This window comes from Rhizobium sp. rho-13.1, from assembly GCF_007000305.1.
GTDB classification, from domain to species: Bacteria; Pseudomonadota; Alphaproteobacteria; order Rhizobiales; family Rhizobiaceae; genus Rhizobium; species Rhizobium rhododendri.
Genome location: NZ_SCFL01000012.1, coordinates 1 through 57,671, shown reverse-complemented (window position 1 = coordinate 57,671; position 57,671 = coordinate 1). Strand labels below are relative to the sequence as shown.

The 57,671-nt window shown below is 57.0% G+C and carries 43 protein-coding genes (1 of these 43 running past the window's edge); 15 read left to right on the top strand and 28 right to left on the bottom strand.

Annotated elements, in window-relative coordinates; genetic code table 11:
- The 7 genes from EQW76_RS21720 to EQW76_RS21690 all read right to left on the bottom strand — a co-directional run.
- On the bottom strand, window positions 1-887 hold the 5' portion of the coding sequence (locus EQW76_RS21720) for an ABC transporter ATP-binding protein (RefSeq protein WP_143123232.1). The gene continues 775 nt to the left of window position 1, outside the view; only the first 887 of its 1,662 coding nucleotides appear in the window; its start codon is at window positions 885-887; its stop codon lies off the left edge, out of view.
- The gene (locus EQW76_RS21715; RefSeq protein WP_143123231.1) at window positions 887-1,729 is read right to left on the bottom strand and encodes an ABC transporter permease; all 843 of its coding nucleotides are present in this window, start codon (window positions 1,727-1,729) and stop codon (window positions 887-889) included. The genes EQW76_RS21720 and EQW76_RS21715 overlap by 1 nt, the downstream gene beginning before the upstream one ends.
- A 2-nt stretch (window positions 1,730-1,731) precedes the next feature.
- The gene (locus tag EQW76_RS21710) at window positions 1,732-2,682 is read right to left on the bottom strand and encodes an ABC transporter permease (RefSeq protein WP_111218659.1); all 951 of its coding nucleotides are present in this window, start codon (window positions 2,680-2,682) and stop codon (window positions 1,732-1,734) included.
- Window positions 2,683-2,774: 92 nt separating this feature from the next.
- Entirely contained in the window at window positions 2,775-4,388 is a 1,614-nt protein-coding gene (locus EQW76_RS21705) for an ABC transporter substrate-binding protein (RefSeq protein ID WP_142831278.1), read from the bottom strand.
- A 64-nt stretch (window positions 4,389-4,452) separates the two neighbouring features.
- On the bottom strand, window positions 4,453-5,169 hold the full coding sequence (locus tag EQW76_RS21700) for an HAD-IA family hydrolase (RefSeq protein ID WP_143123230.1): 717 nt from the start codon (window positions 5,167-5,169) through the stop codon (window positions 4,453-4,455).
- Between the two features lie 268 nt (window positions 5,170-5,437).
- A complete protein-coding gene (locus EQW76_RS21695) occupies window positions 5,438-6,811 on the bottom strand; it encodes an aspartate aminotransferase family protein (RefSeq protein ID WP_142831276.1) in 1,374 nt (457 codons plus the stop codon).
- A gap of 14 nt (window positions 6,812-6,825) precedes the next feature.
- Complete coding sequence (locus tag EQW76_RS21690; protein ID WP_244615466.1) at window positions 6,826-7,692, bottom strand: GNAT family N-acetyltransferase; 867 nt, start codon at window positions 7,690-7,692, stop codon at window positions 6,826-6,828.
- 346 nt (window positions 7,693-8,038) lie between these two features.
- Here EQW76_RS21690 and EQW76_RS21685 point away from each other — a divergent pair, with 346 nt between their 5' ends.
- Both EQW76_RS21685 and EQW76_RS21680 read left to right on the top strand, forming a co-directional pair.
- Window positions 8,039-8,707, top strand: coding sequence for a haloacid dehalogenase type II (locus EQW76_RS21685; protein ID WP_143123229.1), 669 nt, complete (start codon window positions 8,039-8,041; stop codon window positions 8,705-8,707).
- Window positions 8,708-8,718: 11 nt separating this feature from the next.
- Complete coding sequence (locus EQW76_RS21680; protein WP_143123228.1) at window positions 8,719-9,996, top strand: FAD-binding oxidoreductase; 1,278 nt, start codon at window positions 8,719-8,721, stop codon at window positions 9,994-9,996.
- A 57-nt stretch (window positions 9,997-10,053) separates the two neighbouring features.
- On the opposite strand, the gene EQW76_RS21675 is transcribed toward EQW76_RS21680, so the two are convergent.
- From EQW76_RS21675 to EQW76_RS21665, 3 genes are read right to left on the bottom strand one after another with little or no spacing between them, the layout of a single operon-like run.
- The gene (locus EQW76_RS21675; protein WP_142831273.1) at window positions 10,054-11,511 is read right to left on the bottom strand and encodes an NAD-dependent succinate-semialdehyde dehydrogenase; all 1,458 of its coding nucleotides are present in this window, start codon (window positions 11,509-11,511) and stop codon (window positions 10,054-10,056) included.
- A 17-nt stretch (window positions 11,512-11,528) separates the two neighbouring features.
- On the bottom strand, window positions 11,529-12,572 hold the full coding sequence (locus tag EQW76_RS21670; protein ID WP_143123227.1) for a tartrate dehydrogenase: 1,044 nt from the start codon (window positions 12,570-12,572) through the stop codon (window positions 11,529-11,531).
- A gap of 11 nt (window positions 12,573-12,583) precedes the next feature.
- Window positions 12,584-14,047 carry an aldehyde dehydrogenase family protein gene (locus EQW76_RS21665; RefSeq protein ID WP_143123226.1) on the bottom strand — a complete coding sequence of 488 codons (1,464 nt, stop codon included), beginning with the start codon at window positions 14,045-14,047 and terminating at the stop codon, window positions 12,584-12,586.
- Between EQW76_RS21665 and EQW76_RS21660 the strand changes: the two genes are divergently transcribed.
- Entirely contained in the window at window positions 14,031-14,258 is a 228-nt protein-coding gene (locus tag EQW76_RS21660) for a hypothetical protein (RefSeq protein WP_142831270.1), read from the top strand. The two genes, EQW76_RS21665 and EQW76_RS21660, sit on opposite strands and share 17 nt — an antisense overlap.
- Here EQW76_RS21660 and EQW76_RS21655 read toward each other — a convergent pair.
- The 3 genes from EQW76_RS21655 to argE form a co-directional block, all read right to left on the bottom strand.
- The gene (locus EQW76_RS21655) at window positions 14,240-14,593 is read right to left on the bottom strand and encodes a cupin domain-containing protein (protein WP_111218673.1); all 354 of its coding nucleotides are present in this window, start codon (window positions 14,591-14,593) and stop codon (window positions 14,240-14,242) included. The two genes, EQW76_RS21660 and EQW76_RS21655, sit on opposite strands and share 19 nt — an antisense overlap.
- A gap of 22 nt (window positions 14,594-14,615) precedes the next feature.
- Window positions 14,616-15,539: a glyoxylate/hydroxypyruvate reductase A gene (locus EQW76_RS21650; RefSeq protein ID WP_143123225.1), complete on the bottom strand. Its 924-nt coding sequence runs from the start codon at window positions 15,537-15,539 to the stop codon at window positions 14,616-14,618.
- Between the two features lie 67 nt (window positions 15,540-15,606).
- Window positions 15,607-16,731 (bottom strand): acetylornithine deacetylase, encoded by a 1,125-nt coding sequence (argE, locus tag EQW76_RS21645; RefSeq protein WP_143123224.1) that lies wholly within the window; start codon window positions 16,729-16,731, stop codon window positions 15,607-15,609.
- 248 nt (window positions 16,732-16,979) lie between these two features.
- On the opposite strand from argE, the gene EQW76_RS21640 reads away from it, so the two are divergent.
- A complete protein-coding gene (locus EQW76_RS21640; protein WP_143123248.1) occupies window positions 16,980-17,855 on the top strand; it encodes a GNAT family N-acetyltransferase in 876 nt (291 codons plus the stop codon).
- Window positions 17,856-17,887: 32 nt separating this feature from the next.
- On the opposite strand, the gene EQW76_RS21635 is transcribed toward EQW76_RS21640, so the two are convergent.
- The 3 genes from EQW76_RS21635 to EQW76_RS21625 all read right to left on the bottom strand — a co-directional run bounded on the left by EQW76_RS21635 (window position 17,888) and on the right by EQW76_RS21625 (window position 21,119).
- Window positions 17,888-19,315, bottom strand: coding sequence for an aldehyde dehydrogenase family protein (locus EQW76_RS21635; RefSeq protein WP_143123223.1), 1,428 nt, complete (start codon window positions 19,313-19,315; stop codon window positions 17,888-17,890).
- A gap of 167 nt (window positions 19,316-19,482) precedes the next feature.
- Window positions 19,483-20,121, bottom strand: coding sequence for a response regulator (locus EQW76_RS21630; protein ID WP_142831267.1), 639 nt, complete (start codon window positions 20,119-20,121; stop codon window positions 19,483-19,485).
- A complete protein-coding gene (locus tag EQW76_RS21625; protein ID WP_244615464.1) occupies window positions 20,118-21,119 on the bottom strand; it encodes a HAMP domain-containing sensor histidine kinase in 1,002 nt (333 codons plus the stop codon). The genes EQW76_RS21630 and EQW76_RS21625 overlap by 4 nt, the downstream gene beginning before the upstream one ends.
- A 576-nt stretch (window positions 21,120-21,695) precedes the next feature.
- Between EQW76_RS21625 and EQW76_RS21620 the strand changes: the two genes are divergently transcribed.
- The 6 genes from EQW76_RS21620 (at window position 21,696) to EQW76_RS21595 (ending at window position 32,957) form a co-directional block, all read left to right on the top strand.
- Window positions 21,696-23,429: an ABC transporter permease subunit gene (locus EQW76_RS21620; protein WP_143123221.1), complete on the top strand. Its 1,734-nt coding sequence runs from the start codon at window positions 21,696-21,698 to the stop codon at window positions 23,427-23,429.
- Between the two features lie 29 nt (window positions 23,430-23,458).
- Complete coding sequence (locus tag EQW76_RS21615; RefSeq protein ID WP_143123220.1) at window positions 23,459-24,769, top strand: nitrate/sulfonate/bicarbonate ABC transporter ATP-binding protein; 1,311 nt, start codon at window positions 23,459-23,461, stop codon at window positions 24,767-24,769.
- A gap of 228 nt (window positions 24,770-24,997) precedes the next feature.
- Entirely contained in the window at window positions 24,998-27,187 is a 2,190-nt protein-coding gene (gene katG, locus EQW76_RS21610) for a catalase/peroxidase HPI (RefSeq protein WP_161991075.1), read from the top strand.
- 1,030 nt (window positions 27,188-28,217) lie between these two features.
- Window positions 28,218-30,845, top strand: coding sequence for a glucosidase (locus EQW76_RS21605; RefSeq protein ID WP_143123219.1), 2,628 nt, complete (start codon window positions 28,218-28,220; stop codon window positions 30,843-30,845).
- Between the two features lie 233 nt (window positions 30,846-31,078).
- On the top strand, window positions 31,079-31,927 hold the full coding sequence (locus EQW76_RS21600) for an outer membrane protein (RefSeq protein ID WP_143123218.1): 849 nt from the start codon (window positions 31,079-31,081) through the stop codon (window positions 31,925-31,927).
- A gap of 250 nt (window positions 31,928-32,177) precedes the next feature.
- Window positions 32,178-32,957: an outer membrane protein gene (locus tag EQW76_RS21595; protein ID WP_143123217.1), complete on the top strand. Its 780-nt coding sequence runs from the start codon at window positions 32,178-32,180 to the stop codon at window positions 32,955-32,957.
- A gap of 338 nt (window positions 32,958-33,295) precedes the next feature.
- Here the strand turns inward: EQW76_RS21595 and EQW76_RS29080 are convergent, their stop codons facing one another.
- Window positions 33,296-33,469, bottom strand: coding sequence for a hypothetical protein (locus EQW76_RS29080; protein WP_153816512.1), 174 nt, complete (start codon window positions 33,467-33,469; stop codon window positions 33,296-33,298).
- 686 nt (window positions 33,470-34,155) lie between these two features.
- Here EQW76_RS29080 and EQW76_RS21590 point away from each other — a divergent pair.
- Together EQW76_RS21590 and EQW76_RS21585 are read left to right on the top strand one after the other, a co-directional pair.
- A complete protein-coding gene (locus EQW76_RS21590) occupies window positions 34,156-35,127 on the top strand; it encodes a hypothetical protein (RefSeq protein WP_143123216.1) in 972 nt (323 codons plus the stop codon).
- Window positions 35,128-35,270: 143 nt separating this feature from the next.
- Window positions 35,271-35,468 carry a hypothetical protein gene (locus EQW76_RS21585; RefSeq protein ID WP_143123215.1) on the top strand — a complete coding sequence of 66 codons (198 nt, stop codon included), beginning with the start codon at window positions 35,271-35,273 and terminating at the stop codon, window positions 35,466-35,468.
- A gap of 493 nt (window positions 35,469-35,961) precedes the next feature.
- On the opposite strand, the gene EQW76_RS21580 is transcribed toward EQW76_RS21585, so the two are convergent.
- Entirely contained in the window at window positions 35,962-37,041 is a 1,080-nt protein-coding gene (locus EQW76_RS21580; protein WP_143123214.1) for a glycosyltransferase family 1 protein, read from the bottom strand.
- A 175-nt stretch (window positions 37,042-37,216) separates the two neighbouring features.
- Here EQW76_RS21580 and EQW76_RS21575 point away from each other — a divergent pair, with 175 nt between their 5' ends.
- A complete protein-coding gene (locus EQW76_RS21575) occupies window positions 37,217-38,407 on the top strand; it encodes a glycosyltransferase family 4 protein (protein WP_143123213.1) in 1,191 nt (396 codons plus the stop codon).
- 152 nt (window positions 38,408-38,559) lie between these two features.
- Here EQW76_RS21575 and EQW76_RS21570 read toward each other — a convergent pair whose 3' ends face one another.
- From EQW76_RS21570 to EQW76_RS21560, 3 genes are all read right to left on the bottom strand, one after another.
- The gene (locus EQW76_RS21570; RefSeq protein WP_161991076.1) at window positions 38,560-39,669 is read right to left on the bottom strand and encodes an acyltransferase; all 1,110 of its coding nucleotides are present in this window, start codon (window positions 39,667-39,669) and stop codon (window positions 38,560-38,562) included.
- Window positions 39,670-39,814: 145 nt separating this feature from the next.
- The gene (locus tag EQW76_RS21565) at window positions 39,815-40,942 is read right to left on the bottom strand and encodes a glycosyltransferase (RefSeq protein ID WP_143123211.1); all 1,128 of its coding nucleotides are present in this window, start codon (window positions 40,940-40,942) and stop codon (window positions 39,815-39,817) included.
- Between the two features lie 356 nt (window positions 40,943-41,298).
- A complete protein-coding gene (locus EQW76_RS21560; RefSeq protein ID WP_143123210.1) occupies window positions 41,299-42,540 on the bottom strand; it encodes a glycosyltransferase in 1,242 nt (413 codons plus the stop codon).
- A gap of 379 nt (window positions 42,541-42,919) precedes the next feature.
- Here EQW76_RS21560 and EQW76_RS21555 point away from each other — a divergent pair, with 379 nt between their 5' ends.
- A complete protein-coding gene (locus EQW76_RS21555) occupies window positions 42,920-43,924 on the top strand; it encodes an NAD-dependent epimerase/dehydratase family protein (protein WP_143123209.1) in 1,005 nt (334 codons plus the stop codon).
- A gap of 156 nt (window positions 43,925-44,080) precedes the next feature.
- On the opposite strand, the gene EQW76_RS21550 is transcribed toward EQW76_RS21555, so the two are convergent.
- The 4 genes from EQW76_RS21550 to EQW76_RS21535 form a co-directional block, all read right to left on the bottom strand.
- Entirely contained in the window at window positions 44,081-45,187 is a 1,107-nt protein-coding gene (locus tag EQW76_RS21550; RefSeq protein ID WP_143123208.1) for a glycosyl hydrolase 53 family protein, read from the bottom strand.
- Window positions 45,188-45,613: 426 nt separating this feature from the next.
- Window positions 45,614-46,879, bottom strand: coding sequence for a lipopolysaccharide biosynthesis protein (locus EQW76_RS21545; protein WP_143123207.1), 1,266 nt, complete (start codon window positions 46,877-46,879; stop codon window positions 45,614-45,616).
- A gap of 260 nt (window positions 46,880-47,139) precedes the next feature.
- Window positions 47,140-47,694, bottom strand: coding sequence for a hypothetical protein (locus EQW76_RS21540; protein ID WP_143123206.1), 555 nt, complete (start codon window positions 47,692-47,694; stop codon window positions 47,140-47,142).
- Window positions 47,695-47,838: 144 nt separating this feature from the next.
- The gene (locus tag EQW76_RS21535) at window positions 47,839-49,215 is read right to left on the bottom strand and encodes a glycosyltransferase (protein ID WP_143123205.1); all 1,377 of its coding nucleotides are present in this window, start codon (window positions 49,213-49,215) and stop codon (window positions 47,839-47,841) included.
- A 326-nt stretch (window positions 49,216-49,541) separates the two neighbouring features.
- Here EQW76_RS21535 and EQW76_RS21530 point away from each other — a divergent pair, with 326 nt between their 5' ends.
- A complete protein-coding gene (locus tag EQW76_RS21530; protein ID WP_143123204.1) occupies window positions 49,542-50,645 on the top strand; it encodes an acyltransferase in 1,104 nt (367 codons plus the stop codon).
- A gap of 96 nt (window positions 50,646-50,741) precedes the next feature.
- On the opposite strand, the gene EQW76_RS21525 is transcribed toward EQW76_RS21530, so the two are convergent.
- The 3 genes from EQW76_RS21525 to EQW76_RS21515 all read right to left on the bottom strand — a co-directional run bounded on the left by EQW76_RS21525 (window position 50,742) and on the right by EQW76_RS21515 (window position 57,275).
- On the bottom strand, window positions 50,742-51,803 hold the full coding sequence (locus EQW76_RS21525; RefSeq protein WP_244616997.1) for an acyltransferase: 1,062 nt from the start codon (window positions 51,801-51,803) through the stop codon (window positions 50,742-50,744).
- Window positions 51,804-51,904: 101 nt separating this feature from the next.
- On the bottom strand, window positions 51,905-53,269 hold the full coding sequence (locus EQW76_RS21520) for a hypothetical protein (protein WP_143123202.1): 1,365 nt from the start codon (window positions 53,267-53,269) through the stop codon (window positions 51,905-51,907).
- A gap of 487 nt (window positions 53,270-53,756) precedes the next feature.
- Window positions 53,757-57,275, bottom strand: coding sequence for a hypothetical protein (locus EQW76_RS21515; protein WP_143123201.1), 3,519 nt, complete (start codon window positions 57,273-57,275; stop codon window positions 53,757-53,759).
- Window positions 57,276-57,671 lie beyond the last annotated feature (396 nt).

Sequence of the window (57,671 nt, the reverse complement as noted above, 5' to 3'; positions counted from 1 at the left end):
AATCCATTCGGCTGGATCGGGCCATAGCCGGCCGACAACGCATCCACCTCCAGCAGCGGCTGTCGCGCCGACTGCTCTACTGGGGCCGGTGGGATCCGCAGGGTCGGCTTGAAGGCTGCCACGAGTTGGCGCGTGTAGGGGTGCTGCGGCGATGCCAGGATTTGCGCCGTTTTGCCGATTTCCTGGATTTCACCTTCCTTCAGAACGACGATGCGATCGGCGATCTGGGCAACGACGGCAAGGTCGTGGGAAACATAGACGCCGGCAAGGCCGCCCTTTTTCATGACCGACTTGAAGGCCCTGAGCACGTCGATCTGGGTCGTCACATCGAGCGCCGTTGTCGGTTCGTCGAAGATCACCAGCTTCGGATTGCCGATCAGCGCCATGGCGGCCGAGAGCCGCTGCAACTGGCCGCCGGAGACCTGGTGCGGATAGCGCGCGCCGATGGTCTCGGCGTCGGGCAGGGCCAGCGCCTTGAACAGTTCGACCGCCCGCGAACGGGCCTGGTCGATGGACATCAGCTTGTGGATGCGCACGACCTCGATCACCTGATCCATGATCGTCTGCGCCGGATTGAAGGCTGCGGCAGCACTTTGCGGCACGTATGCGACTTGCGTGCCGCGCAGGCTGGCGAGGCGCTTTTCGGGCAGGGCGGCCATGTCGTTGCCGGACAACAGGACCGAACCGCCACTGATGCGACAGCCCGGACGCGTATGGCCCATCATCGTCAGGGCAATGGTCGTCTTGCCCGAACCGCTTTCGCCGATCAGCGCGACGATCTCGCCCTCGGCGATATTGAAACTCACATCGCGGATGATTGCCACGGTGCGGTTGGCATCGGTCTTTGCCTCGACCTCGAGATTGCGGACTTCGACAAGGTTTGCCATCACATGCTCCGGTCTCTGATTTTATGCGGCAGGTTGTCGATCAGAAGATTGACGCTGATGGTGAGGCTGGCGATGGCGATCGACGGAAAGATCACCGCAGGGGCTGCAAAAGGCAGGCCGCCGATGTTTTCGCGCACAAGCGCGCCCCAGTCGGCGTTCGGCGGCTGAACGCCGAGGCCGAGGAAGGACAGGCCCGAAAGCAGCAGAACAATGAACACGAAGCGCAGGCCGAGATCGGCAAGCACGGGGCCGAGGATGTTCGGCAGGATTTCCGAACCGATCAGGTAGATGGTCTTCTCGCCGCGGGCCCGGGCGACAGTGACATAGTCCATCGTATTGATGTTGACGGCGAGCGCCCGGCTGAAGCGATAGGCGCCTGGCGTGTAGATCACGGCCAGGGTGACGATGAGCACCGGTATGGAGGAGCCGACAGCGGCAACGACGACGAGCCCGAAGAGCTTGCTCGGAATGGAGCTCAAGGCGTCGAGAAATCGGGAGAGGCACGTGTCGAACCATCCTCCGGCAACGGCGGCACTCATGCCGAGCGCGACGCCGGTGAAACAGGCGACAGCCACGGCGGCAAGCGATATGCCCACAGTGTAGCGCGCGCCCATCAAGATACGCGACAGGATGTCTCGGCCGAGATAATCGGTGCCGAGCAGGAATTTTGCGGAGATCGGTCCGAAGTAGTCGTAGTCGACGATATCGGCGATAGAATAGGGGATCAGCAGGGGCGCGAAAATAGCGACCAGTGACCAGGTAAGGATGATGGTCAGCCCGAGGACGCCGACGATGTTGAAGCGGTAGCCGAAACGTGCCGGGGATACGGAGAAATTTGCCATGGTCAGCGCAGCCTCGGGTTGGACATGATGGCGATGATGTCGGCAATCGTGATCAGGATCAGGTAACCGAAACAGAAGATCATCGAACAGGTCTGGATGAGCGGGAGGTCGCGCGTCGCCACCGCATCCACCATCATCTTGGCAATGCCGGGATAGTTGAAAATCGTCTCGACGATGATGACGCCGCCGAGCAGGTAGGACAGCGACAGCGCGACGGCATTGACGATCGGTCCTAGCGCGTTGGGAAGCGCGTGCTTCAACACGATCCTCGTTCGCGAGGCCCCTTTCAGAAGCGCCATTTCGATGTAGGGCGTTCCGAGCGTTTCGATCACCGCTGCCCGCGTCATGCGGATCATCTGCGCCGAGATGACGAAGCTCAGCGTGATCACCGGCATGGCAAAGACCCGCAGAAGCTCGCCGAAGCTGTGGACCTCATTGGCGAAGGAGAGCGCCGGAAGCCACTTCAGATACACCGCGAAGACGAGTACGGCTGACGTCGCGACCATGAATTCGGGCACGGAAATAACGGCTATGGTCACCGTGGTGACGATCCGGTCGAAGATCGAGCCCCGTGCAATCGCCGAGGTTATGCCCAGTGTCAGGGCCAGCGGCACGGAGAACAGGGCAGTGGCAGTCGCCAGTTTCAGCGTGCTGAGGAAGCGCGGACCGATCAGCTTTGCGATGGGCATGTTGTTGGCATAGGAGATGCCGAGATCGCCGGTGACGAAACCGCCGAGCCAGTGGATGAACCGGTAGAATGCAGGGTCGTCGAGATGCATCGCGGTCCGCAAACCCGCCACGGCTTCCGGTGTCGCTGCCTGACCGAGAAGGATCTGGGCGACATCGCCCGGCAGCATCTCGGTTGCGAAAAACACGGTGAAGGACACGATCAGCAAGGTGACGACAGCCACGAGCAATCGGTTGATCACCAACACGAGGACGTGGAGGTTCATGGGCGCTCCGCAGGGGGACGGTGCTTTCAAAGCACTGTAGCATGGAGGGGGGCCGGAGACACGATGGATCTCCGGCCGGCTTCATGGCGGTGCTAGGCCTCGAGCCAGACATACTCTGCGAACGCATATCCCATCATGCCGCCGAGCGGATTGGATTCCAGCCCCTTGAGCTTGGAGGAAATGGCGTCGACATTCGAGATGAAGGCGGGAATGGCGGTGCCGGCCTCTTCCGCGATCATCACCTGCATCGCATTGTATATTTCCTTGCGCTTGGCCTGGTCCAGCATGCCGCGCGCTTCGATCATCATCGTGTCGAACTTGGGCGACTTGTACTGGCTCTCGTTCCAAGGGGCGTCGGAGGAATAGAGGAGCGAGAACAGGATATCCGGCGTCGGGCGTGGATTGATGTTGCCGAAATGAATCGGCGCCTTCAGCCAGTAGTTCGACCAATAGCCGTCGGAGGGAACGCGCTGCACGTCGAGCTTCATGCCGATCTCGGCGCCGGCTGCCTGGGCGACCATGGCCATGTCGATCGACGAGGTGGCCGCATCCGAGGCCACGACGGGGATCGATTGTCCCAGCACGCCGGCCTTCTGGAAGTGGAACTTTGCCTTTTCGGGGTCGAAGGCTTTCGGCTTCAGATCGGCGTTGTAATAGATGCTGGCCGGGGAAATCGGCTGGTCGTTGCCGATCTCGGCCAGGCCGCGCAGCACGGATTTCTGGATCTGCTCCCTGTTGAGCAGGTATTTCATGCCGGTGACGAAGTCGGCCTTGTTGCCCGGGCTCATGTCGAGGCGCATGTTGAGGTTGGTGTAGTTGCCCGATGTCGTCTTGGAGATGGCGACGGAGGGCTGGGTTTCGAGCAAGCGCATGGAGCGCGGATTGATCGAGGCTGCGAGCTGGATGTCGCCGGAAATCAGCGCATTGACGCGGGCGCTATCGTCGGAGATGGCGAAGAACTCGAAGCTGTCGAGGTGCGGGCCGCCCTGCTTCCAGTAGTTCTTGTTCTTGGTTGCAAGGGATCGCACGCCGGGCTCGAAGACTTCGCAAACAAACGCGCCGGTGCCGTTTGCCTTGGAGAAATCGGTCGTGCCGTCGGCCAGGATCATGAAGTGATGCATGGCGAGAATGGTCGGCAGGTCGGCATTGGCGCTGGCGAGCGTGATCTCTACGGTGAGGTCGTCGACGGCCTTGAAACCGGTCATCTGCTTGGCGATCGAATTGACCTTCGATCCGACGGCCGGGTCGAGGTGGCGCTTCAGCGAGTAGACGACGTCGGCGGCCTTCAGCGTCTTACCGTCGTGGAACGTGACCCCCTTGCGCAATTTGACGGTCCAAACCTTTGCGTCCGAGCTTTCGACGCTCTCGGCAAGTTCCATCTGCGTTACGCCGGCCTTGTCGAGGAATGTCAGCCGGTTGTAGAAGGCGCAGCAACGGACGTAGTCGGTCGACAGCGATGCCTTGGCCGGGTCGAGCGTATCTGCCGTCGAAGCCGACCAGCCGGCTGCTTTCAGCGATCCGCCGGAAACAGGCGTGGCGGCAATCGCGCTATTGGCGCGGCCGAGGATCAGGCTGCCGGCAGTGGCGGCAAGGCCTCCGGCCATCATCATCTTCAGAAGATCGCGGCGGCTTGCACCACGGCGAATGGCGTTCTCGACCATGGCATCGTCGGAAGACGTCCAGTTTAAAAATTTATTGTCAGACATGCGCATTCCCCTTTTATTGATTGTGTGAAGGCATTGCCGTGTCCGTCCGGGGCTCGTTGAAGCCTCAGGCGGCGTTCGTCTGTTCCACGGCATCCGCAAGCGCTGCCATGGAGGTAAAGTGGAAATCCGGCTTGGTGAAGGCTACAGGCTCGATCGTGCCGCCATAGCCCTTCTGGGCGTGGCGTCGCTCGATCCAGCAGTTTGCTATGCCAAGCTGCCTGGAGATCCCGATGTCGTGATACTGGCTCTGCGCGACATGCGGGATGTCGGCGCGGGAGCCGCCTTCGGACGTTATGGAGGCGAGGACATGCTCGAAAAATGCCGGGTCTGGCTTTTCCGTGCCCGTGTCGTCGGCGGTAAAACCCTTGAAGAACGGATTGCCGAGCGCTTGCGAAAAGCACTCGAACGCCCAGCGCTGGGCATTTGTCATGGCGATGAGCTTGAAGCGCTTGGCGAGGCGGGCCATTGCATCGGCGCTGTCGGGAAATGCCATCCACGTCTTTGCCGAGTCACGCAGCCGCTCACCCAACCGGGCCTCCGCCGGCAGTCCGAGCGCCGGTGCAATGACCATGTAGACACGCACGAGATCATCCGGGAAAAGCCCGACATCCGGCATGTAGCGGGCATTGCGATAAAGGCTGAGCGCCGTTTCGCCATCGACGGACTTGCCGTTCTCGGCGGCAATTTCCTGCAGGCAGCCGATCAGCCCGCCCTCGAAGTCGATCAGCGTGCCGACCACGTCGAAGGTCAGATATTTGAAGCTTTCAAATGTCTTTTCCAAGCCTCTAGTCCTTTCTCGGTGGACCCTTGGTCCTCCTCTGCAGCGTCCTAACAGAACGATATGCTGTGTGCATTTCAGGCGATACGACCCTGTTGAGACTGCCTGATCGCTTTGTTTGCGGCTTTTGACCGCCGGTTGAAGGACAGTGTCTCAGTTAACGGGCACCGAATGCGCTTAAAGACGGAAGTGCCACGGCAGAAAATTCCGAATATTCAGCCACCGCGGTATTTCGGCCCGCATGATTCTCGCTCATGGGGAACCGGTGATCTCACGCCATGGCGGCACGGATATCCGGATCTTCCAGCGTCTGGTCCAGCGTTTTGCGCGTACGCTCGACGATGGCATCGATTTCGGCCTCCGTGCAGCAGAGCGGCGGCGCATAGCCGAGAATGCCGTTGCCGAAGGCGCGCACGACCAGCCCGTTATCCCAGGCGCGGTCGAAGATGCGGCGCGACGGGTCCGCCGCTGCCGGCAGCGGGGTCTTGCGCTCCTTGTCGGTGACAAGTTCGAGCGCCGCCAGCATTCCGCGACCGCGGACCTCGCCGACCAGCGGATGACTGGCGAGGCTGTGCAGGCCCTCCATCAGGCGGGCACCGGCCTTGCGGCCGTTGTCCAGCAACCCGCCCTCATAGAGACGCAAGACTTCGAGGCCGACGGCGGCGCTGACCGGATGGGCGGAATAGGTATAGCCATGTCCGACTGCAGCGCTGCCGGCGCCGTCGGCGATGGTCTGGTAGATCTTGTCGGTCATGAATACGGCGCCCATCGGCACATAGCCTGAGGTCAGCCCCTTGGCGACGGTCATGAAATCCGGAACGATGTCCTCCTCGCTGCAGGCAAACAGCGGTCCGGTGCGGCCGAAACCGGTGATGACTTCGTCGGCGATGAACAGAATGTCGAGTTCGGTGCAGAGATCGCGCATCGCCTTGATCCAGCCTTTCGGCGGCACGATGACGCCTCCGGACCCCTGGATCGGCTCGACATAGAATGCAGCGACGCGGTCCGCGCCGAGGACCTCGACCTTGGCACGTAGTGCAGCTGTCGACGCGGCAATGATCGCCGCATCGTCGCTGCCGACCGGGTTGCGATAGGCGTAATGCGACGGGATTTTATGCTGCCAGTCGAACGGGATGCCGAAGCCTGCATGAAACACCGGCAGGGCCGTCAGCCCGGCGCCGACCGTCGATGAACCGTGGTAGCCCTGTTCGACGGAGATGAACTGGTCTTTCGCGGGCGTGCCCTTGGCATGGTAATAATAGCGGATGAAACGCACCGTGCTGTCGATGGCATCGGATCCGCCGAGCGTGAAGTAGACATGGTTGAGATCGCCGGGCGTCCGATCGGCAAGTTCGGCGGCAAGACGGATGGCGGGTTCTGAACCGAGGCTGAAATAGCCGGTGGCGTAGGGCAGCTCGCGCATCTGCTGCGCGGCGGCCTCGACGATGCTTTCCTGGCCGTAGCCGGCATTGACGCACCACAGGCCGGCAAAACCATCGATAAGCTGATGGCCCGAGGCATCCGTGACCGTCGCACCCTTGCCGGATTTCAGAACCCGCACGCCGATTTTCTCGTGGGTCCTGTAGGACGCGACCGGATGGACGAGATGGGCTCGGTCGAGTTCGATGAGTGAGTTGCTCAGCATGGTCGTCTCCTGATTTAGCCAAGCGCCTGGCTTGCAAGGGCAAAGGTTTGAAACGCGGATGTCCCGGTGGAAGGCTTGGCGCTGCGCCGCATGGCGATGCCGCCGCCGACATTGGCAAGGCCCTGCGCCTCCAGCCACGATGCCAGACCGCAGACCTTTGTGGTGTCGACCCGGACGAATTGCCCGTGGCGGGCTTCGATGAGACCGGCGATCAGGGTCTTGGCCTCGTCAGCATGTGCGGCCACCACGGGACCGATGACCTCGCCGTGACCGAACGCGCGCAGGGCGGCAAAGGCGGTGATCTTGCCGGCGGGGCGCAGGACGGCGATCCGGCCGGCCTGGTGCAGCGCCTCTATAAGGTCGAAGCGTTCGAGGCCGGAGGCTGACTGGTCCAGCGTTGCGCAATCGGCAAGGTCTTCGACACTTGCCCAGTCAACGCTGGCTTCACCATTTCCAGCACCCAGGGCGCCCTGATGCTGGAGGATCCGGCCGGTCTCCTTGAAGCCAAGCTTGGTGTAGAGCGGCAGGCCTTCCTTTGTGGCGTTCAGGCGGCACTCGCGATCGCCACATTCGGCGAGCGCCATATCCATCAGCCGCCGTCCGATGCCACGGCCGCGCATCGCCTCGTCAACGATGACCATGTTGATGGTGGCGGCCGCAGCCCCGTAGAGGGTCACAAACGTGGTGCCGACCACGCGCCCGTTCTCGATGGCCACGAAGCCGACGCTGAGCGAGAGCACCATCGCCCAGTCTTCCAGGCGGTGCGGCCAGCCGGCCTGACGCGAGAGCGTCAGCGCGCCTTCGAGATGGTCGGCAGAAAACTTCACGATGTCGATGTGGCTTGGGTCGATGTGGCTGGGGTCGATCTGGTCTGGCGGCATTCTCTTGTTCCGGATAATCCTGTCCTGTCTTCATTGATAGCGCCGGCGTGCAGGTAGAACCTCCTGACCATGGGGTTGGCGGCAACATGTTTGCATCGTCTTTCCGGAGGGGCGCCGCATCTTATGCCGTGGGTCGAGCCATGCCGGGCGACAGGGACGACCGGCCGGGACAGCCGGCGCAACTCTCTGCCAAACGGCTATTGAGATACGCAACAATCTGCTTTCAGTCACAGCAATTGCGGTCAACGACATATCCGGGACGCGACTATGATCGGGTCAACAAGGCGCCGGGCACTGGCGCCAATATCCCGTCACCAGCCCAAAACCAGTAAGGAATTTGAGAGCGATGTCCCAGTTTCGGCCCAAATACATCACCTTCGACTGCTACGGAACGCTGACCCATTTCCAGATGGCGGAGGCGGCCGAGAAGATCTATGGCGGCCAACTCGAAGCCGCCGCCATGAAGCAGTTCATCAAGAATTTCGCCGCCTATCGCCTCGACGAGATCCTCGGGGACTGGAAGCCCTACAACGAAGTCATCCACAATGCCGTCGAGCGCACCTGCAAGAGGAACGGCGTCGCCTTCAACGATGCGGATGCGCGCTCAATCTACGAGACAGTGCCGAGCTGGGGACCGCACGCCGACGTTCCGGCTGGCCTTGCCAAGGTTGCCAAGGAAATTCCGCTGGTTATCCTGTCGAACGCCATGAACGAGCAGATTATGTCGAACGTCGAAAAGCTCGGCGCGCCATTCCATGCGGTCTACACCGCTGAGCAGGCCAATGCCTACAAGCCGCGCTTCCAGGCATTCGAATATATGTTCGACATGCTCGGCTGCGGTCCGGAAGATGTTCTGCATTGCTCGTCGTCGTTCCGCTACGATCTGATGTCGGCCCACGATCTCGGCATCAAGAACAAGGTCTGGGTCAACCGTGGCCATGAGCCGGCCAATCCTTATTATGAATATACCGAGATCAAGGACATTTCGGGCCTGCCCGGCGTCGTCGGGCTCTGACGGGGATGGCGATGCAGTTCAAGTCCTACTGGCACGATACAGCGCCCGCTTTCGCGGCGGCCAGCAAAGGCCCGGTCGAAGGCCATTACGATGTGGCCGTGATCGGCGGCGGTTTCGGTGGCCTGTCGGCAGCCCGGCACCTGGCGAAGGCCGGGGTCAAGGTCGTCGTCCTCGAGGCGGCCCATGTCGGCGCGGGCGCATCGGGTCGCAACGGTGGACACCTCAACAACGGCATCGCCCACGGTTTTGCCTCTGCCCGGAAGGAACTCGGGGCGGAACGGGCGAAGGCGCTCTACCGCGCCTTCGACGCTTCCATCGATACCATTGAGCGCATCGTTACGGAGGAGGGCATCGACTGCAATTTTCGCCGTGCCGGCAAGCTGAAGCTCGCCTCGAAGCCGGAGCATTTCAAATCGATCGCCGCCAATTTCGAGCTCGTCAACCGAGACGTCGATCCCGACACGGCCCTGTTGACGGCGACTGACCTGCGGCACGAGATCGGCTCGAATGCCTTCCACGGCGCCATGCTGTCGAAAAAGAGCGCCATGATGCACATGGGCCGCTACGTCGCGGGGCTTGCCAACGCCGCCGTGCGCCATGGCGCGGTGATCTTCGAGAATTCCGCGGTGACGGACCGCAAGGTGGCAGGCGCCAGGCATACGCTGACCACAGCGCGTGGCAGCGTCACCGCCGATGCAGTCTTTGTGGCAACGGGTGCCTATACCTCCGGTCCCTTCGGCTATTTCCGGCGCCGCATCGTCTCGGTTGGAAGCTTCCTGCTGGCCACCCGGCCGCTGACCGATGCCGAGGTCGCCGACGTCATGCCGGGCAACCGCACCTGCGTCACCTCGCTCAACATCGGCAACTACTTCCGCCTGTCGCCGGACCAGCGGCTGATCTTCGGCGGCCGTGCCCGGTTTTCGGCATCGTCGGATCAACGCTCAGACGACAAGAGCGGCGCCATCCTGAAGGCGAGCCTGCGCCAGATCTTTCCGCAGCTGGGTCAGGTCGAGATCGATTATTGCTGGGGTGGCCTCGTCGACATGACCAAGGATCGCTTCCCGCGCGCCGGCTTTGCCGACGGTGTCTGGTATGCCATGGGTTATTCCGGCCACGGAGCGCAGATGGCAAGCCACATGGGGATCGTCATCGCCGACGCGATCATGGGCAAAGCCGACCGTAACCCAGTCTCCGGTCTTGAATGGCCCGCTATCGCCGGCCATTTCGGCAAGCCATGGTTCCTGCCGATGGTCGGGCTCTACTACAAGACGCTCGACCGGTTCCAGTAAACCAAAGATCTCACGAACAGGGACGGAGAGTGATCTCCGCCCCTGTTCGCGTCCGTGTCAGCCAAGTCCACCGATGTGGAAGCTCTTCATTTCGAGATATTCCTCGATCCCGCATTGTCCGCCCTCGCGGCCGATGCCGGATTGCTTGACGCCGCCGAAGGGCGCGACCTCCATCGAGACGGAGCCGGTGTTGAGGCCAACCATCCCGAATTCGAGCGCCTCCGCCACCCGCCATGAGCGTCGCAGGCTCTCGGTGTAGAAATAGGACGCCAGGCCGAACGGGGTGGCGTTGGCGATTTCGATGGCTTCCTCTTCGGTGTCGAACCGGAACAGAGGAGCGACTGGACCGAATGTCTCCTCGTTGGCCAGCAGCATGTCCGTTGTGGCGCCACCAAGCACGACAGGGACGGCATATTGCTTGCCATCTGGCATTGCAGGTCTCTCGGAAATGATGCGAGCGCCCTTGGCAAGTGCATCCTCGATATGGCGATCGATCTTGTCGATGGCCGCCTTGTTGATCATCGGTCCGATATCCACGGGTTCGCCGGCCCCGGGGCCGACCTTCATGACGGAGACCCGGGCCGCCAGCTTTTGGGCAAACGTGTCATAGATGCCGGATTGCACGAGAATGCGGTTGGAGCAGACGCAGGTCTGCCCGCCGTTGCGGAACTTGGACGCAAGCGCGCCGTCGATCGCCAGATCGATATCGGCATCGTCAAAGACGATGAACGGCGCGTTGCCGCCGAGTTCCAGGCTGAGGCGCTTGATGCTGTCGGCGGCGCCCCGCATCAAAAGCGAGCCGACGCGGGTCGATCCGGTGAAGGATATCTTGCGCACGATCTCGTTCGCCATCATCTCATTGCCGATCTCGGCCGGCATGCCCGTGACGATATTGATGACACCTGCCGGGATGCCGGCACGCTCGGCCAGCACGCCAAGGGCCAGCGCGGAAAATGGCGTGAATTCAGAAGGCTTGACGACCACGGTGCAGCCGGCCGCAAGCGCTGGAGCGACCTTGCGGGTAATCATGGCGTTCGGGAAATTCCACGGCGTGATGATGGCGCAGACGCCGACGGCCTCCTTCAGCACGATGATCCGGCGATCTGCCGTGGGCGATGGGACGGTCGTTCCGCCGACGCGGCGGGCTTCCTCGGCAAACCACTTGACGAAGGATGCGCCATAGCGGATTTCGCCCAGCGCTTCCGCCAGCGGCTTGCCCTGCTCGAGGGTCAGGATCATGGCGAGATCCTGCTCGTTTTCGAGGATCAGGCGGTGCCAGGCTTCCAAGAGCGCTGCCCGTGCCGCATGGGTCTTGGCCTTCCAGGGGGCGAAGGCTGCCCGCGCTGCTGCGATTGCCTCGCGTGTTTCATCGCCGCTGACATCGGGAACGTGCCCGATAATACCTTGCGTCGCCGGATTGGTGACCGGCACCGACGAACCGGAGGCAGCGTTGCGCCAGATGCCGTCAATGACGCATTGCTGCCGGAAGAGGTTGTTGTCCTTCAGAGTGTCCATTTTGGCGTTCCTTCTCGTCAGCAAAGCGTCGAAAGCACAGCGGCAGTGATCGCGTCGGTTTTGTCGCGGCCCGGCCTTGTGCCGATGCCGCTTGCGGTCGCAGTTTCGATGGCCTTGATGATCCCGGCTGCCGCGGCGGGCTCGCCGAGATGCTCCAGCATCATTGCCGCCGACCAGATGGTGGCAATCGGGTTGGCAATGCCGAGATGGGCGATATCGGGCGCCGATCCATGCACCGGCTCGAACATCGATGGCGCGGTGCGATCGGGATTGATGTTGGCGGAGGCTGCAAAGCCGAGGCCGCCCTGGATGGCGGCGCCGAGATCGGTCAGGATATCGCCGAACAGGTTGGACGCAACGACGACATCGAGACTGTCCGGTGCCATCACCATGCGCGCCGCCATCGCATCGATGTGATAGTTTTTCACCTCGACATCCGGATACTCGGCGGACAGTTGCGCAGTCACTTCGTCCCAGAACACCATCGAGTATTTCTGCGCATTCGACTTGGTGACGGAGGCCAGCATCTTGCGGCGCAGGCGGGCCTGCTCGAAGCCGAAGCGCAGGATGCGCTCCACACCCTTGCGGGTGAAGATCGACGTCTCGACGGCGACTTCGTCGGGCGTGCCGACATGCACGCGGCCGCCGGCACCGGAATATTCGCCCTCGGTGTTTTCGCGGATGCAGAGGATATCGAAGTCCGTCGACTTCAACGGACCTTCGACGCCCGGTAGAAGACGATGCGGACGGATGTTGGCATATTGCACGAAGGCCTTGCGGATCGGCAGCAGCAGGCCGTGCAGCGATACGGAATCGGGCACCTCCGCCGGCCAGCCGACGGCACCCAGCAGGATGGCATCGTGTTTGCGAAGGGTCTCGATACCGTCTGCGGGCATCATCGCGCCGGCTTCCTTGTAAAAGGCGCAGGACCAAGGAAAGGTCGTGCCCTCCAGCTTGAAGCCCGCCTGCTTCGAGGCTGCCTCCAGCACCTGCCAGGCGGCGTCGATGACGGGAACGCCGATGCCGTCGCCGGGGATCAGGGCTATGGAATAGGTCTTCATGGATTTTTCCTTTACAGGTCGATCAGGACGCTTTTGGATTTCCGATTGGCGAGGTAAGCATCGCGGCCGAGATCCTTGCCGATGCCGGAGCTTTTGTAGCCGCCTGTCGGAAGGATGTGGTCGCGCGAACGCCCGTAGCGATTCACCCAGATCGTACCGGCCTGCAGTCGCTTCGTCACCCGGATTGCTCGCGACAGGTCGGTCGTGAAAACGCCGGCCGCAAGCCCGTAGGTCGGGTGGTCGGCGAGCGCCAAGGCCTCTTCCTCTTCTACGAATGTCTGGATCGTCAGCACCGGGCCGAAGATTTCCTCGGTCACGGCAGGGGAGGATGGGGTGACGCCTGCGATCAGTGTCGGTGCATAGAAATATCCGTCGCGCTCCAGCATCTGGCCGCCACGCAGGCATTCGGCACCCTCGGCGACCGATGCGCGGACGATGCTGTCGATGCGGCCGATCTGGCGCTCGGAAATGATCGGCGAATATTGCGTCTTTTCGTCCCATGTCGGGCCTGGGGTAATGTCGTCCATGGCTGATGTCAGCGCATCGACCAGCTGAGCCGCCACCGACTGGTGGACGATCAGCCGCGATCCGGCGACGCAGGCCTGCCCGGCATTCGACAGGATGCCCTGCGCCACGGCCTTTGCGGTGCGGGCAATGTCGGCATCGGCAAAGACCAGCTGCGGGCTCTTGCCACCGAGCTCGAGCGTCATCGGTTTGATGCCCGTTCGAGCGATGTTGGCCATGATGGCACGTCCGGCCGCTGTCGAGCCGGTGAAGCTGATCTTGCCGATCTCCGGGTGGCCGGTGATTGCAGTCCCGGTCGTCGCGCCATCGCCGAGCACGATGTTGATAAGGCCAGCGGGCAGGCCGGCGCGCACCGAGAGCTCGGCAAGATAGAGCGTCGAAAACGGCGTGAGTTCGGATGGTTTGAGCACCACGGCATTGCCCGCAGCCAGCGCCGGCCCGAGTTTCCAGGCGGCCATCGACAGGGGAAAGTTCCAGGGGGTGATCGCGCCGACCACGCCATAGGGTTCGGACATGATCATGCCGAGGCTGTCCTTGCTCGTCGGCACGAGATCGCTGCCCTCCTTGTCGGCGAACTCGGCAAAAAAGCGGATCTGTTCGGCGCTGATGGCGATATCGCCCTGGATGAGGTGGCCGACGGGGCGCGTCGAGGCGATTGCCTCAATCCTTGCCAATGTTTCCGCCTCGGCCTCGATCAGGTCGGCCCAGCGATGCATCATCCGCGTGCGTTCGCGCGGCCTCACATCTGCCCAGCCGCTTTCCTTCAACGCGCGTTTTGCGCCCTGAACGGCCTCGTCGACAAGATCAGCCCCGGCTATGGGGCAATCGGCGAACGCGGCGCCGTCGGAGGGGCGGTGCATGGCGATTTCACCCTTTGCCGCGATCATCCGCCCGCCGATGAAATGTCCGTGGGGAAGCTGCACGGAATCGGGATTGAAGCTCAGCGACATGGCATTTCCTCTGGGCGTTGGCAGACCACCGAAACTAGCGGTCATTGCCGCGCAGTTTGCGTCGACTGTGGCCCGGGCGGCGATGGAATCTCCCGTTTACCGGTGCGTTCGCAGCGCATTCTTCGGCGGCTTTGAGCGCGGCGATATCGTGCCGCGCGCACTGGCGAGAGATGCTGTCCCGCAGGGGAAAATTCAGTTGACGGTGACGTAGATCTTGCGGACGGTCTCGATCGTACGCCAGATGCCGACGAAGCCGGGCTTCATGACAAAACTGTCGCCGGCGCGATAGGTATAGGTCTCGCCGTCCTTCTCGACGATTTCAACAACGCCGGTTATGAGGTGGCAGAACTCGTAGGTCGTCCCCTTGATCGAATGGGTCTCGCCGGGGGTCGCTTCCCATACGCCGGTCAGCACGCTGTCGTCGCGCGAGGCGTCCTGCGGCCAGGTCTTGAAGGACGGATCGCCGGAGATCAGACGCTCGGCCGTCGGCTTCGATTCGCGCGGAGCCGTGGTCGGGTTGGTGTCGATAAGCTTGAGAAGAGACATGCGTTTTCTTTCCTTTTTAGTGTCAGTAGCCGCGCTTGCGGTCGACGAGGCCGATCGGGTCCTTCCCGGCCTCGTGACGGTGGATGTTGGCGATGACGGCCTTGGCGGCAGTCTCGGGTTGGGTGACGCTGGCGATATGCGGCGTCAGGATGATCTTCGGGTGTTGCCAGAGGGGATCGCTGGCGGGGAGGGGTTCAGGATCGGTAACGTCGAGCACCGCACCGGAAAGGTGCGCGCTGTCCAGCGCGTCGATCAATGCCTGTTGATCGAGCTGCGGCCCGCGACCCGCATGGATCAGCGATGCCCCGGCCGGCAGCTTCGAAAAGAGGTCCGTATTGAGCAAGCCCCGGGTCTGCGGCGTCAGCGGCAGGAGGCAGATCAGAATATCAGTGCGCGCCAGAAATGTATCGAGCTGGTCTTCGCCATGGAAGCACGCGACGCCTTCGATCTCACGAGGCGAGCGGCTCCACCCCGCCAGCGAAAAGCCGAATGGCCCGAGGCGCTCCAGTACCGCCTTTCCGAGCAGTCCGAGACCGAGCACACCGACACGCTGGTCTGGCGCTTGACGCACTGGGCGGGATTTCCAAACGCCCTGTTGCTGCTGTGCGAGATAGCCCGGCAGGTCCCGGTGCAAGGCCAGTACGGCGAGCGTCACATATTCCTGCATCATCCGCACGATCCCGTCCTCGACCATCCGCACCAGCTTGACGCTGTCCGGCAGGGCCTGAACGTCAAACTGATCCACCCCGGCGCCGATGGAAAACAGCACTTCGAGATTGGTGTAGCGCTTAAGGTCGTCGGGCGCGGTCCAGGTCAGCAGGTAGCGCACGTCTTCTGGAGCAACCGACTTCGCATCGGTAACAAACGGCAGACGAGGCAGCTCGCGGGCGAACTCTGCGGCAAATATCCGGGCGCGCGCTGCGTCCGAGTTGAATAGAAAGGCCATTCGATTGTCCCGCTCGTTGTTGTGGGAGGTGTCGATCAACTGCCAAGGCAATCGGTGGAGATCGCGCTCAGGCGCATGATCGCCGTCCGAGGTCTTCGATCATCTTCCGGCAAGCTGCGAGTTCGCTTACTTCGATATACTCGTCGGCCTTGTGGGCGCGACCGATATCGCCCGGCCCGCAGATGATCGCATCCATGCCGGCGGCCTGATATACTCCGGCCTCGGTGCCGTAGCTGACGGCGGCAAGCGGGGGTTTTCCCGTCAAGGCTTCTAGGAGGCCTGCCAAGAGGGCGTCGGCGGCAAGCGACAAGGCTGGATATTCGCTGAGCAGGTCCCAGCGGGTGGTGAAGCCTTGTGTTTCCAGGGCGAGCAGGGCGGCCTTAATCGGCTGCAACAGTGTCGAGGGCGAAACGCCCGCTATGGCGCGCGCCTCTATGTCGGCGGTGCAGAAATCCGGGATAATGTTGACAGCCTGGCCACCGCTGATAACGCCGACCTGCAGCGAGGAGTAGGGCGGCTCGAAGTTGCTGTCGAAGGGACCATTTGCAAGTCGCGCGGCTGTTGCACCTGCCTCGCCGAGCACCGATGCCATCGCATGGATGGAATTCGCGCCGAGATCCGGACGCGAGGAATGGCCGGTGAGGCCGCGGATCTCGATGCGGGCGGCAGCCTTGCCCTTGTGGGCGCGGATCGCACGCAGGCCGCTGGGTTCGCCGATGATGCAGCCCTGAGGTTTGGCGCAGAGGTCGGGCAGCAACCGAAGCAGATGCGGCACGCCTCGGCAACCGGCCTCTTCGTCATAGGAGAAGGCCAGATGCACCGGCTGCGTCAGGGGCATGGCTGCCAGCGCCGGGAGGGCTGCGAGGGCGCAGGCTAGGAAACCCTTCATGTCGCTGGTGCCACGTCCGTAGAGCCTGTCTCCGTCTGCGCGCAGACGGAAAGGATCGGAGGTCCAACCCTGTTCACCGGCCGGTACCACATCCATGTGCCCGGAGAGAAGGATGCCCGGGACGTCTCTCGGGCCAATCGTCGCAAAGAGATTGGCGCGGTCGCCCTCCGGCCCCATCGCCACCGTCACGTTGGCGCCGCAGCTCTCTGCATGGCGACGGATCCACGCGACGATGTCATGGTTGGCAGTGCCGACCACACAGGGGAAGGCGACCAGCCGTTCAAGAATGTCCTGCTCATGCATCGCGCAACCGTCCCTCGTGTGTCGACCGCAGCATAGGGAGACATTCCGGCACGGGTCCCCCGAAGGTTCGTCCGCTGCAGCGCAAACTGCTGAAAAAGACCGTATTTGAAGCGAAATCTTCGGTGTCGAATGGCGGAAAATCGACAGTTCAAGATGGATGTTACGGGGTGGTGACGATTGTCGTCGCCCGCCCGGCTCTCTATCTTGGAGTGCGGGCGACGGAGGGGGAATTGACCACAGAAGAAACGATGCGGCTGGAGTCCTTTGACCTGCAGCTTTGCGACATCGCCGGAACCGATCCCGAAAAGCTGCATGCGTTGTCGCTTGCCGTCGGCTGGCCGCACCGGGTGAAGGATTGGCTGATGCTGCGCGAGATCGGGTCCGGCGTGGTGGCGCAGGACGAGATCGGCCGTGCAATCGGCTCGGCCATGTGGTTTCCGTTGTCGGACGATTTTGTCACGGTCGGCATGGTCATTACCTCGCCGAGGCTGCAGGCGCATGGCCATGGCCGCTGGCTGATGGACCATGTCTTGAGACAAACCGGGTCGCGTCCGCTGCGCCTCAATGCGACACGGGCGGCGCGGCGGCTCTATCTTTCCATGGGCTTCACAGCAGAAAGAACCGTCTATCAGTGCCAGGGAACCGCGGTGCTATCTGGCGAGCCGCCGCTCCCAGAGCAGGCTATTCTGCGCGCTGTGACGCTGGACGATCTGGCGGAAATTGCAGCGCTCGACCGCGCCGCCTATGGCACCGACAGGGCAGCGCTGCTTGGCCGTCTGCTGCATGCTTCCAAGGGCGTGGCGCTGATACGCGGCGGCCGGATCGCCGCATTTTCCCTCGCACGCAATTTCGGCCGGGGCACCGTGATCGGTCCGGTCGTGGCCGTCGATGACGCCGATGCGATCGCCGTGACTGCCCCGCACGTGAAAGCCCATGCCGGCGCCTTCCTGCGCATCGATACGCGCCAGGCGATGGGTGACTTTGCCGAGTTCCTGACGCAATCGGGGATGCCGGTCTTCGATACGGTCACCAGCATGTCGCTTGGCGGTCGCTGGTTGCTGGATCGCCCGGGCGATGAACCCCGCCCAACGATCTACGGACTGGTCAGCCAAGCCCTGGGCTGACCAACTCCGGCGAGGTCTAAAGCCTCTGGTTCTCAGGTGCCGGCATAGCCGACGACACCCTTGATCTCGGTAAACTCGTGGATGCCGAACTTGCCGTACTCACGGCCATTGCCGGATTGCTTGTAGCCGCCGAACGGTGCGGCGCCATCCCAGGCAGAATTATTGATACGCACAATTCCCGCTCGCAGCTTTCGTGACAGGGCGCGTGCCTCGCTTGCGTCCCCCTGGATGTAGGCGGCAAGGCCGTACGGCGTGTCGTTGGCAATGGCGACTGCCTCATCCTCGGTTTCATAGCCGATCATGACCAGCACAGGACCAAAGATCTCCTCCCGCGCAATCGTCATGTCGTTGGCGACCTTCGCAAAGACGGTCGGCTTGATGTAGTAGCCGACGTCCAGGTGAACCGGCCGATCATTGCCGCCGGCAATCAGCTCGGCGCCCTCGTTGATCCCCTTGCGGATGAGGTTCTGGATCTTGTCGAACTGCTGCTGGCTGACCACAGGCCCCATCGTCGTTGACGGGTCCGCCGGCGACCCGACGACGATTTCACCGGCGGCTTTTGCCGCTGCCGCGATGGCATCGTCCATCCGTTCCATCGGCACGAGCAAGCGCGTCGGCGCATTGCAGGACTGGCCGGAATTATCGAAGCATCGGCGCACGCCCATCGTCACCGCCGCGCTAAGGTCAGCGCTTCTAAGGACGATGTTCGGTGACTTTCCGCCGAGTTCCTGATGCACGCGCTTGACGGTGGGGGCCGCTGCTGTCGCCACCGATATCCCCGCTCGGGTGGAGCCGGTGAACGATATCATGTCGACATCGGGGTGGCTGGCAAGGATCGTGCCGACTGTCGGGCCATCGCCGTGGATGAGGTTGAAAACACCGGCGGGAACACCTGCCTCGTGCATGATTTCTGCAAACAGGATCGCATTCAGCGGCGCGATCTCCGAGGGCTTCAGCACCATGGTGCAGCCGGTGGCCAGCGCCGGCGCGGCCTTGGAGGCAATCTGGTTGATCGGCCAGTTCCAGGGCGTAATCATCGCGACGACGCCGATCGGCTCGTGGATAATGCGCGTGTCGCCTTGCATGTATTCCCAATCGAAGCTTTCGAATGCGCGAATTGTTTCTGCAAAATGGGCAGCCCCAAGGATTGCCTGTGACTGGCGTGCAAGTGCTGTCGGTGCGCCCATCTCCCGCGAGATGACGTCGCCGATCTCGTCGTTGCGACGCTTGAGGACCTCGAGCACCCGCCTGAGCAGGGCAAGACGCTGCTCTCTCGAGGTTTGCGAGAAGGATGGGAAGGCCTGCCTCGCAGCCGCTATCGCCCTTTCGGCGTCGGCAGCATTGCCCATTGCAATCGTCGCGAATGCCTGTTCCGTTGCGGGGTCGGTGACATCGATAGTGGCCTTACCGACGGGGTCCACCCATGCACCGCCGATATAGAATTTGTCCGTATTCTTCATCTCGTGCTCCCGCATCAAGGCGCCCCCGCAACCGGGTATTGCATAGGTCGCAGTTTAAGGCGGGCTGGCGGCAGGTCTTGCCGAAAGCTTGCCCGCTGCGGCCAAATCTGCCGATCGACGGCGCTGTTCAGGCCAATGGTTTCGACAGGGCTTCGATCCGCCAGGGGTCAGCTGCGGAGCTTCAGTTTGTCCCAGATCCTCACGAGGTCGGTCACGGACTTGACGTTCATCTTGCGCATGAGCTGGCCACGTCGCACCTTAACGGTGATTTCGCTGACCCCGAGCTGCCCGGCGATCTGTTTGTTGAGCAAGCCCTTAACGACCAATTCCATGACAGCCTGCTCCGACGTGGTGAGGCTCTGCCAGAGCTCGCGCAGTTTTGCCGATACGATTTCCTCTTTTCGCTGCAGACGGTGTCTGTCTATGCCCAGCTGGATCGCATCAAGGAGGTCCTGATCGCGAAAGGGTTTCGTCAGGAACTCGATGGCCCCGTTCTTCATCGCCTTGACCGACATGGCGATATCGCCGTGTCCGGTGATGAAAATCACGGGCAGCGTAATTCCCATAGCCGTCATGCGTTGCTGGAATTCAAGGCCGCTTTGCCCGGGCATTCGAACGTCGAGGACGAGACAGCCAGGCGCGTCTGCTATCGGTGCGCTCAGAAATTCGTGTACGGAACCATAGGTCAAGACCGCCAGCCCCACGGATGCAAGCAGATCCTCCAGTGCGGTGCGCACGGATACGTCATCGTCGACCACATAGACGACCGGATCGTCCAAAATATCGAACTGGCCGAGCCCGATCATGATTGATCGTCCTCCCTGGCCGGCAGGCTGAACTGGACGGTGGTGCCCATGCGCGGCGCTGATGTCACCGAGATGCGTCCACCATGCGCTTCTATGATGGAACGACTTATGGAGAGGCCGATGCCCATGCCACTTTCCTTGGTCGTCCAGAACGCCTCGAACAAATGATCGATTGTCGATTGCTTCATTCCGATGCCGGAATCGGCAACGATAAAGGTGGCGCCTGTCGCATCGTCATAGGACGAGGAGATGGCCAGCTCCCTTTTGAAGCTCGGGACATCGGTCATCGCTTCGATGGCATTCAGCAGCAAATTGCTGATCACTTGCTGTATCTGGATTTTGTCTGCCATGACCATTGCCATGTCTTGCGCAAGATCGAGCCGCAGCACGACGCTGTTGCGCTCCATCTCGTGACGGGCCATTTCGATTGCTTCCGTTGCGGCCGCGTTGAGGTCGAAGCTTTCCCGATGGGGCACGTCGTTTTTCGCCAGCCCTCTCACCCGCACGATGACGTCGCTGGCGCGCTTGGCATCACCGACAATTCGCTCGGCCGCTTGCCGCGCTCTTTCGAGATTGGGCGGCGAATGGTCCAGCCAGCGGCGGCACGCATCGGCGCTGGTCGTCACTGCGGCGAGCGGCTGGTTGATCTCGTGGGCGATCGAGGCCGTCAATTCTCCCAGCCGTGTCAGACGTGCCATCCGGCCGAACTGCTCCTGCGCGTCATAGACTGCGGCCTGGGCAGCGACAGTCTTGAGGCCCAGGTAGGTGGTGATGCCGATGGCGCATGCGCTGATGCCACAGTTGAACAGTCCGGCCTCGAAAGACCCATGCCGGGTCAGGAGCAGGCTAACGACAGTCAGGCAAATGCACAGCACTGCGAGCGCGATAACCCCCCGTGTCGAGAGAAATCCAATGGCGATCAGGATGACTGCAATATAAAAAACCGCAAAGGCGATTTCGAAGTCCGTCACCGTGTCGGCTATAAAGATCGATATCATCAGCAAGACGATGAACGCCGCCCTCAACCGTGGCCTTTTCTGCCGTTTCAAAAATATAGCGTGCATCATTGTCCGGCAGCCATGCCCAATTCTTCGCTCTGTTTTCGCGGCATTTTTCGTCGCTTTAAGCTCAAGCCTTCAGAAAATCTCATGAATGCCAGGCGTGTGAAAAAGCGCGCGCCCTTTCATGCTCAGTAGACGACTTGTGTCCGATCGAACAGCCAGTGGTCAGATCAATTCTCCCGGATATACCATGGTATAGGGTTCCTATGCCTAAGCGTCGCCCCGCTAACCATCAATTCGGATGGCCCGGGCAGGCAAGCTATTCTATGTGTCATCTGTCCCGGTTGGACGCGTCGAAAGCCGTGCATTCGTACAGCAGACAAGGTTCGAGCCGTTTTCCCCGCAGTATGCGGTCGTCGGACCCGGGGGATGACAGCGATGTGATCTTCCGGGCAAGCATGCCGTCTTTCTGCAACCAACCCCGGATGGTCGCTCGACCGTCTGGCGATCGCAGCGGCTGCAACTGCCGCTTTTGGACGTTCAACGCATTGGCTCTCGAAACAGGAGCGACCCATGAAATTGCAGAAACTTGCGCCGCTCGCCATTCGCCGGTCGCTGATGCCCAGCCATTGGGATGTCATGGCGCTGCTCCTCGTCGTTGGTGCCATCGTGCTCTTCGCCTATGGCGCAAGGGTAACGACGGTTCCGCTTTCGGCCCTCGACGTCGCGCCACTTTCGCTCGATCCGGCCAACCTGCCGATCTATGCCCTGCGCACCGTTTTGCGGATGCTGCTGGCAATCGTGTTCTCGCTGGCTTTCACCTTCGTCTATGCCGCACTTGCGGCCAAAAGCCGACGGGCAGAGATGGTGCTGATCCCGATCCTCGACATCCTGCAATCGGTTCCGATCCTGGGCTTCCTGACTTTCACCGTGACCTTTTTCCTCAATCTCTTTCCCGGAAGCGTGCTCGGCGCCGAACTTGCCTGCGTGTTTGCGATCTTCACCAGCCAGGCCTGGAACATGACCTTCAGTCTCTACCAGTCCATGCGCAACCAGCCCAAGGATCTGGAAGAGGTTGCACGCGGTTTCCACCTGAGCGGATGGCAGCGCTTCTGGCGTCTCGACGTGCCATTTGCCATGCCGGGGCTCGTCTGGAACACCATGATGTCGATGTCCGGCGGCTGGTTTTTCGTCGTTGCCTCGGAGGCGATCACGGTCGGCAACACCACGATAACCCTGCCCGGGATAGGGTCCTATGTGGCGCTGGCCATCAAGCAGCAGAACATCATGGCGATATTCTATGCCGTCATCGCCATGCTTTGCGTCATCGTGCTCTACGACCAGCTGATGTTCCGGCCGCTGGTGGCCTGGGCCGACAAGTTTCGTTTCGAAACCACAACCTCGGGCGTCGCGCCGACATCCTGGATGCTGGACCTGTTAAGCAAATCGCGCGTCACGCGCATTGCCATGGCTCCCTTTCGCTGGATGTCGCGGCAGGTGTGGAATTTTCGCCTGCCCAACCTGGTGCCGGTTGGCTCGAAGGCGAGGGGCGTTGCACGATCGCGTGCGGTAGACTGGATCTGGATCGCTACCATCATCGCCGCAGCAACCTGGGGAGGCTTTCTCAGCCTAGACTATCTGCGCGCCAACATCGGTTGGTCGGATGTGTCGACCGCAGTTCTATATGGTTCGATCACGCTCCTGCGCGTCGTTGTCCTGATGACCATCGCTACTCTCATCTGGGTGCCGATCGGCGTATGGATCGGTCTCCGCCCTAAACTTGCCGAAAAGGTGCAGCCGCTGGCACAGTTTCTGGCAGCTTTCCCCGCCAACATCGCTTTCCCCGTCTTCGTGGTGGTGATCGTCCGGTTCGGGCTCAACGCCAACATCTGGCTGAGCCCGCTGATGATCCTCGGCACGCAGTGGTATATCCTGTTCAACGTCATTGCCGGCGCCAGCGCCTTTCCGAGCGATCTCAAGGAGGCCGCCCGCAGCTTCCACATTTCCGGCTGGCGCTGGTGGATCAAAGTCATCCTGCCCGGTGTCTTCCCCTACTACATCACCGGTGCCATTACGGCCTCCGGCGGGTCCTGGAACGCCAGCATCGTTGCCGAGGTCGCCAGCTGGGGCGATACCCAGCTGACGACCCCCGGCCTCGGTTCCTACATCGCCAATGCGACCGTGAACGGCGATTTCCCGCGTGTCGTCCTCGGCATTGTCGTGATGTGCACCTTTGTCACCCTGTTCAACCGCCTGCTCTGGAGGCCGCTTTACGCCTTCGGCGAACGCCACCTGCGGCTCGGCTGATCCACCTCCTATCGTAAGGGACAAATCCTATGCTCGACCAAACCGCCAAGGCGTCGCTGATCGATATCAGCAAGGTCTGCCGCTCCTTCCCAAAGGCCAACGGCAATGATGTCGTCGTTCTCGACAATGTCGACGTGACCATCTCGCAAGGCGAGATCGTCGGACTGCTCGGCCGCTCCGGCTCCGGCAAATCGACGCTGTTGCGTATTATCGCGGGGCTGCTTCCGCCCTCGTCCGGCGAGGCCACGTATCGCGGCCACCCGATCGCCGGGCCACCCGTGGGTATCTCGATGGTGTTCCAGTCTTTTGCGCTCTTTCCCTGGCTGGCTGTGCTGCAGAATGTCGAGCTTGGCCTCGAGGCGAAGGGTGTCGACCGGTCGGAACGGCGATCGCTGGCCTTGGCTGCCATCGACCTGATCGGCCTCGACGGCTTCGAGAATGCCTATCCGAAAGAGTTGTCCGGCGGCATGCGCCAGCGCGTCGGCTTTGCGCGGGCGCTTGTCGTCCATCCGGACCTGCTGTTGATGGACGAGCCTTTCTCCGCACTCGACGTCCTCACCGCCGAGACATTGCGCACGGACATGATCGACCTCTGGATCGAGGGCCGGCTGCCCATCAAGTCGGTGCTGATGGTGACCCACAATATCGAGGAGGCCGTCCTCATGTGCGACCGCATCCTGGTGTTCTCGTCGAACCCCGGCCGGGTCGCTCGCGAGGTAAAAATCGACCTGATGCACCCGAGGAACCGCCTCGATCCGGTGTTCCGGCAGCTGGTCGACAGTATCTATGCGCTGATGACCCAGAGAGCCGAGCCGCGAGCAACCGAGATGGAGGGCATTCCGGGAACCGGGATGGGCATGGTGCTCGAACCGGTATCGACCAATATCCTGTCCGGACTGATAGAGGCGCTGGCAGGGGCACCCTATCACGGGCGGGCAGACCTTCCCGTTCTTGCAGAAACCCTGCAGCTCGAGGCGAATGAGCTCTTTCATCTCGGCGAAGCCCTTCAACTCTTGCGCTTTGCCCACCTCAGCGAAGGCGACCTCGTGCTCACCGAAGCCGGAACCAAATTTGCCCATCTCGCCACCGACGCCCGCAAGAAGCTCTTCGCCGAACATCTGGTCACCTACGTGCCGCTGATGGGCCTCATCAGGCGCGTGCTCGACGAACGCACCACCCACACAGCCCCGGCAGCCCGTTTCCGCAACGAGCTTGAAGACTACATGACGGCCTCTCGCGCAGACGAAACCCTCAGGACCATCGTTTCATGGGCAAGGTATGCAGAGCTGTTTGCCTACGACGAACGCAATGAGATGTTCAGCCTTGAAGATCCGGAGTGAAAAAATGGCATTCCGCCAAGTGCGCAAGTGTGACATTGATCATAACCTCATCCTATCGCGACGATCAATAAATCCAACTTAAATTTATCGCAGTGTTGCGCTAAGTTCCGCCCCGACAGACGGGAACAGTCTTTTGAAAATTTCGGGTTTCATGCGGAATTTTCATACGAGCCCAAACTGTTGAAATTCGATGCTCCAACGCGGGCGCATTTTTTCGAGGAGAAAATCATGGACCATGAACCAGCCAGCGCTCAGGGCGCCAAATGTCCCGTAGCGCATGCGCCGGCGCCGAAAAGGCGCTCCAACCGCGATTGGTGGCCCAACCAGTTGGACGTCCAGATCCTTCACCACGGTGCCGGCCGCGCCGATCCTCTCGGCAAGGATTTCAACTACGCCGAAGAATTCAAGACACTCGATCTTGCCGCTGTGAAGGCCGATCTCCATGCATTGATGACGGACAGCCAGGATTGGTGGCCCGCTGATTTCGGCCACTATGGCGGTCTTTTCATCCGCTTGGCCTGGCACAGCGCCGGCACCTATCGTGTAACCGATGGCCGCGGCGGCGCCGGCGCCGGCCAGCAGCGTTTCGCGCCTTTGAACAGCTGGCCGGACAACGTCAATCTCGACAAGGCCCGACGTCTGATTTGGCCGATCAAGCAGAAGTACGGCAACAAGCTTTCCTGGGCAGACCTCTATATTCTGACGGGAAACGTTGCGCTCGAATCCATGGGCTTCAAGACCTTTGGTTTTGCCGGTGGCCGCGCCGATGTGTGGGAGCCTGAGGAACTGTTCTGGGGGCCGGAGGGCTCGTGGCTCGGCGACGAGCGCTACAGTGGAGAGCGGGAGCTGGCCGAGCCGCTGGGCGCGGTACAGATGGGTCTGATCTACGTCAATCCCGAAGGTCCGAACGGTAATCCCGATGCCCTTGCCTCCGCCCGTGACATCCGCGAAACCTTTGCCAGGATGGCAATGAATGACGAGGAAACCGTCGCACTGATCGCAGGTGGCCATACCTTTGGCAAAACCCACGGTGCAGGCGATCCTTCCTTCGTCGGCATCGACCCGGAAGGCGGCGAACTCGAGGCCCAGGGGCTTGGCTGGACCAGCAAGTTCAACACCGGCGTCGGTGCCGACGCGATCGGTAGCGGCCTCGAAGTCATCTGGACGCAGACGCCGACACAGTGGAGCAACCACTATTTCGAGAACCTGTTCGGTTTCGAATGGGAGCTGACCACAAGTCCGGCCGGTGCCAAGCAATGGGTCGCAAAGAACGCCGAAGCCTCAATCCCGGACCCGTTCGATCCGTCGAAAAAGCGTCTTCCAACCATGCTGACCAGCGATCTGGCGCTGCGTGTCGATCCTGCCTACGAGAAAATCTCCCGGCGCTTCCTGGAAAACCCCGCTGAGTTCGCCGATGCGTTTGCCCGGGCCTGGTTCAAGCTCACCCATCGTGACATGGGACCGAAGATCCGCTACCTCGGGCCGGAAGTTCCGGCGGAAGATCTGATCTGGCAGGACGTTATTCCAGCCGTGGACCACGTTTTGGTGGATGACGCAGACATCGCCAGCCTGAAGGCCAAGGTGCTTGCCTCTGGTCTTACTGTTCAGGAACTTGCATCGACCGCCTGGGCTTCCGCCTCGACATTCCGCGGCTCTGACAAGCGCGGCGGTGCCAACGGCGCCCGCATCCGGCTTGCGCCGCAAAAAGACTGGGAGGTGAACCAGCCGGCGCAGCTGGCGAAGGTTTTGGCAGTTTTGGAGGGCATCAAAGCCGACTTCGACAGGGCTCAGTCGGGTGGTAAAAAGATCTCTCTGGCGGATCTGATCGTCCTTGCAGGCTCTGCCGGTATCGAAAAGGCTGCCAAGGCAGGTGGTCACGATATCACAGTGCCCTTTACCCCCGGCCGCATGGACGCATCGCAGGAACAGACGGATGCGGCCTCCTTCGCGGCGCTGCGACCACGCGCTGACGGCTTCCGCAATTATATCGCCGGCCGGCAATATATGAGGCCGGAAGAAGCACTGGTCGATCGTTCGCAACTGCTGACGCTGACCGCACCAGAGATGGCGCTTCTGGTTGGCGGGCTTCGGGTTCTCAAGGTGGGACAGCCGGAGCATGGCGTGTTCACCGACAGACCGGAGACCTTGACCAACGACTTCTTCATCAACCTTCTCGACATGAACACGGTATGGTCACCTGTCGAGGGTTCGGAAGGCGTATACGAAGGTCGGGACCGCAAGACGGGCGCACGGCGTTGGACGGGAACGCGTGTGGACCTGATTTTCGGTTCTCATTCGCAGCTCCGGGCGATTTGCGAAGTCTATGCGCAGTCCGATTCCGCCGAAAAATTCCTGCGGGACTTCGTCGCCGCCTGGACGCGGGTCATGAACGCAGACCGTTTCGATCTCAAGAAATAATAGCTGCGTATTCGTCTACCACGAAGGGGAAGGGCCACCGAGGCCTTTCCCCTTTGCGCTTTATGATGCAGTCGAGAGACACTTTGAACTGCCCGCGTCACATCATTTTGTTCCAGCATGACCTGCTCGGTCCGAAATTCGCATAGCGTTTAAGAAACAACATCACCGCGTCATCGCGAACACCGTCGCTGATGCAGTTGTTCGCCGGCAGGCCACCTTCCCTTGTCGGACCGACACACCGCAGGGGACCGCTCCCGCAGCCCCGTTGCAAGGCAGTGCAGCGCATTCCCAAGAACGCGGCATCCTCGGGGAGGGGAACCGTTTGTTTATAACGGGATCGAACCCCAATTTGCCCTGAACAGAGAACTCCAGGCCGATAGGCAGTTCCCAACGCGAGCACAGCTATGCGCACTTGTCACACCCGCCGCCGAAATGCTGCCAACGACGCTGTACACACTGCAGAATCGGCTTTACCTGCTTGAGATTGCAGAGAGGCGTGACACACGGCGTGACAGTGCTCATTCACTCCCATTAAGCTGTGGAGAACGCCTTGCTGGTGGCACGCTATTTGTTAATATGCGAACATTCGTATGAGACATCCCATATAGAGCCTCCCATGCACCAGCGCCGGCTTGAAAAATTCTACCAGGCCAATCCAAGGGGTCTGAAGTCGGCTGCGGGCGAAGCGTCGGCTTCCGTGACCGGTACGGGCTGCCAGGACCCGGGTCTTGTCGGTGGATTGGATTCCCAGCTGACCGGTGAACAGGAGCGGCGGTTGCCGGTCTCACCAGGCAGTTCCCAGTAGGCAAATCCCTGACCGGCATGTTTATCGGACAGTCCCGAGCGGACCGGATTTTTTCATAATCGGTCTTCGGTGGCGCATGATTGCCGACATTGCGCCGTGTGTTGAAGATCGGCTCAACCACCCATGCTCGCTTGACGTATCCCACAGAGGGCTTACGGATCTGATCCGGCCTTGATGCAAACCAACGACCCCAGTGCGGCTCGTTTCCTGTGCGGTGTGTAAGTGATGACGACTGTCGATAATGCGGTGCTGGCAACGGCTGAAGGCCAACGACTGCAGGAGATTAAGCGCGGTGTTGCCTGGCGGCGATGGGGCCCATATGTGTCCGAGCGTCAGTGGGGAACGGTTCGCGAAGACTACAGCGCCGACGGCGATGCCTGGAATTTCTTTCCGTTCGATCACGCCCGAAGCCGCGCCTACCGCTGGGGGGAGGACGGGCTTGCGGGCTTCTGCGACGAGAGCATGCGCTGGTGTCTGGGGCTGGCACTCTGGAACGGCAAGGACTCGATCCTCAAAGAGAGGCTGTTCGGGCTTGCAAACGCCGAAGGCAACCACGGCGAGGACGTCAAGGAAGTCTATCACTACGTCGACGCGACGCCGACCCATTCCTACCAGAAGATGATCTATCGCTATCCACAGGCGGCTTTCCCCTACGGACAACTCCGCTCCGAGAACGCCAAACGAACGCGGCTCGATCCGGAGTTCGAAATTGCCGATACCGCAATCTTTGCCGAGGGGCGTTATTTCGACGTGAGCATCGAATACGCGAAGGCGGGGCCAGACGACATCCTGATGCATATCGTCGTGGAAAATGCGTCGGATGAGGCTGCTGTGCTTCATCTGCTGCCACAGCTCTGGGCGCGCAACACCTGGTCCTGGTCGGACGATCCAAAGCGTCCGCGGCTGGAGGCGCAGGCGAATGGCGACGTGCTTGCCACCCGGACGGCTAAGAAGACGTGGCGCCTCAGCGTCGACCAGCCCTGCGAACTGTTGTTCTGCGAAAACGACACCAATTCGCCGCTCCTTTTCGGCTCTGAGGCCAGCGGGCGTTTCAAGGATGGGATCAACGATTTCGTCGTCTCCGGTGTTCAATCGGCCGTCGATCGGCAGAGCGGCAGCAAGGTCGCGGCACGACAGATCTTCGAGGTGCCGGCAAAGGGCAGGGTCTCCATGCGCCTTCGCTGGCGGGAAGACGGGCTTTCACCCGAGCCCTTCGGCAATTTTGACGCAATCGTCGAACTCCGGCGGCAGGAGGCGGATGCCTTCTACGACGCGGTGCAAAAGGATATTGCCCAGCAATCTGCCCGGGCGGTGCACCGCCAGGCCATTGCCGGACTGCTGTGGTCGAAGCAGTTTTATTTTCTCGATGTTCCCTGCTGGCTCGACGGCGATCCCAATCTTCCGCCACCGCCCGCAGAGCGTCGGAAGGCGCGCAACGCTGACTGGCGCCATCTTAACAATGCCGACATCATCCTGATGCCGGATGCCTGGGAATATCCCTGGTATGCCGCCTGGGATCTGGCTTTCCATTGTCTGCCGATGGCGCTGGTCGATCCGGATTTTGCCAAGCAGCAGCTGTTGCTGCTCACCCGCGACTGGTTCATGCATCCGTCCGGGCAGTTGCCGGCCTACGAGTGGAATTTCTCCGACGTCAACCCGCCGGTGCAGGCCTGGGCGGCCCTACAGGTCTATGAAATCGACCGCAAGCTGACCGGCATCGACGATATCTCGTTCCTCGAGCGCATCATGCACAAGCTGATGCTCAATTTTACCTGGTGGGTAAACCGCAAGGACTCGGACGGCCGCAACCTCTTTCAAGGCGGCTTCCTCGGGCTCGACAACATCAGCCCGTTCAACCGCTCGGAGACTCTGCCTGACAATATGGTCCTCGATCAGGCCGACGGCACCGCCTGGATGGCGATGTACGCGCTCAACCTGATGAAGATCGCCATCGAGCTGGCGTTGAGCGATCCTGTCTATGAGGACATGGCGAGCAAGTATTTCGAGCATTTCCTGCTGATCGCCGGCGCCGTTGCGGATATTGGCGAAACCGGCGAGGGGCTGTGGAACGAGGAGGACGGCTTCTTCTATGACATGCTGCGCCACACGGACGGATCCTCTGTCCCGATTCGCATCCAGTCGCTGGTCGGCCTCATTCCGATCTTTGCCGTCGAAGTGCTGGACAACGATATTTTCGACAAGCTGCCGTCCTTTGCTGCCCGCTCGCGCTGGCTGCTGCAAAACAGGCCGAAACTTGCCTCCCTGGTTTCGCGCTGGACAGAGCATGGCGAGGGGGAGAGCCACCTTCTGTCGTTGCTGCGCGGTCATCGCTTGAAGGGGCTGCTCAGGCACATGCTCGATGAAAAAGAGTTTCTCTCCGATTTCGGCGTTCGATCCCTGTCGAAAATCTATGGGTCCAACCCTTACCGTTTCCAGGCAAAAGGCATTTCCATCGAGGTACCCTATACGCCGGGGGAGGCGGAGAGCGGTCTTTTCGGTGGCAATTCAAATTGGAGGGGCCCGGTGTGGATGCCGGTCAATTTCCTCTTCATCGACGCGCTGCGTAAATTTCATAGCTATTTCGGGCCGGACTTCCTGGTGGAATGCCCAACCGGGTCAGGCGTTTTCATGAGCCTGGACGGGGTCGCCGACGAACTGAGCAAGCGCCTTGCCCGATTGTTCGGACCCGAAGCGGAGAGCGGCGCTACACCTGCAGGCGATTCTATTCAGGGCTATCAGTTGTTTTACGAATACTTCCATGGCGATACGGGCCGGGGGCTGGGCGCCTCACACCAGACCGGATGGACGGCGCTGATTGCCAACCTCATCTCCACAACCGGGCAAGCCCGATGAAAATAGCCGACGAACGACCGTTCGTCGTTCGTCGGTAAAGGCGAAAAGATGATATTTTCAGTAATCGGAAAAGTTTTAAATTTCCGATGACAGGCGTTCGCCGCATTCAGCTTGGTAGCCAGGCAACAGGGCTTTTAATTGGCCCTTAACCATTTAATTGCATGATCCGCTTCATGAACTCCGTTTTGGTATGCGCAAACACGCCAGCGGCTAGACAAATTTGGGAGCCGAACATGATGAAAAGCTTGATTGGGGCTATTGCCTTGGCCCTGGCTGCGACGACGGCATTCTCTGCCGATCTCTATCAGCCGGAACAGGCCCCGCCGCCGGAAGTTGCCGTTGCGCAATCGAGCGGCTGGTATTTGCGCGGCGATGTCGGCTACGCCTTCAGCGACCTGCGCGGAGCCAACTATTTCCAGGGCTCGAACAGCAACATGCAGGACTTCGATTCTGCCAAGCTCGATGACAGCTTCACGCTCGGTGGTGGCGTCGGCTACCAGATCAACGATTACCTGCGCACAGACGCGACGGTCGACTACCTGTTCAAGTCGGACTTCAAGGGCTCGACAAAGGGCGATTGCGGCGGTTGCGGACCGGATTTCTCGGCCGTTGCCGCGACGTCACGTGACCGCTCTTCTCTGACTGCCGTGAGCTTGCTCGCCAACGCCTATGTCGACATCGGCCACTATGGCGCCTTCACGCCTTACGTCGGCGGCGGTCTTGGCGGCACCTATATCAAATGGGACAAGCTCCACAACACGTCTTGCTCGGATGCCGATTCGTCCTCTTGCGACGAAACCGTGACCCATAACGGCCGTGGCAGCTGGCGCTTCACCTACGCGCTGATGGCCGGTACCGCGATCGATCTGACTTGCAACCTCAAGGCCGACGTCGGCTATCGCTTCCGCCACATCGAAGGTGGCGACATGTTCGGCTTTGCCGAAAATGGTGGTCCTGGCTACGACAAGGGTCTGAACCTACACGAAGCCCGCATCGGTGCGCGCTACAACTTCGGTGGCTGCCAGACGGCCAGCTACATGCCTCCGGCCGAAATCCCGGTCGCCCCGGCTGTCTACAAGTAAACAACTATCTTGATCGTCGAACGCAAAAGCCGCCCGGTCGCTCCGGGCGGCTTTTGCGTTGTCGGCGCGGGCGACCATCCACTGATACCAATCGGCAACAGGCTTGTCTTCGCGACGACGAAGCAAGGCCGATTAAACCTTCATTAACCACGAATTCCCTATGGTTAATGAAATCAAAACGGTTGGCAGATTCGCCTTGGCGCGCGTCTGGCTGGAATGCGGGCCTTGTGCCCGGTGGGGAGTGCTTGCGATGATCCGCTTCGATGCTTTGGCAGCGGCCGTGGTGATGACTGCATCGGCGGCAGGCGCTGCCTTTGGCGGTGATATGCCCCCTGAGATTGCAGTGCCCGAGGTCAGCGTCAAGGAGGCGCAAGGGTTTTACGGCCGTGTCGATCTCGGCTATGCGGTGCAAACCAGCCTGCACGGTGCCCGGCTGCGCAGCTATGACGCCAGCAGCGACGGTTACGACATCGAGCGTTTCGACAAGACCCGCTTTGGCGGCAACGATGTCACCGGTGGCCTTGGCGTCGGTTATCAGTTCAACGATCTCTTTCGTGCCGATGTCACGGGCGACCTGTTCCGCGGCGATTTCAGCGGCAGGTTTTCGACGGCGTCCCCTTGCGCGGATGGTGCAGGGGGAACCGGATGCTCCGGCAGGACCACCGCATCCTTCAAGGCGGGCAGCCTGCTCGCCAATGCCTATGTCGATCTCGGAACGGTCGCCGGTTTCACCCCCTATGTCGGGGGAGGCGTCGGTGCAACCCGGGTAAGCTGGGGTGATGTGCGAACGACAAGCGCCGCTGCGAGCACAAGCATTTCCGGCGATGCTGACTGGCGCTTTACCTACGCATTGATGGCAGGCGTTGCCTATCAGCTGTCACCGAACGTCAAACTCGATCTCGGCTACCGCTACAGTCATGTCGCCGGAGGCGACATGTTCGGCTCTTCCGCTGCCACTACGGCTGCTGGAGCCACTGGCGCCATGGCCCGCCAGGAAGTCCGCGTGGGATTGCGCGTTGCAACCTGGTAGCTTTTTCGGCCGCAGCCGCGACGAAAGATGCGATCGGCACAAGACGTTGGGATGACTTCGGCCGCGCCGCCGTCTACGGGCAGCAACGGGACAACCGCCCAAAGGAAAGACGTTCTAAAAATAATAAGATATTGGTCTCAGACGTAAAGGCCTTCTTTTGCTGCAGCCTGTGCCTATGGCGCCAGAAAGTAAACTGGCCGGCTTTGGATCGTCGTTGGTATGCGAGGAGGTTTGAAAGAGGTGCTGCGCCTCACCGCAGCTTTTCGACAAGACTTTCTGAGATGCTATCACGCTCCGTCACTTTCTTGACATTGTGACCTAGGGTCGGGGCCCTCGCCTTAATATTTCAACCCGCAGACCGTAGCAGTAGAGTTCATCCAAATGGGCGCTGGTGCGAACCCGAGAAACGCGATGCCCTCAGTCATGGCCGTCACCTTGGTCTTTTCCGGCGACCACATTGGCCCTGTCTTTTCGATCAGGTAGCCGGCAAGGGTTCCTCTGCCATTGCTCATCCAGCGATCCAGCCGCGAGGATCACGAGGTCGTCAGCGTAAAGCACCGTCAGAAACATACAGCGACCTGTTATGCGGTCACTGTCCAGGGGGCTCCCCGCTGCTTCCACTCCACTTGCTCTTGCCACGAGCTTCGGCCTTCCAACGGTGATATGTCGACCTGTCATATTTTTCCTCAATCGTGCTCAAGGCGATGTTTGCGACCAAGCGGGGAGACTATACCGGCTTGAGGATTACCGGCCTCCGTCCCCAAGAATAGATCCTCCGCCGAGCGTCGAATTCAAGAATGGTTCCACCAAACGGACACACGGGGGGGCACGATCGAGACAGTGGTGGTGTTTATTGCCGATTTTTGAACACGTTTGGGTCACAAGTCATCGAGGCAAATAGAACGCAGAGACGACTGCCTTTTTCGAGTTGTGCAATCACTCGATACGATCGAACAGGACTACCATCGCATTCTTGGACCGGTAGAGCATGAAAAGCTTTTTGTACTTACAAAACTGGCGAAATGTAGATGACAGCCTCGACTTGCAAGTCCTTGTTGCAAGCCGCTGTTGCGCGGCGATTGACAACTATTACATTTTAATTAAAATTAAATATTGCGCTGCAACACAATTCTTGGCCTGAGAGATTTCACCTTAACGACCACTAGAAATGGTCGAGATCACAGTTGGGGGATTCTACTTGAAGCAGAAGACTCTTGGTTATCGCCTGATGCGTCGCGTCCGTAGCCTGCCGGCGGAGTCAGCAACCCGGCTGCTCGCCATGCCAGCAATCAACAGCAGGTTGACCAGGGCATATGAAGCCGCTCAAATCCGTTACCGCCCTAGCATTCCAAAACTATCGTCACCCGATATGGACATCGTAATTGGCCTTGAACAAAACGGCGTCTACATCACGTCGCTTGAGAAATTGAATTTGCCGGGAACAGATATTCTATGGAACTCGGCGACCGGGATTGCCGAACAATATTCCGCACGGGCTTCCAAAGGCGAGTTTGCCGATGAGTATACGGTTCAGGTTAGTGCTGAGCACATGATGCGGCATCCAGAGATCGTCCGTTTCCCGCTCAATGATCGGATCCTCAACGTCGTCGAGACTTACCTCGGGCTGCCGGCTGCCTACGATACGCTAAACTTCTTTTACACCGTCGCCGATGGCCGTCAGGTTGCAGCGAGAAAGTGGCATCGTGACGTCGAGGATCGTCGAATGGTCAAGATGATCGTGTATCTGCATGATGTAGACCTCGATACCGGGCCGATTGAGATCCTTCATTACCCCTTTCCCGGCAGCGATAAACTCAGGGGTGCCAATTTCCCGGTCCTGACGCACGAGATGTTATTGGATCAGGTGGGGAAGCCACTTGGTAGCGGCGATATGACGACCTGCACCGGAAAGGCCGGGACCGTTATCTTCACGGATGTCGCAAGTCATTACCATCGCGGGCGACCTGCGAAGGCACGCGACCGATGTGCCCTCTTTTACAACTTTTTCTCGCAGAAGCCGCTTAGGCCATTTTTCTGTGGACGCCACGTCTTCTCCCACGAGCAAATTTCCAACCTCGCAAGCGGCCAGACTACGCGCGCTCGCACCTCTATGCTCTGGCGCGCGAACCTGTCTTGGCTGGCACGGGTGGTACCCGCCGCGCCGCTTTAGATAAACCGCTCTGTTGGGCGAAGGTACTGCGACTCCGCAGGCGCCCTCAGTTGGGACTAACCTTGGCTGACATCTGCATGGATCGCCCCTGATGGCCCCGTCATCGCCACGATGGCCGCGCAACTTGCGAAGGGGGACTATGATTGCGTCCTGATCGGTGGCGGCCTGCGGCTGCCGCTCAAAGGTTGCCGTTCTTCGAGGAGGTCGTAAGCGCGATCCACCATGGCGCACCGAAGGCAGCGATCGTATTCACCGCCCGTCTCCAGGATACGGCGGAGGCTGGGGTGCGGTTGATCGGCGCGGATGGAGCGCAAGATCACGTCGTCGATCAGACCGGCTAGGCCCTCCCAATCCGTCCTCGGCAAGTTTCGAGCGCGCGAGCGGACCGTAGCTACCGTCGATTTGTTCCGCGAAGGGCTGAGCGATGCTTCCTCGTCCATCAACAGAACTTTGGAGGTTGACACGTAAATACTGGTATTTAGAGCGACCGGCGCCACCGGCCAGTCAATCGTCGGCAGGGCCGCCGCAAAGGGATGCTACGTCGTCGCACTCGTTCACTCCAAGTTAGAAGCCGCGGATACTACCGGCGCGAAAGTGATAACAAGCGAGGCCCGCGATCCTGTCGCTTTGACCTCGTGCCAGCGCTGGCGACGATGCAGTGGTTAGTTCGCTGGGTACCGCCGTAAGCCTGTTCAGGGAGGTAACGCTTCTCTCTATGGTGAAGCGCAACCTGGTGGTGTGATGTAGAAGCAGAACATTCGTCGCTTTGGTGTGCATCATTGGGCTGGAGGCCGGTGATATACGCCGCCACGGCTGATTCTTCTGCCGTTCCTCTTAAATGTTCTCGAGCACACGAAATAGCTCGAGTGCGCTTTTTTGCCAGGAAAAGGCAGCGATCCGACCTTCAGCCGCGCGTCTTAAGGGGGCGATGTCAGCTTCGCTGCTTAAGACAACATTCATCTTCTCGGCGATGGCATCGACGTCAAAGGGATTGAAGTAAAGGGCTGCATCCCCGCATACTTCCCGCATGACTGGAATATCGGAGGCAATTACCGTGCATCCCACGCTCATAGCTTCAAGCGGTGGTATTCCAAATCCTTCGTACGTGCTTGGAAAAACGAGGGCTGCGGCCTGGGTATAGAGCGCTTTGACGTGCTCATCCGACAGGCGCCCAGTCCTGATCAAATTTGCCGGCATATCAACGCCTAGACCTTCCGAAAAGGCTTTGGCAGCCGACCCAACAATGACGAAGCACGCGTCCTTGCGGGTGATCTGGCGGAAAGCGTTAATCGCGCGGATGAGGTTTTTGTTGGGCGCGGGAGAGCCGACGAAGAGCAGATAGGGGCGGTTGTGCAGGTCGAGCGTATCAAGGACGGAGTTGTCTGCTTCAATCCGTTGAAAATGATCGACTGCGTTGGGAATGACCGCCATTCCGGCGGCGGATCGACCGAGCACCGAGATCAATTCAGACTTGGAAAATTCAGAGACTGTCGCCAAATTCGAGCGCCGCGCGAGGATCCGACCAAGCGCCTGGTGTAGTGTCCGATACGATCGGGAAAATCCCTCAGGAAGGCGGTACACAAGTGCATCGTGCAATACAGTCAACTGGCGTGAATGCATGACAGGGCCCGAATTGCAGAGGTTAATAAGTATTCCCGTGCGGCTGGCGCGGAACAGGTCAAGTTGCTCCCAAAGATGGCCCTTGCGTGTGCCAGTCTGTCTGATCTCGATGTTACGAAAGCCGCGGCTACCATCGGGCTGTTCCGGTGTTAGTATAATCCACTTCGTCGCAACCGGGCTCCCGCCAAGCACGTCGTCGACAGCGTGTAGAAGCTCACTGGCAAAACGCTCAACACCCGTAACAGGCCGGTGAAGGAATCGACCATTTATGTAAATATTAGTGGATGTTGTCATATAGCCAAGGTCCTATTAAGTACAATGCCCTGAAATGAAGCAGTCTTGCCGATGCGAATGGACAGACTAGCCGATATGTGATTTTCCTAAAATTTCGGATACATTGTGAAAACAAGCCGATAAGTAGCTTAAAAAACCCGCCCGTCAATGATAGCAAGATTGGACCACTAAATTCATGCGTATTGCGATCTGCAACGCACTTTATCCCACACCTGAAGACCCACTGATTTTTGGCGGAGCTGAGGTTTTCGTGAGGGAGCTGGCTGAGAATTTGGTGCGCCGCGGAAACAGCGTTGTTGTTCTTCGAGCATCGCTTACGGGAATTCGCAAGACGGAAACCGTAAACGGCGTAACGGTTGAATTCATTCCAGTGCGCAACCTTTACGTGCCTTTTCAGGAGAAAAAAAATATCCTCGTACAACTCGCCTGGCATGCGATTGACGACAATCTCAGAGCTGATAGCGCGACACGCGACGTTCTGGCAGCGTTCAAACCTGACATTTTTCACTCGAATACACTGAACGGCCTGAGCACCGATGTTTGGCGAACCGCCAAAGAACTAGGGATCCCAATTGTCCACACGCTGCATGACTACTATCTCTTCTGTCCGCGCTGCTCGTGCTTTCGCCATGGTCAGGCGTGCAGCCACACCTGCCATTCATGCCACCTTCTGACCCCGAACCGTCGTCGTCGTACAGATCTAGTCGATCGGGTCACCAGTGTAAGCCAGCGGACGTTACAGTTGCATTTCGATAAGGGAATCTTCACCAAGACACGGCACTCAGTCATCCGCAATGTGGCGAACGCAAATATTAGCTTTTCCTCCCAGATCCCCTCCGAAGGCCCGCTTTTGGTTGGCTATCTCGGCCGGTTTTCCGAGGAAAAGGGTATCAAACTTCTCATCGACGCTATCGCTCAACTTCCCAGAGAGAAGATCCGCGTTAGCCTCGCAGGTAGGGCGACGGAAAACGACCGAAATTTCCTCCGCTCCCGCGCCCCACAGGCGGACATTGAATTCCTGGGCTTTGTCACCCCGGCAGATTTTTACAACAAGGTGCAAGTGGTCGTTGTTCCTTCCATCTGGGAGGAGCCGGGTTCGCTGGTCTTGCTGGATGCTCTGGCCGCAGGTCGCCCCGTTATCGGGACGAAATTCGGCGGCAGCCCGGAGATGATCGAAGACAACGTGACAGGCTGGGTTGTCGAGCCAACACCAGCAAGCCTGAAGGCTATCCTAAGCAAGCTTATCGACAAGCCGGACATGCTGGTGTCCGCCCATCGCTGCCTTGAAGCGCAACGGGAAAACACGCGAGATTTCTCAGACATGGTTGACGATTACACTGCCATCTACAGATCACTTAGCGCTTAATCTGACGCCAATGCGTTCGATGATAAAACAGCCAAGCTAAGGCCCGAAGGCGAATGCCCGACCCGATGTTTTCGTCGGAGATAATTAATTTTAGAGCACACTGCCGCTAAGGTACTGGTGTTCTCGAAGGTCTAGAAACTTGCCGGTCGTCTTTACGCGTTTGCCGGTGGAGCCGCCGGCTGTGTATCGACGCTAGGCTGCGCGTCGATGGATGGTTCTAGGCTGCGGATTGGCTTTGGCTTGTCGAACCAGCGCAAAAGCAAAGAATTGATAGGTTTCTCGACAAGGAAGTGGACACCCAGTGAAACAATAACCGCGGCGACGAGTGCTATGCAGAACGCAACGGTTGGCGGAATGCCGACCGTACTGGCCACGATCATGACGGCTTTAGCTGCGAAGGCATGTGTCAGATAAAGGGCATAAGAAGCATCTCCACCGACCGCCAACGCTCTCGAGAACCGGCTTTTTGGAACGTAGCGGCAAAGAGTCCAGGTTCCCATGATGAGAATAGCCGAGATGCCACCCGTGACGGCGCGTGGCAAATAGCTGTAACTGTCCGTCTGATAGAACACGACTGCCAGGACAAGAGCGGCGACCGTCGTGACAATCGTCGTTGAAACTGAAACGGCGACGTTTTTCAGGAAAAGGTGAGCAAGAAAAATTCCCATCAAGAATTCCAAGATGAGAGACCATCCCCAGAATTTCAGCAGCCAATGCTCGGGTGAGGCGAGCGCCGAAATTAGCCATAGCGCAAAAAAGCCGACGGTAAGCAATAAAAGTCCGATGCGCCTGGGGAGTGTCAATGCAACCGCAAAGCAGAAGTAGAAGACCATCTCGAGGTTGAGGGTCCAACCCAGCGTAAAGACCGGGAAGACCTCGCCATTGGCGTTCGGCCAAGGAAAAAAAAGGTAAGAAGCAAGAATGTGAATGGGGTCGACGGCATTATGATTGATGAGATGAGATGCGGCCAAAATGGAAACCAGCATCATAGTTGTGCAGATCCAATAGAGCGGAACGATACGGATCAAGCGTCTTTTGAGGAAAGTCCACCAGATAAGTGGCCTTTCGAAACGATCATGCATCGTGAAATACATGATAAAGCCACTGATAACAAAGAAAATATCAACACCAAGTCCCCAGTCGAGCGGATATCGCATCGTAAAGGGCAATCCCTTGGAGCGCGCCATTTCTTCAGTTGCAACACCCACATGAGCGATCGCGACCAGCAGCGCCGCATAAAAGCGCAAGATTTGCACTTTCATCAAATATCTCGATGCCATTTACACTCCGATCCGGCCAAACGCTAAGTGGGCGGCAACTCCAGGCTTCAATATGATGCTGTTTTTACCGTACGCCCATTCCCACTGGTACAGCAAAACGGCGAAGCTCGATTTTCATCGGTTCGACCTATGCTCTTTGCCTACGATTTTTTGCCAGCTCGCCCTGAGCCACGGTCACTACGCTGAACTGACTCGAATAGACTTCATCAACCTGGTGAACCATACGGTCAGAGGTGTACGTCGCCAGGAAACGCCTGTGTCCGATTTCGCCCTTCTCGCGAAGGCTATCCTTGTCGAGAGTCTTTAGAAAGGCGTGCAGTGCGGCATCATCCTCCGGCGGAAACGCGTAGCCGAAGTTTCCGCCGTCAACGATGTCCTTTAGACCTCCAACGGTTGACGCTGCAACCGGCTTTCCAAGGCGCATTGCTTCGATGGCAACCAGACCGAAACCCTCCCACCGCGAAGGGACAATCAGTATGTCGCAACTCTTCATCTGTGCCGAGACCTCTTTTCTGTCCAACCATCCCAGCTTTTCCACGCCTGCGGGCAGCGTAGTTGGCAATAGGTTGGATCCAACTGCCGCGTCGCCCGCTAGTCGCAGCACCAGGCGATCGTCAAGTCCTTCTACGGCCTTAAGGAGGACGTCTACACCCTTCTGGTAGTCCAGCCTGCCGGCATAAAGAACCTTGATCCGGTCGTCGTCCCAAATGGCGGGGTCGATCGAGGGGGCCTCTTTCCGAATGCCGTTTGGGATGAGCGCCAGCCTACTCGCGGGTATTCCCAGTTCGAGTGCACGGTCATATTCGTGACGGGATATGACGATGATCCGATCGGCCATGCGGGCCAGCATGCGCTCGACCTTTTCGGCGATCTTTTGGATCCGACCGGTCCCCTTCATGTCTACGGACCACCCATGCGGGCAAAAAATAATTTTTGTGCGCCAGATCCGAAGGACCCTGACCACGACCCCGGCCACGGTTGAATGAGCGTGGACGATATCGGGTTTAAAAGAAAAAATACTCTTCAGATAATGCCCGCTGAGAAATATAGCCCCTGTCAGCCGCGTTGGCCGCGGGAAGGTGATGATCCTGGCTCCCGAATTAATGATGCCTTCCTCGATGAAATCGATATGCGTTTCGGGCACCAGCAGTGCGACATTTTCTGCGCCATATCGCTCGACCTGTGGAGGGATGAGTTCGGCGAGATACGAACCTGTCCCACCGATTATGCTCTCACAGACATGAAGAATTTTCATTTGGCTCCGGCAGGTTATTTTGCCTGCAGTTGAGTGACAGCGACAGACTTATACCTGATCGCGACAAACCAGGATTTGGTCTGCAAGCAAGGTAGCGGAGCCGTAAAACCTAATTCTATTCATGAACCAGCACTTATATTCGGCGGATAACGAATTGGTCACCTATCTACAGCGCCCGCAAAGAGAAATCTGCCGATATATGCTGCATTGCAGTACCTTTTGGTAAGTCGGAGTTGAAAGGATGTCAATATTTACTCGTGTTCATTAACGATTAACCATTAATTGCTCTCGATTGGAAGCCTCCATGAGACGGCGAAGTGTAAGTGTGTTCCCTGACATCGCCTATCCGAACAGGTTCAACGAGCGCTCGGTGCCGCATGCTGGTCGACTTTAAATTCGCGAATGTCCTCCATGAAGCGGAGGAATTTTGCTCCGAGGTAATCCTGATCAAACTCTTGCGCGCGATTTGCGGCATTTTGCTTGTAGCGCTGCACACGATCCGGCTCCGACAAAACAATTTCCATGGCTTTTCTCCAGGCCGCAACATTGCCGGGCTCAATCAGCATACCATTTTCATCGTCCTGAACGAGTTCTGGAATTCCACCCACCCTGCTGCCCAAAACAGGAACACTCATTCCCAAAGCCTGGATGACAACCCCTGGCGAATTTTCCAGCCATACTGATGGAATGCAAAGCATGTCACTTGCGGCTATATGGTTGATAGCGGTCTGCAGTGGCACATGGCCGGTAAACTCGATCCAATCGTGGTGGCCGAAACGATCGCGCATTTCAGCCTCTTCCTTGCCAGCTCCAACGATTTTCAAAGAGAAATCTCGTACTCTACTCAGTGCTTCGGCGGCTTCCAACAAAACCGTCACACCCTTGGAGGATTCAATCCTGCCGACGTAAATAAAGCGCATTTTGTCAGAATCCTGACGCTCGATCGTTGGCAGGGGATATTTATTGGCATTGAGAATATGAGCCATCGGATAATCGCTCAAAGGCTGAAATCGGGCATTCTGCTCCAAATTGGCGCGTGAGGGCGAGCAGAAACCGATGCGTCTCACCGAGCGGATGCCACGACGCTTGTAACGCGAGGAAAGAAGGCATCCCGTACACTGTGTTTCGCAGGTCTTATTGTTAATGAACATAGACATGCGAAAACAGCTTAAAGCCATATCCGGCATGACATACATAACAGGGATGTCGCGCTTGCCCAGTTCTTGAAGGATGCCATGGCCGAGACCTGTCAGATAATGAATGTTGCAGAAATCCGGCTGGAACTCGTCGATAACGCGCGCAACCATGGAGGCATTTCGCGGATCGAGATGGTCCTGCAGATGCCACAGGGGCTTCAATAACTTGCTGACGTTGCGGCCCTGCTGGAAGATTGGATAGGGTCGCGGCATATGAAGACGCCAAATTTTCATGCCTCCCACCATTTCGCCGTCCAGCACATCGGTTTGCGACTTGGCCGCTGTGACAACGCCAATCTCGTGACCCTGCTTCAGAAGCCATGACGCGAGGTTGAATGCGGAAATTTCTCCTCCGCCCGCCACATTAGGGGGAAACATCGATGAAAGGACTAGGATACGCATTGACACCTCATCTATTTACGACGGTGCCGAACGGTTGGCGTAGTCGAATCTTATAGCGAAACTACAAAACAAAACATGATCTAGGAAGTTTTCATGAACGGTTTTCCCAGCAATAAAGAGCGATTGGCAATTTTTAATATCTTGTCAAACCTTATTTCCAAACGACAATTTCCGTAGAATGTAAATTGATCCGGTGGAATTGCAATTTCTTTATTTGCATTGCAACATTTCCATGTAATCAGCAGTCCCAGTGGTTAGAGAGAGCATGCCTGCCTCTTTCTCTCTACTTACCAATGCGGGCGACAACGGTGCTTCTCGCCTATGTCGGCTGCAAGAACATGAACCAGGACTGTATCCCGTCGCTGCGAAAGGACTATTCATGCGTTTTCTTATCACCGGAACAGCCGGGTTCATCGGCTTCCATCTCGCAAGGCGATTGCTGGACGAAGGTCATTTCGTGGTCGGATTTGACGGTATGACCGCCTACTACGATACTGCGCTGAAAGAGAAGCGGCATGCCATGCTGTCCAGATCAAATGCCTTTAAGCCTTTTATTGGCCTCTTGGAGGATCGGGTGGCGTTAGACCGCGCAGTCGAAATGGCTGAGCCTGAGGTTATTATTCACCTCGCCGCCCAGGCCGGTGTTCGATACAGTCTGGAAAATCCGAAATCTTATGTTGATTCAAATGTTGTCGGATCATTCAATATCTTGGAGGTTGCTCGGGCGATAAAGCCGAAGCATCTCCTGCTAGCCTCAACATCGTCAGTGTACGGGGCTAATGAAAAGGTGCCGTTTGCCGAGAGCGATAAGGCCGACGAGCAGATGACCATCTACGCTGCGACCAAAAAGTCGATGGAACTGATGGCTCACAGCTATGCCCATCTGTTCGACATCCCAACCACAGCCTTCCGATTTTTTACGGTGTACGGTCCGTGGGGACGCCCAGACATGGCTTTGTTCAAATTTGTTGATGCAATTCGCAACGATCTCCCCATTGACGTCTATGGAGAAGGGAAGATGAGTCGAGACTTCACTTACATCGACGATCTTATCGAAGGCATTGTGCGGCTTGTTGATGTTCAACCAAATGAATCCAATCGGGTTCAGTCCGAGACAGTTATCGACACGCTTTCCAGACACGCGCCGTTCCGCGTTGTGAATATCGGTGGTGGGAACCCTATCGAACTCATGCGTTTCGTCGAAACTGTGGAAGAAAGCATGGGCAAGTCGGCCAGCCGCAACATGTTGCCGATGCAACCCGGCGATGTGCCCCGTACCTTCGCATCTCCGGAATTGCTGATTTCGCTGACCGGTTTCCGTCCGATGATCGGTCTAGAAATTGGCGTCCAAAAGTTTGTCGAATGGTATAAAGAGCACTACTAGGGGATAGCGGTGACGTGGAACATCAAGGCTCCCAAATCTTGATCGATTCAACACGATCCCAAAACTGCCAACAAGCGCCTGCGGGTCTCCAACGCGCGAGCTTTTGTGCTGGCAATAACGACTTGCTCAGCGGCAATTTTGATCACTTCTGGATGGTCATTGGATCCCAAGCTTTGCCAACTCACGGGACTCATCTTGTGTAACGAGGCCACCAGAATATTGCGCGAGTATTGCGAGAGACAATTTCGGGTGATCGAGATCATACATGAGCCCAAACCGCCTTTCGATCGGCGAGGTCTGCTGCGGCAAATCGATCAACGTATAGGCTTCCACACCTTCAATATCTGCATCGGTTTGGTTCGCTATCGCGGACAGAATGTTGTTGAAGCTTCGCAAGCACTCGGTGTTTAGGTTCCCTCCCGGCACATTCTGATAGTCGCGATCATAGATCTCTCCACAATTCGTCTCATTTATAATGATTGGGCGATGGAAAGAAGCCAAGACCTTAAATAGATTGACTTTTTCTTCACTTCCATTCCAATGCGCTGTCATGTCCGTTCCGAGTTTTTCGTAGTAGTGATAAGATATAACGTCGAAGGCAACCCGTTGATCAATCATGAAATTTAGAAAACCAAATTGGAGTTGCGCTACGTTGAGAACGCTTCGTAGATGAGTTCCAAACTCTTTGTTTACTGCAACTATTGCATCTGACTGGCCGCGTAGCAAAGACGCCCAGTCAAGCATTCTTGGCGTATTGAAAGTTTGTGCTTTCCAACTCTCGGGAGGGCCTATGTCCTTGTTTCCGTTGTCGAAACGTGTTTTTAGGTCGATTTCATTACCCATTTCCCAATCGGTTATATCTGCTCTGAAGCGCTGAACGACCTCATATGTCCTGGCATAAGCGTCGTCGTAGATTGCCTTCCTTCTCGTGGGCACCCCCTCTGATTTTCCGAGACTATCTTCCCATTGAAAAGCCGTGAATAGTATAGGCTTGAGTTTGATGTTATATTTTTTTGCGCCAGATATCATCTCAGCGAGATTGTTCGCAGCGTCAGGTGTCGTGGCTGTCAGATTGAGGTTAATGCGATAAGTGGTAAGACCTCTCTGCTTCATAACGGCAAAAGCTTTAAGGTAGTCACGGTTATTTTCCAAAACTGATGGACCGTTGACCCCCCATGTCATTTTGCTTTTTGCTTGACTTGTTGCAGGTGCTAACAAAGTCGCGCCTACGATAAAGGAAGTCAGTAATATAAACTTGTTCATCTCGCTTCTAACCTTCATTTGCAAGCCACTTGAGAAATTTTATTCGATCACTAGGAGTCGAAACGACGTTAAAGCCTCGCATTCCATACTCATTTAACGGATCCATCAAGCAGCAAGATGGATATCAGCTCGACTTGCCACTTTTTCTTGCAGGTTGTTGCAAGCTCTCACAACGTGATGCCCAATTAGGTGGGCTGAACGTCGTCATGGTTTGCATCCGCGACGTGACGCACCCGTCGCGGACATCATATCACAGTCTTCGTTGGCAGCACTTTATCGGCTGGATTGGGCGACCACTTCGCCTGCTATCCGCTTGAGCGCTTCCATACTGATGGCAATGACTACGCTTACAGGAAATGCACTGGATCGGCCCTTCGCCTACCGTACCTTAATCCACCAGGCCTGTGCGTGAGGCAAGCCCGGCCGTTAGGGTGCGCTTAACGAGGATCTGTTTGAAGAAGATCTTGTAATGACGAATAATCGGATCATCATCAGTAACAAAGCTGTCAACAGAGCAGCCACACCCGTCCCGATTAATCCCATGATATAAATGGAGATGCCTGCAATGCATATCGACATGCAAACACCCAGAATGTTGATCGCAGCGTAATGCTTATCTTTCTCTAAGCTCGATAAACCAATATTCAAAAGGTCGGAACACGATCTAACGATTGCAGCGCAGAGCAGCAAAACAAAAAGTCCGCGGTGCTGGCCCAGGTCGCTCATCGACATGGAAGATATCAAGATCTCAGCGGCAATAAAAATGCCGATTCCGAGGAGGCTGGCAAAAAGAATCGTCCTGCCTAATTCGCGGCGGAAAATCACTTGCCATTCGTTGGCCGATCCCTGTTTGGAGGCGCGAAACAATCGGGGTAGTGCGAGCTGGATAACCGCAGTCTGCATTAGGGTCTGTAGGGCATTGCCGATCGACCAAAAGAACGTGTAGATGCCTGTCAGCGTGAGACCCAGTAGATATGACACAATATAACGGTCAGCATAGGCGAGACCAACAATGCTAAGGTCGCTTCCGTAGATATGCCAGGAATAACGCAGTCGTTCCTTAAGCCAATCATATTGGAAGGGTCCCAAGAAAGCCTGCCTAATAGGCCAGTCACGTAGGAAGTAGACAAGCGCCGCCGCCGCCAGAACATAGCTACCGATCCAAAACATAAATAGCACATCAAGCGACCGCAGTGCAGGGAAAGCAATTCCGACACCGATCGCGAACGGCACCCAAAATGCGGATCTCAAGAATACAATCATATTCGCTTGAAGAGGCATCTCGGCCGATATGAGGGGAAGATGGATATCCAACCCGTAAGTTTCCAGCCAAAGCAATGCGATAATTAAGCCGTGTAAAAAGGTAACCGGGAAGCCGATTGCGAATGACACCAGCAGACCTATCACGGTTGCGACGGCCAGCGAGATCGTCGTTACGAGCAACCTCGTTTTCATCCGACTGGCAACAAAAACCTGCGTCTTGCCGACTATTTCACGCGAAACAAAATAATTTAATCCCCAGCCCAGTAAAGCTGGTGTTATGCCGATTGCGCCTATCGTCAGTCCGTAAACACCTGTCGCCTCATAACCAAGAAATTTGACGATGTAAAATGACAGAAGAAAGCGCAGGACCAGAGTCGACGCACGAAAGCCGAGATTTCCCAAGCTAGCAAGTTTTCTGAAATAATGCATTGTAGCGTCGCTCTCTTTAACTATCCCGGAGTGAAGCCAGCGGCGCTGGGTAAATATCGGTTTTATTGCGCGGGCGTGCTACAGAAATTTTACGATATTGCACAAGCTTGCGCGCATTTTTATACCTTGTGAAAATCTCTGCAGGCCTCACCTCCGTCAGCGGAGGGGCTGCGTTGCGGAAAAGAGAGCGACTACACGCGATTGCGCTTGGTATGGTCGATTTGGTCACAGCTTCGACCAACGAGGCCTATGAGATTGCTTCATATCCGTTCGGAACGACGAAGAAGAATTCTAGCTGGTGCACCTATCGCAACTGAGTTGGGCGGAACATCGCGCAGCACTACTGAATTTGCACCAATGGAAGAATTCTCGCCAACTGTGAGCGGTCCCAGGACTACTGCACCGGCACCAAAACTAACGTTGTTGTGAATGATTGTGCCCTCGGGACTGGAATCTCCGCGTTTACCAATCGTGACATTTTGCAGTATTGAAACGTTGCGACCGATTTTGGCCACACCCACGACAATTCCAAAAGGATGGGGAACGTAAAGGCCGCCACCAAATTCCGCTCCGAGAGCCAACTCAGAACTGAAAATGAGACAGGTCAGCCACCACAAGATACGTCGCAGCAGCCGACCGATCAGAGGTATCTCTCTGAGAATGTCCTGGATTCTACGGGACATTACGAACTGAAAACCCGGGGTGAGCAGGCAAAGGCGGGCCACAAAGAGGAGAGAAACTACGCTTCCTTCCTTGGCCGCGAAGATTTTTATGTCCGCTTTAATCCGTTGAAACGACGATTCTGGCGAATTCATTGGGGATTCGACTTCCACGGTAATACAGATCACCCTCTTAACTATGCGGTCGTCCGAGACGTATCGCAAATGTTATGCTTAGAACTTATCGATCGGCTGATAATTAGCCGCGAAGACGAACACGCTACTGTAAACCTAGAAGGCCTAACTGTTCCTATCAACTAACGCGTCATTGCCTACAAGTGTTTTTATCAGTTTTTTCAATTTCCCCCGTCTGAACTGCACATGTTCATCCCATGCGCGTCTCGTATGAAGCCGAATCGAGGCAGGCTTTCGTTCACTCGAGAGTTGTCCAATTAGCTCGACCAATGCCTGGGGATTGTCGATGTCGAGGTTAGCGCTGACCCCCATAAAATCGAAACCGCTCAATGATTCCTTAGTCGCGAAGACCGCACTTCCTGCTGAAAACGCTTCGAGAAGTTTTATCTTCAACCCGCTTCCATGAATTACGGGGCTCACCGCAGAAAGACAGTTTTCGAGAAGGAAACGTAGCTCGTCGTCTGTAGCAAATCCAAACGAGACTATGGAGTTTCCATCTGCATACCGTTCCGTATTTTTTCCGATCAGTCCTAGTGTTACGTTTGGATGTCTCTCTTTGAGCACTGGGAGCAGGGAGTTTACGAGCCACTCAATTGCAAATCGATTGGGCGCAAAATCAGGGCCCCCAACAAAGATGATATGCTGCGAAAAGTCACCATTAAGAAACCGGTTGTAGGTTTTTCCGTCATGCAATTTGTGCTCCAGCGTCGGGCAAAGGGCAGTCATTTTACGTTTGCCGAGGAATGAATAACGCTCGTTGTCGGACGATGAAATGAAAACAACGTGAGCGGCTTTTAAAATCAATAAAGCTTCAATAATGAAAAGTTGAAAAGCCTGCGCGACGAGAAAGAGCTTTTTAGCCGGGCTTTTGGCAAGCTTTGCCCCATCCAACTGCGTCTTTGGTGTCAAATTGTGGCATATGTAGAGGAGCTTGGCTTTCGTGGTCAACAAGCGAAACAGTGGAATATTCGCTAAGCTCTGCAAGTGATCGACGATAATCATGTCGGGCCCTGTCGCCAGGTCTCGTTTGAACTGCTGTTCGCAAGCGTGGGAGGAAAACCCGAGATTCATCAGCGCGCGGAAGCGCAAGAGATGAGTGAGGCGCTTCAGAGCGTAGGAGCCTTTGCCAGTCTTTTTAAGGTTATCTGACTGAAAGACTTTCACGTGCTGAAAGCGATCATCTTCAAGAGGAATGAGCGCATTGTCGAAAGCGGTTAGTCGGAAAGCTGGCGGGCACGCATCCTCCACGATCTCGTAAAGATGCTCACGCAGGACCACGTCCATACCCGACTTTGGTTGAAATGGATTTCCCACGCCGTAGTAGAATACCTTCTTCACGATTTTCGGCCCTATCTTCATCATTTTGTATGGAGTACGCACGAATGCTGGAAATTCCCGTAATTGGCTTGCGTTTTTACCAAGGTGAATACTGCCGTGCGGCGATGGTGTATTTCCCGTGATTTCTTCCGATTCATGCGTCATTCGATCAATTTGGGTCGCACCCGGTTACAAGATTGCAGTGCAATTCGTGTGAGCGGACGCACAATAGACGATAGGCTTCACCGGTAATTTGTTGCAATGTAATTCGACTTTGAAAGCGGAAACGTCGATTATTTTGTTCTCCGGTAAGTAACCTGTCGCAAGCGGTTGGTCCAGGACCGCAATTTTCGCCAATTGAAGACCTTCCAGCATCTGAGATACGACCGGGACAGTATCTAACATATTGTCGGTACGTCAGCTTGCGATTCCTTTTCAATAGGATAGAGCTTCAATCCACGCTAGGCCGGCCGCTCATCAAGGGTATCAACATGAATTCAAATGCACTCGGGCGAAACCTTTCCATATACCTGGACCTCCTAAGGTTAGTCGCGGCCCTAGCGGTTTTTCTGGCACATTCCAACGATTTTCTCTTGCATCTCGATAGGCCCGGTCTGTCTTTTCTGCTAGGGCAGGGCGGCCCTGCGGTTGCGATTTTCTTTGTGCTCTCGGGCTTCATGATGTCTTACGTGACGTCGGTCAAGGAGAAGGACGCGCATGCCTATGTAAGTGCACGCTTAGCTAGGCTTTACTCCGTGGTGCTTCTGGCAATTGCGGTGACCTATATTGTCGACGCATTGGGTGTTTTGATGCACTTGGATTACTACAAAGGGGATTTCAAAACAGCGGCGCTTGTCCACCCGGCGTCCTGGGACGCGTTGCTGCGATATTTGACCTTCACGAATCAACTCTGGTTTACCCATGCTGTTTTCGGATCCAATGAGCCATATTGGTCACTGGGGTTCGAGGTGCCGTATTATGTGGTGTTTGGGCTTATCATTTTTTTGCCGCCCAAATGGAGCTATATTGCCTCGATCGCCTGGGCTGCAATTTGCGGGCCGAAGATTGTCATGTATTTACCGGTATGGTTGTGCGGCGTAGCGCTGCATCGGCTGATCGCTTCGGATCGGAAGCCTTTTTCCGCTGTTGGCGCTAGTTTGCTTCTTGCAGCCACACCGGTATTGTATGTGCTGAACGCCCGCTATCTTTACCCGCATGCAACCAGCATGTTTTCAACCTCGACGGTCTTCCAGGAAGCGTTCAATTTTGTTTTTTTCAATATTGTCGGGGCTATCTGCGCGCTCAATATTCTGGCTTATCACGATCTTGCAGGAGAGAAGAAAATCTGGAATCCAGCTGTGAGTCGCTCCGTCCGATGGCTGGCCGGCGCAAGCTTCACTCTTTATCTTGTTCACCTTCCAATAATCGTGTTTTTTTCGAGCTTCACCGTTTGGTTGCAGCGCCCACTCGTTAGTGGGATTTGTTTCTGTCTGCTGACCCTTGTCATTGTATTGCTGCTAGCGGAATGTGGCGAACGCAGGAAAGCCGCTTATGCAGCGGTCGTGAGACGGCTGATTCCGCGAAAGCGTTCATAGCTCAAGGGAGAAGTATCGCAAGATTGCAAGCCGGCAACCGTGGCTTAAGGAATGAGAATATTATTTACATGATGGTATTACTACCCATGAGCGGCGTCAATTGCCAGATTGGCGAGCGTATGCAGGCGGTCTAAAAATGTATTTCATGTGCTTCATCATCGGTCTCTCGACCATCAGGTGGAAAATGATACCCACCAACAGCGCCACCGTTGCGACGGTGACAAAAACAAGCTGGCGTGGCAAGTCGTAGTGGGATGATACCCAAACTGCAACTTTGCACATTACCGAGATCGCCGCAAAATGAATAAGGTAGATCGAATACGAAGCCGCACCCAAAAAATTCAACCATTTAGGGACCACGAGTAGTCCGGATAGCTCCAATTTTGAGGCAGCGCATAAAAACATCGCACTGGCGATACCATATGCGAAAATAGTCGGGTAACTATAGCCAAGCGCATTGCCGCCGACTTCCATTGTCCACGTAAATGCCAAAGTAGCGGCTCCGACGAGCAGTATTAATTTTGCCGAATTTGATGACAAGTGCTCCACGGCAACCGCACTCAGACCGCCAAAAATAAAAAGAATGTTGTACGGTGAAACGAGGACACGGAATGGCCCCACATCACCCCAAGCAAGAAGAGGCGCTAGACCCCATGCGAGCAAGATAGAGAGACCTATTTTCGGGCGCCAAATAGCGAGCCCACAAATTAAATAGAAAAGTATTTCGTGTCGAAGCGTCCATTCAACAGTCAGCAGCGGCTCAGAAAGTAGGACCGGGGCAGCCGTTATGTCCATCAATAGATTTGGAAGTGTTGGAAGAGATTTGATGCCTGATGCAAGATTTAGGCAAAACATGAAAAGTAGCGCGACCCAAAGTAACGGATAAATACGGATGAACCTTTTATAGAAAAATGATGCGACCTTCTCCTTTTCACCAAGATCATTACGATGAACAGTCACCATCAAATAACCGCTTAACGCAAAGAAATACATGACGCCGAAATGCCCTGCTTTGAACAAACTAAATGTATGCACGCCGTAATATTTCGGTAAGGAGAGTGTTATCTCTGTGTGGTATAGTAGCACAAAGATAGCCGCTATTGCTCTGCCGGCTTGCAATGTCTGCAGGCGCGAACCTTTGACAGCATCGGCGGGCATTTTCACGTTTTTCACCTCGTTTTGTTAGATTGATCTGCGGGATGACTGAAGCGGCGAACCACTTTCGTTGTTAGCGCAAAGTTATCGAGGGCGGCGCTCGCTTATTCGACGCGAGGCCGCACTTGTTGGTAACCGGGTTTTTCTACGTGATAAGGTTTTGCGTGGTATTCGTCGATGTACTTCCCCCAGGCTTTCGACGAGAAATTTCCTGAATAGATGATTCCAAAAAGTAGCAGCGAGCTCGCTGGGCCGTAGCAAAGAATTGTCACACCGAAAAAATTCATGGCAATTGTCGATATGACGATGATCGGATCTGTGGGTTTTTGTGTCCTGAAATGTCGAAGTAGAAACAACAGAAACGGGATACCGAACATAAGATATGTGCCGTAGTAGAAGTTATCTACAGGGACAGAGTATTGCTGCACGTCGGTTGGGAATAGCTGCATAGGGTAGTTGAAGCATCCCAGGCCGCAGCCTGTAACAAATCCCGGTGGAAAGAGATCTGCCATATAAACCACTGGCAGGACCCAACTATTATTTATTCGATCCTGCATACTGTACAACGTTAGCGAAATGTCTGCGAGATTAACGCCGTTAAGTAGTACAATCAGTAAAAATGGTATAAATATAGATATATAGGAGTACCGCGCTACGGTTCGTAGAAGATTGGACTCTCTACGGTCCCCCAATAGCCATCCAAATGCTAGCAACGCAGCAATGAATCCGATGACCATGAGGCTTGTTTTGCTTGTACTTAGATATGTAATATATAGAGCTATCGCGCCTGCCGTAAGCCGAACTGCGAGCTTAAAGTTGACCGCAACTACGATAAAGCCGGCCATGACGAAGAATGAAGCCATGGTGCTGTCAGCCGCGAAACCGCCCAGCCGCGCGGTCCCGCCAAGCACCCACCATTGCTTTCCAGCTGTCCGCTCGCCACCGCCTAAGCCTTCGTAGGCGAACCCTTCCCACGCGAGTGGGCCAAAGGAATTCCAAAGAATACCGATACAGGAGAATGCAAATACGATGTAAAAAAGGTAACGGATCGACCGCATTTCGTTCAGCGGTCGCATGCAAAAACAAAAACCAACAAACACAGGCGCCAACATCTTGACGCCAGACGCGACAACAATGAAATCTTTAAAGAAAATGTACGCGATTACGGCGGAGATCAGCACCCAGATCAGAAGAAGTATTGCGACGATATTTTTTGCGACAATTGCGTATCTCGCTACAAAAATTCCGACGCACAAGAACGCCAGCACGTCAGGGAGAAACCACAAACTGTTCGCACCCACAATTTGAAGCGCGTACCGTATAAATCCCGCGAAGCAATCGCGGAAGTAATACATATACATAACAGTTATTTCGACCGTAGGTGAAAATATTAGATAATGCAGTAAGCCCGGTTTACTTGTATATCTCGCCCGGAGCGCGCCTGCGTTTGAGTCAAAGCTGAAAGCCACAAATTCTCCAAAAGTCGCCGTGCAAGGAAACCAACATCAAATTCATCGACGATATCGGCGCAATAAGATGAGCGTTACATACATCATCACTTGACGGCGTTCAATAAGCGTCTTGATTCTTGCTTGCGTGACGCCCTTGGCTTTACGACGGGCGCTTGTGCTGACCTTTAAAAGCCGGTTGGCTTGTTGAGCGCTGCGATGCGCCCGAAACAAACGGCTGGAGTGTTTACGATGATGCGTTCCGAGTGAACTGCGCAGTCGGAAGCAATCTTCCGATGGCCGTATGGTTAGCGCTCTGACACTCGCACATGCAAAGCATAGCGTGATCGTCGGTCTATGTAGCGAAAACAGAGTCAAGTCAGCCAATCTTGGCGAAAGCTGCCTTTGCCGATTTTCGCGACGCTGCTCTGCAATAACGGCCGTGAAGTCTTTCCGTGTCTCTGATCTGCTCGGTGGGACGAATTTTGCAGGTGGATGAAAGCTATTCCTAGGCGAAGAGGAACATGTCGCTGTGGACATTGGCAAGCTGCGTACCGGTCAAGAGTATGCTGTTATCATGGTCGACTGTGATAAGTACGTCGCCGCCCGACTGTGAAAGGTTCAGGTCAGAATAGGCATGGGCAAGGGCATTAGTGATGACTATGTGATCGGTTGTCGGTGCCGACGTATCGAAGCTGTAGACCTTGTCATGGCCGCCGGTGAATTGAATCTTCTCGTCGTCGGCGTAGAGATAGAATGTATCATTGCCACGGCCGCCGGTCATGGTCTGCGAATTGGTCAATGCCCATGCGGTGGTCGTGCCGTCCTGATGGGCAACATTGAATTTCTGAAGGACGTTGGCGCTGCTGTAGGACTCGTGGCGGACGTCGCCGGTTCCATCCTGCAGGTTGACGGTAACCTCCTTCGTCTTGTCAGCATGGACGGTGGTGGTATTCACGGCGTGGCCTGTTGCGTTGTAGCTGGTCGCCACCGTTGTGCCATCGGTTGCAAAGGACTTGGTGTAGTCAAGCGTCCCGTCGGCATGATCGCGCTCAATCGACGTAAAATTGCCGTGGGCATCGACGGATTGGCGCTGCGTCGCGAAACTCTGGCCTGTCACGTTGTAGCTGTAGGTGTCCCGGCTGCCATCCGCGTGCAGTACCCACATCGTGGTTTTTGCGCCGTTTGTATAGGCTGTCGTTTCGGTGCTGCCATCGATGTGCTGCTCGAAGTCGCGTGTCAGCATGCCGGCCTGGTTGTAGGACAGCGTCGAATGGTTGCCGGCGACATCTGTGGTGGCTTGCGTCAACTTGTGGCCGGTTGCGTCATAATATGTCAAAACCTTGGTGCCCCCGATATTGTTCACCTCGGTATAATCGAGGCTGCCGTCGGCATGGGTGCGCACGACGGAGAACACGAAGCCGTTGGCATAGGCCTTTTGAATCTGCGTTGTGTAGGTGGTTCCCGTCAGATTGTAAGCCTGGAATTCATTGGTATGATCGGCATGGTTGATCACGGTGTTCGTTTTGATGCCATTGCTGTATGTCGAGTTGCTGATGTCGCCGTTCGCTGCCTCGGCGAGGACGTGAGTCAACTGTCCAGCGGCATTGTACGATAGCGTCGTCCGGTCCCCATCGGCCTCTGTAGTCGCCTGCAGCTTTTTATGGCCTGTGGCGTCGTAGTAGGTCAGGACCTGGCTGCCATCGGTATTGTGTAACTCGGTATAGTCGAGACTACCATCGGCGTGGGCGCGGACAACAGAATAGACAACGCCGTTTACGCCGACCTTCTGGATCTGCGTCGTATAGCTGGCACCCGTGACCTGGTAATTTTGAAACTCGCTGGTGCCATCGGCGTGCTGAAGCGCGATCAGCGTCTTGACGCCATTGGTGTAAACCGTCGTGGTGGTCTCGCCGCTTGGGAGCTTCACGGAGGTTTGGGTGAGATGGCCGGCTGTGTCGTAAGTTGATGTCGTGCTCGTGCCAGTGGCGGTCACCGTCAGATTTGCCACCTTGTGGCCGGCGGCGTCATAGGTGTTGATCGTCTTGGAACCGTCTGCGGCGTCCGTCTCCGATGAAATTAGCGAGCCGTCCGCGCGGTTGGCAACTTGCGAGCGCAGATGCCCCGTGGCGTCATAATAGCTGACAATTTTGCTCCCGTCCGCTTTAGTGAAGGCAGTGTAATCAAGGCTGCCGTCGGCATGGCTACGGACAACGGAGAACACGGCGCCTTTTGCATCGGTCTTCTGGATCTGCGTGGTATAGCTAGCGCCGGTCACATTGTAGTTCTGGAACTCGTTTGTTCCATCGGCGTGGTGGATATAGACATTGGTGACCACACCGTTGAGATATGAGGCGACCGACGTCTCACCGTTGGGATTGATGATCTGCAACTGGGTTGGCTTGCCGCTGGCGTCGAAAGCTGTGATTGTGCGGATGCCGCCGACTGCCACCGCATCTGTCTGGGTAAGAATGCCAGACTTGTAGGTATTGTAGGCGGTCGACCCATCGGCCCAGACCGTTGATGCCGTTTGCACGACTCCGTTGGCAAGCGCCGCGTCAGTCGTCGAAACCAGCTTTCCAGCCGAGGTGAAGGTCTGGGTTTCCTGCCAGGTCGGCTGGCCATAGCTGACCGAAAACGTGAAGTTGCCCTGGATTTTCGACAGCGTTTCCTTGTCATGGACGATCATATACTGCATCGTCGCGGCCGATGAGACGTGAAGGTCGGAGCCACCGGTCAGGGTGATCGACTGCAGACCCGTGGCGCTTTCGAGCGTGCCGATGGTGGTGACCAGTTCGGCCGCAGTCATCGTCAAGTGTCCGGCGACGTGTGTTGAGGCGTCAACGACTGCGGTATTAGAGCCGATCTCGACAATCAACGGGCTGTCGCTGAGCGGCACCTTGATCTCGCTAACATTGTGATAGACGGCGATCGGTGCGGTACCGAGAAGCGGGTTGTAAACGTAAACGACCGCCTGGGTAGAGCCGAGTGATACGGAAACCGATGTCGGCGCATTGCCGATATCGCTGTCTGTCTTGTCGTTCCAGACGGTTTTGTCCGTCCAGAGCACGATGTCATAGATGCCACCGGCCTTTGTCATTGTCATGGAGTGGGCGTTGCTTGGGAGATTACTAAGCGTGGCCGGTGCCGCGGTTTCTGACGGTGCGCCCTGATATGACAGAATAGTTGTAAGATTATGGAGCGCAATCGCTGCGATCTTCGGTGTCCCATCCTCATTGAAGATGCCGAAGTGCTGCTCGGCCGCGCTCGTGGTGGTCGAAGCCGTATCGAAGAGCTCATAAAGAAAGGTCTTGCTTGCGCCGTTTTGGTATGCATTGAGCAGATTGTCGAGGACCAACTTAGCCTGTGCCAATTCGCTAACGCCGAGGTTGGGGCTCGACTGAAGCGTTGTATACCCGGTTTCGGTTACGACCAAAGGATCGCCGGCTGCGGCTGCTTTCGCCAACGCGATAGAGTACTCCATTGTCGCATCGGCTGAATTGCTGGTGTTTGTATAGGCGTGGACGTTCGCGTAGTCGGAATAGGCGGCAAGGTTGCCCAGGGCTTTGTAGTCGGCCGTGCTGTCCAGGCCAAGGGTGAGGTTGTAGACGGGTACATGGGCAAGCGCGGCGTCGGCTTTGACTGCCCCAAAAAGCGCCGCCTGAAATTGACCAGCGGCGGCCATTGAAGAACTGCCGTTGTAGCTGAAGGCCTGGATGTTAGCCTCGTTTATGCCTTCGATTGCAGAAATGCTACCAGGATTGACCGCCAGAAATGTTCGCAACGCGGTGACGTAGTCGGTCAAAGCGGCGCTGCTGGCAGCGGGTAGATCAGACGAGGTGACGAAATCGAACTTGATCCCCGCGGCGGCAAGCGCGCTGAGGACCGGCGCGTCCACTCCTGTGCTAACAAATGTGTCGCGAACCAGATCGACGCCGATGTATTTTAAACTATCGATAACCATCGCTGAGTTGTTGTAAGAACCTGTACCGAATCCGGAATGGGTGTTGATGCCAATGCTATCCAAGAACGTATTCGCAGTTGTTACTGTGCTGTTAACGGCCATTGGTCGATCCCTTATTGTCCTTAGAACAAGTTCTGCATACAGGAAGACAGAAAAGCTTTAAGTGATTGACTAAAATCTGAACGAAACGGCGAATGAGAAGCCTAGGCAATGAAAAACTGTTGAGTTGCAACGATCTTCGACAACCTAATCCAGCAACTCATAGTAATTATTAATTACCTATATTGGGGTTGAGATCTCAAAGGCAAACCTGTTAAGGATTTATTCAGGCTCGTCTGAGTTGTTTCAGACCGAGAAATTTGAGCAGCTTTGCTGCTTACTATTGTTTTGAGTTGGGGAGCCGACATGGCAGCAAAAATCGTCCCGGTCATCATGGCCGGTGGCAAGGGAACTCGATTG

Excerpts from the sequence above, each read along its gene's own strand:
- EQW76_RS21545 (WP_143123207.1), bottom strand. The coding sequence starts at position 46,879 with ATGCATTATTTCAGAAAACTTGCTAGCTTGGGAAATCTCGGCTTTCGT.
- EQW76_RS21620 (WP_143123221.1), top strand. The coding sequence starts at position 21,696 with ATGAAATTGCAGAAACTTGCGCCGCTCGCCATTCGCCGGTCGCTGATG.
- EQW76_RS21580 (WP_143123214.1), bottom strand. The coding sequence starts at position 37,041 with ATGACAACATCCACTAATATTTACATAAATGGTCGATTCCTTCACCGG.
- EQW76_RS21655 (WP_111218673.1), bottom strand. The coding sequence starts at position 14,593 with ATGTCTCTTCTCAAGCTTATCGACACCAACCCGACCACGGCTCCGCGC.
- EQW76_RS21665 (WP_143123226.1), bottom strand. The coding sequence starts at position 14,047 with ATGTCGCTGAGCTTCAATCCCGATTCCGTGCAGCTTCCCCACGGACAT.
- EQW76_RS21550 (WP_143123208.1), bottom strand. The coding sequence starts at position 45,187 with ATGAACAAGTTTATATTACTGACTTCCTTTATCGTAGGCGCGACTTTG.
- EQW76_RS29080 (WP_153816512.1), bottom strand. The coding sequence starts at position 33,469 with ATGAGCAATGGCAGAGGAACCCTTGCCGGCTACCTGATCGAAAAGACA.
- EQW76_RS21565 (WP_143123211.1), bottom strand. The coding sequence starts at position 40,942 with ATGAAAATTCTTCATGTCTGTGAGAGCATAATCGGTGGGACAGGTTCG.
- EQW76_RS21625 (WP_244615464.1), bottom strand. The coding sequence starts at position 21,119 with ATGATATCGATCTTTATAGCCGACACGGTGACGGACTTCGAAATCGCC.
- EQW76_RS21600 (WP_143123218.1), top strand. The coding sequence starts at position 31,079 with ATGATGAAAAGCTTGATTGGGGCTATTGCCTTGGCCCTGGCTGCGACG.
- EQW76_RS21605 (WP_143123219.1), top strand. The coding sequence starts at position 28,218 with ATGACGACTGTCGATAATGCGGTGCTGGCAACGGCTGAAGGCCAACGA.
- EQW76_RS21695 (WP_142831276.1), bottom strand. The coding sequence starts at position 6,811 with ATGCTGAGCAACTCACTCATCGAACTCGACCGAGCCCATCTCGTCCAT.
- EQW76_RS21715 (WP_143123231.1), bottom strand. The coding sequence starts at position 1,729 with ATGGCAAATTTCTCCGTATCCCCGGCACGTTTCGGCTACCGCTTCAAC.
- katG (WP_161991075.1), top strand. The coding sequence starts at position 24,998 with ATGGACCATGAACCAGCCAGCGCTCAGGGCGCCAAATGTCCCGTAGCG.
- EQW76_RS21710 (WP_111218659.1), bottom strand. The coding sequence starts at position 2,682 with ATGAACCTCCACGTCCTCGTGTTGGTGATCAACCGATTGCTCGTGGCT.
- EQW76_RS21525 (WP_244616997.1), bottom strand. The coding sequence starts at position 51,803 with ATGCCCGCCGATGCTGTCAAAGGTTCGCGCCTGCAGACATTGCAAGCC.
- EQW76_RS21555 (WP_143123209.1), top strand. The coding sequence starts at position 42,920 with ATGCGTTTTCTTATCACCGGAACAGCCGGGTTCATCGGCTTCCATCTC.
- EQW76_RS21570 (WP_161991076.1), bottom strand. The coding sequence starts at position 39,669 with ATGAAAGTGCAAATCTTGCGCTTTTATGCGGCGCTGCTGGTCGCGATC.
- EQW76_RS21680 (WP_143123228.1), top strand. The coding sequence starts at position 8,719 with ATGCAGTTCAAGTCCTACTGGCACGATACAGCGCCCGCTTTCGCGGCG.
- EQW76_RS21690 (WP_244615466.1), bottom strand. The coding sequence starts at position 7,692 with ATGCCGCCAGACCAGATCGACCCCAGCCACATCGACCCAAGCCACATC.
- EQW76_RS21560 (WP_143123210.1), bottom strand. The coding sequence starts at position 42,540 with ATGCGTATCCTAGTCCTTTCATCGATGTTTCCCCCTAATGTGGCGGGC.
- EQW76_RS21530 (WP_143123204.1), top strand. The coding sequence starts at position 49,542 with ATGAATTCAAATGCACTCGGGCGAAACCTTTCCATATACCTGGACCTC.
- EQW76_RS21575 (WP_143123213.1), top strand. The coding sequence starts at position 37,217 with ATGCGTATTGCGATCTGCAACGCACTTTATCCCACACCTGAAGACCCA.
- argE (WP_143123224.1), bottom strand. The coding sequence starts at position 16,731 with ATGCATGAGCAGGACATTCTTGAACGGCTGGTCGCCTTCCCCTGTGTG.
- EQW76_RS21540 (WP_143123206.1), bottom strand. The coding sequence starts at position 47,694 with ATGAATTCGCCAGAATCGTCGTTTCAACGGATTAAAGCGGACATAAAA.
- EQW76_RS21595 (WP_143123217.1), top strand. The coding sequence starts at position 32,178 with ATGATCCGCTTCGATGCTTTGGCAGCGGCCGTGGTGATGACTGCATCG.
- EQW76_RS21640 (WP_143123248.1), top strand. The coding sequence starts at position 16,980 with ATGCGGCTGGAGTCCTTTGACCTGCAGCTTTGCGACATCGCCGGAACC.
- EQW76_RS21535 (WP_143123205.1), bottom strand. The coding sequence starts at position 49,215 with ATGACGCATGAATCGGAAGAAATCACGGGAAATACACCATCGCCGCAC.
- EQW76_RS21685 (WP_143123229.1), top strand. The coding sequence starts at position 8,039 with ATGTCCCAGTTTCGGCCCAAATACATCACCTTCGACTGCTACGGAACG.
- EQW76_RS21650 (WP_143123225.1), bottom strand. The coding sequence starts at position 15,539 with ATGGCCTTTCTATTCAACTCGGACGCAGCGCGCGCCCGGATATTTGCC.
- EQW76_RS21635 (WP_143123223.1), bottom strand. The coding sequence starts at position 19,315 with ATGAAGAATACGGACAAATTCTATATCGGCGGTGCATGGGTGGACCCC.
- EQW76_RS21670 (WP_143123227.1), bottom strand. The coding sequence starts at position 12,572 with ATGAAGACCTATTCCATAGCCCTGATCCCCGGCGACGGCATCGGCGTT.
- EQW76_RS21630 (WP_142831267.1), bottom strand. The coding sequence starts at position 20,121 with ATGATCGGGCTCGGCCAGTTCGATATTTTGGACGATCCGGTCGTCTAT.
- EQW76_RS21675 (WP_142831273.1), bottom strand. The coding sequence starts at position 11,511 with ATGGACACTCTGAAGGACAACAACCTCTTCCGGCAGCAATGCGTCATT.
- EQW76_RS21705 (WP_142831278.1), bottom strand. The coding sequence starts at position 4,388 with ATGTCTGACAATAAATTTTTAAACTGGACGTCTTCCGACGATGCCATG.
- EQW76_RS21615 (WP_143123220.1), top strand. The coding sequence starts at position 23,459 with ATGCTCGACCAAACCGCCAAGGCGTCGCTGATCGATATCAGCAAGGTC.